This window comes from Streptomyces sp. B21-105, assembly GCF_036898465.1.
In the GTDB taxonomy this organism is placed as follows: Bacteria; Actinomycetota; Actinomycetes; order Streptomycetales; family Streptomycetaceae; genus Streptomyces.
Window position 1 is genome coordinate 7,275,537 of record NZ_JARUMJ010000001.1, and the last position, 57,671, is coordinate 7,333,207.

General features: G+C 70.3%; 43 protein-coding genes and 3 pseudogenes (2 of these 46 cut by a window edge). 28 read left to right on the forward strand and 18 right to left on the reverse strand.

The features are described from left to right. The 5 genes from acnA to QA802_RS32690 form a co-directional block, all read left to right on the forward strand. On the forward strand, positions 1-268 hold the final stretch of the coding sequence (gene acnA, locus QA802_RS32670; protein ID WP_334530303.1) for an aconitate hydratase AcnA. It extends 2,450 nt beyond the left edge of the window; 268 of the gene's 2,718 nt are visible here — the last part of the coding sequence; its start codon lies beyond the left edge, outside the window; it ends in the stop codon at positions 266-268. Between the two features lie 359 nt (positions 269-627). Further along, a complete protein-coding gene (locus QA802_RS32675) occupies positions 628-1,206 on the forward strand; it encodes a carboxymuconolactone decarboxylase family protein (RefSeq protein ID WP_334530306.1) in 579 nt (192 codons plus the stop codon). After that, positions 1,203-2,063, forward strand: a complete 861-nt coding sequence (locus QA802_RS32680; protein WP_334530308.1) for an RNA polymerase sigma-70 factor — start codon at positions 1,203-1,205, stop codon at positions 2,061-2,063. The genes QA802_RS32675 and QA802_RS32680 overlap by 4 nt, the downstream gene beginning before the upstream one ends. 1,062 nt (positions 2,064-3,125) lie before the next feature. After that, the gene (locus QA802_RS32685) at positions 3,126-4,196 is read left to right on the forward strand and encodes a lytic polysaccharide monooxygenase auxiliary activity family 9 protein (RefSeq protein ID WP_334530310.1); all 1,071 of its coding nucleotides are present in this window, start codon (positions 3,126-3,128) and stop codon (positions 4,194-4,196) included. A gap of 427 nt (positions 4,197-4,623) precedes the next feature. Further along, a complete protein-coding gene (locus tag QA802_RS32690) occupies positions 4,624-6,423 on the forward strand; it encodes a TlrC/CarA/OleB/SrmB family ABC-F type ribosomal protection protein (RefSeq protein ID WP_443042207.1) in 1,800 nt (599 codons plus the stop codon). Here the strand turns inward: QA802_RS32690 and QA802_RS32695 are convergent. Then, on the reverse strand, positions 6,408-7,400 hold the full coding sequence (locus QA802_RS32695) for an acetylxylan esterase (protein WP_334530313.1): 993 nt from the start codon (positions 7,398-7,400) through the stop codon (positions 6,408-6,410). The two genes, QA802_RS32690 and QA802_RS32695, sit on opposite strands and share 16 nt — an antisense overlap. Before the next feature lie 280 nt (positions 7,401-7,680). Here QA802_RS32695 and QA802_RS32700 point away from each other — a divergent pair, with 280 nt between their 5' ends. From QA802_RS32700 to QA802_RS32725, 6 genes are read left to right on the forward strand one after another with little or no spacing between them, the layout of a single operon-like run. Then, positions 7,681-8,670 (forward strand): ABC transporter permease, encoded by a 990-nt coding sequence (locus QA802_RS32700; protein WP_334530316.1) that lies wholly within the window; start codon positions 7,681-7,683, stop codon positions 8,668-8,670. A gap of 38 nt (positions 8,671-8,708) precedes the next feature. Next, positions 8,709-9,581: a carbohydrate ABC transporter permease gene (locus tag QA802_RS32705; protein ID WP_334530319.1), complete on the forward strand. Its 873-nt coding sequence runs from the start codon at positions 8,709-8,711 to the stop codon at positions 9,579-9,581. 31 nt (positions 9,582-9,612) lie between these two features. Continuing rightward, positions 9,613-11,268, forward strand: a complete 1,656-nt coding sequence (locus QA802_RS32710; RefSeq protein ID WP_334530322.1) for an ABC transporter substrate-binding protein — start codon at positions 9,613-9,615, stop codon at positions 11,266-11,268. Then, positions 11,265-12,851 carry a GH39 family glycosyl hydrolase gene (locus QA802_RS32715; RefSeq protein ID WP_334530325.1) on the forward strand — a complete coding sequence of 529 codons (1,587 nt, stop codon included), beginning with the start codon at positions 11,265-11,267 and terminating at the stop codon, positions 12,849-12,851. The genes QA802_RS32710 and QA802_RS32715 overlap by 4 nt, the downstream gene beginning before the upstream one ends. 50 nt (positions 12,852-12,901) lie before the next feature. Further along, the gene (locus tag QA802_RS32720; protein ID WP_334530328.1) at positions 12,902-13,594 is read left to right on the forward strand and encodes a hypothetical protein; all 693 of its coding nucleotides are present in this window, start codon (positions 12,902-12,904) and stop codon (positions 13,592-13,594) included. Then, a complete protein-coding gene (locus tag QA802_RS32725) occupies positions 13,591-15,636 on the forward strand; it encodes a beta-galactosidase (protein WP_334530330.1) in 2,046 nt (681 codons plus the stop codon). The genes QA802_RS32720 and QA802_RS32725 overlap by 4 nt, the downstream gene beginning before the upstream one ends. On the opposite strand, the gene QA802_RS32730 is transcribed toward QA802_RS32725, so the two are convergent. Together QA802_RS32730 and QA802_RS32735 are read right to left on the reverse strand one after the other, a co-directional pair. Then, a complete protein-coding gene (locus tag QA802_RS32730) occupies positions 15,630-17,711 on the reverse strand; it encodes an alpha-glucuronidase (protein WP_334530331.1) in 2,082 nt (693 codons plus the stop codon). The two genes, QA802_RS32725 and QA802_RS32730, sit on opposite strands and share 7 nt — an antisense overlap. Before the next feature lie 96 nt (positions 17,712-17,807). After that, the gene (locus QA802_RS32735) at positions 17,808-18,350 is read right to left on the reverse strand and encodes a hypothetical protein (protein ID WP_334530332.1); all 543 of its coding nucleotides are present in this window, start codon (positions 18,348-18,350) and stop codon (positions 17,808-17,810) included. A gap of 375 nt (positions 18,351-18,725) precedes the next feature. Here QA802_RS32735 and QA802_RS32740 point away from each other — a divergent pair. The 9 genes and pseudogenes from QA802_RS32740 to QA802_RS32780 all read left to right on the forward strand — a co-directional run. Next, a pseudogene (locus tag QA802_RS32740) lies at positions 18,726-19,175 on the forward strand (transposase); the annotation flags it as partial. Positions 19,176-19,463: 288 nt separating this feature from the next. After that, positions 19,464-19,769, forward strand: coding sequence for a transposase (locus QA802_RS41730; RefSeq protein ID WP_443042208.1), 306 nt, complete (start codon positions 19,464-19,466; stop codon positions 19,767-19,769). Beyond that, a pseudogene (locus QA802_RS32750) lies at positions 19,747-20,881 on the forward strand (carbohydrate ABC transporter permease). The gene QA802_RS41730 and the pseudogene QA802_RS32750 overlap by 23 nt, the downstream one beginning before the upstream one ends. 434 nt (positions 20,882-21,315) lie before the next feature. After that, positions 21,316-22,515, forward strand: a complete 1,200-nt coding sequence (locus tag QA802_RS32755) for an ROK family transcriptional regulator (protein ID WP_307046704.1) — start codon at positions 21,316-21,318, stop codon at positions 22,513-22,515. A gap of 122 nt (positions 22,516-22,637) precedes the next feature. After that, complete coding sequence (locus QA802_RS32760; RefSeq protein ID WP_416070921.1) at positions 22,638-23,738, forward strand: sugar ABC transporter substrate-binding protein; 1,101 nt, start codon at positions 22,638-22,640, stop codon at positions 23,736-23,738. Positions 23,739-24,088: 350 nt separating this feature from the next. Continuing rightward, positions 24,089-24,880, forward strand: a complete 792-nt coding sequence (locus QA802_RS32765; RefSeq protein ID WP_334530334.1) for an ATP-binding cassette domain-containing protein — start codon at positions 24,089-24,091, stop codon at positions 24,878-24,880. Next, a complete protein-coding gene (locus tag QA802_RS32770) occupies positions 24,877-26,250 on the forward strand; it encodes a sugar ABC transporter permease (protein WP_334530337.1) in 1,374 nt (457 codons plus the stop codon). Before QA802_RS32765 ends, QA802_RS32770 begins: the two co-directional genes overlap by 4 nt. Before the next feature lie 306 nt (positions 26,251-26,556). Then, positions 26,557-28,476, forward strand: coding sequence for a 1-deoxy-D-xylulose-5-phosphate synthase (gene dxs, locus QA802_RS32775; protein WP_319169645.1), 1,920 nt, complete (start codon positions 26,557-26,559; stop codon positions 28,474-28,476). A 167-nt stretch (positions 28,477-28,643) separates the two neighbouring features. Beyond that, entirely contained in the window at positions 28,644-30,164 is a 1,521-nt protein-coding gene (locus QA802_RS32780) for an amino acid permease (RefSeq protein WP_334530342.1), read from the forward strand. A 243-nt stretch (positions 30,165-30,407) separates the two neighbouring features. Here QA802_RS32780 and QA802_RS32785 read toward each other — a convergent pair whose 3' ends face one another. After that, the gene (locus tag QA802_RS32785) at positions 30,408-30,779 is read right to left on the reverse strand and encodes a PIN domain-containing protein (RefSeq protein ID WP_334530345.1); all 372 of its coding nucleotides are present in this window, start codon (positions 30,777-30,779) and stop codon (positions 30,408-30,410) included. A 156-nt stretch (positions 30,780-30,935) separates the two neighbouring features. On the opposite strand from QA802_RS32785, the pseudogene QA802_RS32790 reads away from it, so the two are divergent. Further along, positions 30,936-31,163, forward strand: a pseudogene (locus QA802_RS32790) (hypothetical protein); the annotation flags it as partial. A 321-nt stretch (positions 31,164-31,484) separates the two neighbouring features. Here the strand turns inward: QA802_RS32790 and QA802_RS32795 are convergent. The 4 genes from QA802_RS32795 to QA802_RS32810 form a co-directional block, all read right to left on the reverse strand. Further along, positions 31,485-33,617 (reverse strand): 3-hydroxyacyl-CoA dehydrogenase NAD-binding domain-containing protein, encoded by a 2,133-nt coding sequence (locus QA802_RS32795; RefSeq protein WP_334530348.1) that lies wholly within the window; start codon positions 33,615-33,617, stop codon positions 31,485-31,487. Continuing rightward, complete coding sequence (locus QA802_RS32800; RefSeq protein ID WP_319169576.1) at positions 33,614-34,834, reverse strand: thiolase family protein; 1,221 nt, start codon at positions 34,832-34,834, stop codon at positions 33,614-33,616. Before QA802_RS32800 ends, QA802_RS32795 begins: the two co-directional genes overlap by 4 nt. Before the next feature lie 158 nt (positions 34,835-34,992). Then, positions 34,993-36,030, reverse strand: coding sequence for a LacI family DNA-binding transcriptional regulator (locus QA802_RS32805; protein ID WP_334530352.1), 1,038 nt, complete (start codon positions 36,028-36,030; stop codon positions 34,993-34,995). Continuing rightward, positions 36,027-38,453: a glycoside hydrolase family 2 protein gene (locus QA802_RS32810; protein ID WP_334530354.1), complete on the reverse strand. Its 2,427-nt coding sequence runs from the start codon at positions 38,451-38,453 to the stop codon at positions 36,027-36,029. The genes QA802_RS32805 and QA802_RS32810 overlap by 4 nt, the downstream gene beginning before the upstream one ends. 169 nt (positions 38,454-38,622) lie before the next feature. Between QA802_RS32810 and QA802_RS32815 the strand changes: the two genes are divergently transcribed. The 3 genes from QA802_RS32815 to QA802_RS32825 are packed head-to-tail and all read left to right on the forward strand — an operon-like array spanning position 38,623 to position 41,743. Continuing rightward, entirely contained in the window at positions 38,623-39,945 is a 1,323-nt protein-coding gene (locus QA802_RS32815) for an extracellular solute-binding protein (RefSeq protein ID WP_334530357.1), read from the forward strand. After that, a complete protein-coding gene (locus QA802_RS32820; protein ID WP_334530360.1) occupies positions 39,942-40,916 on the forward strand; it encodes a carbohydrate ABC transporter permease in 975 nt (324 codons plus the stop codon). Before QA802_RS32815 ends, QA802_RS32820 begins: the two co-directional genes overlap by 4 nt. Next, positions 40,913-41,743 carry a carbohydrate ABC transporter permease gene (locus QA802_RS32825; protein ID WP_334530363.1) on the forward strand — a complete coding sequence of 277 codons (831 nt, stop codon included), beginning with the start codon at positions 40,913-40,915 and terminating at the stop codon, positions 41,741-41,743. The genes QA802_RS32820 and QA802_RS32825 overlap by 4 nt, the downstream gene beginning before the upstream one ends. 207 nt (positions 41,744-41,950) lie before the next feature. Here QA802_RS32825 and QA802_RS32830 read toward each other — a convergent pair whose 3' ends face one another. From QA802_RS32830 to QA802_RS32840, 3 genes are all read right to left on the reverse strand, one after another. After that, on the reverse strand, positions 41,951-43,237 hold the full coding sequence (locus tag QA802_RS32830; protein ID WP_334530366.1) for a ribonuclease D: 1,287 nt from the start codon (positions 43,235-43,237) through the stop codon (positions 41,951-41,953). Positions 43,238-43,554: 317 nt separating this feature from the next. Continuing rightward, positions 43,555-44,214 carry a helix-turn-helix transcriptional regulator gene (locus QA802_RS32835; protein WP_107446175.1) on the reverse strand — a complete coding sequence of 220 codons (660 nt, stop codon included), beginning with the start codon at positions 44,212-44,214 and terminating at the stop codon, positions 43,555-43,557. 244 nt (positions 44,215-44,458) lie between these two features. Further along, complete coding sequence (locus QA802_RS32840) at positions 44,459-45,085, reverse strand: DUF3000 domain-containing protein (protein WP_443042209.1); 627 nt, start codon at positions 45,083-45,085, stop codon at positions 44,459-44,461. Positions 45,086-45,379: 294 nt separating this feature from the next. Here QA802_RS32840 and hemE point away from each other — a divergent pair, with 294 nt between their 5' ends. Next, complete coding sequence (hemE, locus tag QA802_RS32845) at positions 45,380-46,447, forward strand: uroporphyrinogen decarboxylase (protein ID WP_334530375.1); 1,068 nt, start codon at positions 45,380-45,382, stop codon at positions 46,445-46,447. Between the two features lie 56 nt (positions 46,448-46,503). Here hemE and QA802_RS32850 read toward each other — a convergent pair whose 3' ends face one another. Beyond that, positions 46,504-47,316: a rhomboid family intramembrane serine protease gene (locus QA802_RS32850; protein WP_334530378.1), complete on the reverse strand. Its 813-nt coding sequence runs from the start codon at positions 47,314-47,316 to the stop codon at positions 46,504-46,506. 124 nt (positions 47,317-47,440) lie between these two features. Here QA802_RS32850 and QA802_RS32855 point away from each other — a divergent pair, with 124 nt between their 5' ends. Beyond that, entirely contained in the window at positions 47,441-47,710 is a 270-nt protein-coding gene (locus QA802_RS32855; RefSeq protein WP_319169566.1) for a hypothetical protein, read from the forward strand. A 135-nt stretch (positions 47,711-47,845) separates the two neighbouring features. Here the strand turns inward: QA802_RS32855 and QA802_RS32860 are convergent, their stop codons facing one another. Together QA802_RS32860 and QA802_RS32865 are read right to left on the reverse strand one after the other, a co-directional pair. Beyond that, positions 47,846-49,228, reverse strand: coding sequence for an FAD-dependent oxidoreductase (locus QA802_RS32860; protein WP_334530382.1), 1,383 nt, complete (start codon positions 49,226-49,228; stop codon positions 47,846-47,848). Positions 49,229-49,255: 27 nt separating this feature from the next. Next, the gene (locus QA802_RS32865; RefSeq protein WP_334530385.1) at positions 49,256-50,356 is read right to left on the reverse strand and encodes a DUF4349 domain-containing protein; all 1,101 of its coding nucleotides are present in this window, start codon (positions 50,354-50,356) and stop codon (positions 49,256-49,258) included. 173 nt (positions 50,357-50,529) lie between these two features. On the opposite strand from QA802_RS32865, the gene hemG reads away from it, so the two are divergent. Together hemG and hemQ are read left to right on the forward strand one after the other, a co-directional pair. Continuing rightward, positions 50,530-51,987 carry a protoporphyrinogen oxidase gene (gene hemG / locus QA802_RS32870; protein WP_334530388.1) on the forward strand — a complete coding sequence of 486 codons (1,458 nt, stop codon included), beginning with the start codon at positions 50,530-50,532 and terminating at the stop codon, positions 51,985-51,987. 5 nt (positions 51,988-51,992) lie between these two features. Further along, on the forward strand, positions 51,993-52,724 hold the full coding sequence (gene hemQ, locus QA802_RS32875; RefSeq protein ID WP_334530391.1) for a hydrogen peroxide-dependent heme synthase: 732 nt from the start codon (positions 51,993-51,995) through the stop codon (positions 52,722-52,724). A gap of 154 nt (positions 52,725-52,878) precedes the next feature. On the opposite strand, the gene QA802_RS32880 is transcribed toward hemQ, so the two are convergent. The 4 genes from QA802_RS32880 to QA802_RS32895 form a co-directional block, all read right to left on the reverse strand. After that, positions 52,879-54,465, reverse strand: a complete 1,587-nt coding sequence (locus QA802_RS32880) for an alpha/beta hydrolase (protein WP_334530394.1) — start codon at positions 54,463-54,465, stop codon at positions 52,879-52,881. 262 nt (positions 54,466-54,727) lie between these two features. Continuing rightward, positions 54,728-55,447, reverse strand: coding sequence for a DUF4142 domain-containing protein (locus QA802_RS32885; RefSeq protein WP_334530397.1), 720 nt, complete (start codon positions 55,445-55,447; stop codon positions 54,728-54,730). Between the two features lie 383 nt (positions 55,448-55,830). After that, a complete protein-coding gene (locus tag QA802_RS32890; RefSeq protein WP_334530400.1) occupies positions 55,831-57,339 on the reverse strand; it encodes an MbnB/TglH/ChrH family RiPP precursor modification enzyme in 1,509 nt (502 codons plus the stop codon). A 234-nt stretch (positions 57,340-57,573) separates the two neighbouring features. Beyond that, positions 57,574-57,671, reverse strand: partial view of a peptidyl-tRNA hydrolase gene (locus tag QA802_RS32895; protein ID WP_334530402.1) — the end only. It continues 604 nt past the right edge of the window; 98 of the gene's 702 nt are visible here — the last part of the coding sequence; its start codon lies off the right edge, out of view; it ends in the stop codon at positions 57,574-57,576.

Consider the following 57,671-nt stretch of genomic DNA (forward strand, 5'->3'; position numbering starts at 1 on the left):
CTCTAACCTCATCGGCATGGGCGTGCTCCCGCTGCAGTACCCGGAGGGCGCCTCCGCCGAGTCCCTCGGTCTGACCGGCGAGGAGACCTTCTCCTTCACCGGCGTCGAGGAGCTCAACAACGGCACCACGCCGCGCACGGTCAAGGTCACCACCGACACCGGCGTCGAGTTCGACGCGGTCGTCCGCATCGACACTCCCGGTGAGGCCGACTACTACCGCAACGGCGGCATCATGCAGTACGTGCTGCGCAGCCTGATCCGAAAGTAACAGGCACAGCAAGCGGTTCGGCAACGTCCAGGAGCCGACGGAACGCGTGCGAGAAACTGCTCGAGGGCCGTATCCCCGGTGACGGGGGTGCGGCCCTTCGCCGTGCTCGTCCCGAGTCATGTGAGTCATGTGAGTCATGAGAGTCGTGACCGACCTGTGGATCGGACACGGGGTTCCTTCGGCCCCCGGGACGGAACCCGCGCAGGGACCGGCACCCCCGGTTCCGGAACGTGACACACACGCCGGCCACGGCGAACAGCTGCGGGGCTCGCCGGGGCGGCGGTGGGTGTCACACGTGGGGACCGGGCGGTGTCTTCATGCCGAACATCCCCACAGGGACGCGGACAAGGAGAGACACCATGACACTGCGCCTGCCGAAGGCCGAGCTTCCCGCCGAGCTCAAAGAGAACATGATCAAGCAGCTGGGCGCCGTGCCCGAGAACGTCGAGGTGCTGTGGCACCACCCCCGGGTGGCGCAGGACAACCTGGAGCTCGGCGCCAGGGTGGGGGCGTGGGAGTCGGTCGAGGCGAGCCTGAAATCGTTTGCGCACATGGCTGTCGCGTCGCAGGTCGGCTGCAGCTGGTGCCTGGACGTCGGCTATTTCCAGGCACAGAACGAGAACCTGGATCCGGCCAGGGCGAGCCAGGTGCCGCGCTGGCGGGAAGCGGACGTGTTCACGGCGTTGGAGCGCGACGTCATGGGGTACGCCGAGGCGATGACGAACACGCCGCCGACCGTCACCGACGAACAGTACGCCGCCCTCCTCGAGCGGCTCGGGACGGCGGCGATGGTGGAGCTCACCGCGTTCATCGCCTACGTCAACCTGGCGACCAGGGCGAATGTCGCGAACGGGGTCACCTCGCAGGGCCTCTCCGACGCGTGCGGGATCCCGTTGGCCAAGCGCCCGGCGACGTCCCGCGCAGGGTCCACGGCATGACGGCGGACCCGTTCGTCGCCCACCGCAGCCTGCTGTTCACCGTCGCCTACGAGATGCTCGGCTCCGCTGCCGACGCGGAGGACGTGCTGCAGGAGACCTGGTTGCGGTGGGCCGGCGTCGACCGGTCACGGATCGGCGCCCCGCGGGCGTACCTCGTCCGCGCCGTCACCCGTCAGGCACTCAATCGCATGCGCACCCTCGCACGCCGCCGCGAGGACTATGTGGGCGAATGGCTGCCCGAACCCCTGCTGACCCACCCCGACGTGGCCGACGACGTCGAACTCGCGGAAAGCGTCTCCATCGCGATGCTGACCGTCCTGGAGACGCTCACACCGGTGGAACGCGCGGTGTTCGTGCTCCGCGAGGTCTTCGACATGCCGTACGGCGAGGTCGCCGAAGCCGTGGGCAGGACCCCCGCCGCGGTCCGGCAGGTCGCCCGGCGGGCCCGGGACCACGTCGCCGCCCGACAGCCACGCGTCAAGGTGAGCCGGTCGGAGCACAAGGCCGTCGTGGACCGATTCGTCACCGCGCTGCACACCGGGCGCATCCAGGACCTCTTGGAGATCATGGCGCCGGACGTGGTCCTCGTCGCCGACGGAGGCGGGATCACGGCCGCCGCTCCGGCCCCCGTCCACGGGGCCGAACTCGTGGCGGCGATGCTCGCCGGCACCGACCGGGCCACCTTCGAAACCACGACGGTATGTCTCAACGGCGCCTCCGCGATCCGGATCGGATCCGACACGGTGGGAGCCACGGTCAGCCTCGTGATCGAGGACGGGCGCATCACCCGGATCTACGCGACGTCCAACCCGCAGAAGCTGACACGACTCGACACACCAACAGATCTCACCCGGTAGCTGCAGCCCGGGTGTTCCGGGGATGCCTACAGCCGGAAACACCCGGGAAGCGTTGCCATCGGTCGCGGAACGACACGGGCCGCGACCTCACCGCACCCAGGGGGCAGCGCTTCGAATGGCAGTTACCGACAGTTATAGACGGTTACCGACTGCCACTGGCAGCCGCTCGCAGCCAGGTAGCAGCCGCTTCCGCCTGCGCAGCCACCCCCGCGGGCTACGCAGGCCGGCGCGCACGAGAAGGCGGACACGCTCGTCTTCGACCTGGCCGGGCCGTTTTCCGGCGAAGCCGAATCGTGTTTCCAGCGTCCTGCGACGACCACGCCACCGCGCCGGTAATCTGGTGTGTGCGGTGATGCAGGGTTCCAGCTGTTTCCGGCGAGGACACGCCGGGCACCGCCGTGCCCCGGAAGCGGTGAGGTGGCGGCCGGGGAGGAGCGAGGCCACGGCCACGGGCGAGAAGTGTGGTGCATGAAAGCGCCGTTGGCCACGTTTCCTGCTCTCGGTGTCATTCGGGTTCGGGCCGGGGGCCGCAGCAAGTCACAGGCCGTCGTGGCCTTGCGCCAGGGCTTGCCGCGCAGCCGACGCCGATCCCCGAGGTTCGGTTCCGCCGGTTTCCCGCCGGGTGGGCCGCCCGCTCGGCCAGGGGGCTCCGGCGGTGGCACCCAACTCGGGCATCCGCCGCATCCCTTGCATCCCTTCCCTCTCTCGTATCCCTCGCAGCTCTTGAAGTCTCAGGTCCGCTGCGGTGCTCGCCGAAGAAACCTTCTGCGCATACGCGAAACGCTGCGCTTCCCCGTTTACAAGTGGGCCGCACGGCGCTACCTTCCGCCACAGGTGAAGTGGGAGCGCTCCCATAATGTTCGCTCCGACGGACCGGAACCTGCCGGACCGAGCTGGGACGCTCCCGCTTCGCGTGATCGACATGCCAGGACGGCGCTGCATCGAACCCGCAACGTCTTGGAACTCCTGCCGAACCGCGTTACCCGTCCCCGCATCCGCAGTGCACCCCATGTCTGCACGGTCCGTACACGGAAGGCGGACTCATTGAGCATGAAAACTGTCATGATCGCGTCAAATTCGGGCGCGAGGTCGCATTTACGCACCCGAGCTCTTCTCCTCGTCCTCATGGCCCTGTTGGCCACCGTCCCCGCACTCGGTCTGATCGTGACCGCCGGCGGAAAGGCGGAAGCTCATGGAACCCCCATGAAACCCGCCAGCCGCACTTTCCTGTGCTGGCAGGACGCGCTGACCAACACCGGTGAGATCAAACCCATCAACCCGGCCTGCAAGAACGCGCAACAGGTAAGCGGTACCACACCGTTCTACAACTGGTTCTCGGTGCTGCGTTCCGACGGAGCAGGCCGTACCCGCGGCTTCGTACCGGACGGTCAGTTGTGCAGTGGCGGCAACACCAACTTCACCGGGTTCAACGCGGCCCGCAGCGACTGGCCGCTCACCCACCTCACCTCGGGTGCGACCGTCGACTTCTCCTACAACGCCTGGGCCGCACACCCGGGTTGGTTCTACGTCTACGTCACCAAGGACGGCTTCGACCCGACCCGCACGCTCGGCTGGGACGACCTCGAGGACCAGCCCTTCCTCTCCGTCGACCACCCACCCCTCAACGGCAGCCCCGGCACGGTCGAGGCCAACTACTCCTGGACCGGTCAGCTCCCGGCCAACAAGTCCGGCCGCCACATCATCTACATGGTCTGGCAGCGCTCCGACAGTGCCGAGACCTTCTACTCCTGCTCCGACGTCGTCTTCGACGGCGGGAACGGTGAGGTGACCGGGATCCACGAACCGGGCAACCCGGGCGAGCCGGTCCCCGGTACCTGCACGGCGTCCCGCAGAACCACCAACACCTGGAACGGCGGCTACCAGTCGGAGGTGACCGTCACCAACTCGGGTGACGTCCCGATGCTCGGCTGGATGGTCGACTGGACGCTGCCCGGCGGTCAGTCGGTGGTGAGCCTCTGGAGCGGCAACGCGACCTACAACGGACAGGCGGTGATGGTCCACAACGCCGACTGGAACGGTTCGTTGAGCCCGGGCCAGAGCACGACGTTCGGATACGTGGTCTCCGGCGCGGGAGGTGACAGCGCCACGAGCCTCCCCTGCAGGGTCGGTTGAGCGAAAGCAACTCCGAGCGGACTGCTCTGCGCAGCCGGTGGGCGAGTGAGCCACGCCCACCGGCTCCGCCGGCCGGACCGCGCCGAGAGGGCGGGGTGGCGGCCCGGAGTGTGCTCCGTCCGATGGCGTCGCTGGACGGCGCCGCGTGCGTCGACACCCGGCGCCGCCGCCCCAGCCCCACCTTTGACGACTGCTGTGATCAACGGTCAACGCCCCACCTGCCGGGCCGAGTCGGCAGGAGGCCGACCGAAATCCCTTTGCCTCCGATCGGGCCGGCCACGTAGCGTCCTGCCCATGGGAACCCTGTGACAGCCCCCCGCCCGACCGCGTAGAGCACCGCTCCGCCGTCGTGGCGCGCCGATTCCTGTCGAATCCGTTCCACCGGCCTGTTTCGTGTTTTCCCCGGGCCGAGAACAGGGGCTTTTCCATGCATGTGCCATCTTTCCCGTCGGCCGGGCGGCCGGCCCGAACCATTCCGACCCCTACCGACCGGAGGACTCCGCCCACCCGCGGGCCTCGGCCCACACCTCTTCCCGGCCTCTCCCCGTCCCCCCCTTCCTCCCCCTCCTCCCAACTGTCCCTGCGGGGAGTCACCAAGCGCTATGACGATCGCCGTGTGCTCGATCAGGTTTCCTTCAGTCTCACCCCCGGTGAGAAGGTCGGCGTGATCGGTGACAACGGGGCGGGAAAGTCCACGCTGCTCCGTCTCCTCGCCGACGTCGAACGCCCCGATACCGGGGAGGTCACCGTGGTGGCACCCGGAGGAACGGGCTACCTGGCCCAGACGCTCGGTCTCCCCGCGGAGGCCACCGTCCAGGACGCCGTCGACCTGGCGCTGAAGGAACTCCGCGCGCTGGAGTCGGGGCTGCGACGGACCGAAGTCGCCCTGTCCCACGTCACCCAGGGTGAGGAACTCGAAGCGACGCTCGTCGCGTACGCCCGGCTGACCGAGCGGTACGAGGCACGCGACGGCTACGGCGCCGACGCCCGCGTCGATGCCGCGCTGCACGGCCTCGGTCTCCCGGGACTGGCCCGGAGCCGATCGCTCGGGACGCTCTCCGGCGGTGAGCGGTCGCGGCTGGCGCTGGCGGCGACGCTGGCGTCCCGCCCGGAGCTGCTGCTCCTCGACGAGCCGACGAACGACCTGGACGACCGGGCCGTCGGCTGGCTCGAGGCGCATCTGCGGGCGCACCGTGGCACCGTCGTCGCAGTCACCCACGACCGCGTGTTTCTGGAACGCATTACCGCCACCGTCCTGGAGGTGGACAGCGGCCGAGTCACCCGCCACGGAAACGGTTACGCAGGTTACCTCGCAGCCAAGGCCACCGAACGCCGTCGACGCCAATTTCAGTACGACGAATGGCGTGCGGAGCTCGACCGCAGCCGCCGGTTGGCCGATACCCATGCGGCCCGCCTGGACGGCATTCCTCGGAAAGCGGCGAAAGCCGGTTTCGGCCACGGTGCGTTCCGGGCACGCGGACGGGCCCACGGAGCGATGAGCAGGATCCGCAACGCCAAGGAGCGGACCGAGCGGCTCATCGCCCACCCGGTCACGCCACCCCCGGACCCGCTGACCTTCGCCGCCCGCATCGACACCGCGGGCAGGACGTCCCACGGGCCGGCCGCACAGCTCGACGACGTGGTGGTGAAGGGCCGACTGGACGTACCGGAGTTCCGGCTCGGCACCGCGGAGCGGCTGCTCGTCACCGGACCCAATGGAGCGGGCAAGAGCACCTTGCTGAGCGTCCTGGCCGGCGAACTGCATCCGGACACGGGCACGGCGAGGGTGCCCGGCAGGGTGGGGCACCTGCGACAGGAGCAGTCTCCGTGGCCGCCAAGCTTCACGGTGCTTGCCGCGTTCGCCCACGGACGCTCGGGCGACCGGGGCGAACAGGCCGACCGGCTGTTGTCTCTGGGGCTGTTCGAGCCGAGCCAACTGCACTTGCGCGTATTCGAGTTGTCGTACGGGCAGCGACGGCGGATCGAGCTCGCCCGTCTGGTGAGCGAGCCGGTGGATCTGCTTCTGCTCGACGAGCCCACCAACCATCTCTCGCCCGCCCTGGTCGAGGAGCTGGAGGCGGCGCTCGCCGACTACGCCGGCGCGGTGGTGCTGGTGACCCACGACCGTCGGATGCGGGCACGCTTCACCGGTTCCCGGCTGGAGCTGACCGCGGGGACGGTGGTCGGCGGCGCGCAGCGGTCGGACGGCGATCAGTCGGCCAACTGAAGTCCCAGCCAATCGAGTTGTCGTCTCACCTGCTCTGCCTCGCCCCCTTCGTGCCCGTTGAACGGATAGGCGTGGATCTCCTTGCGGGGACGCGCGCCGTCGCTCAGTTCGCCGTACCGGTTGAACGCCGCGTACACCCCGCTCGGCGGGCAGACCGTGTCGCGCAGGCCCGTGCCGAAGTGGGCGGGGGCCTGCGCGCGGCGGGCGAAGGACACGCCCTCCACATAAGAAAGGGTTCGGTAGGCGGTTTCCTCGCTGCCGCGGCGGACGGAGAGGTAGGCGGCGATCTCGCCGTACGGTCCCGCGTCAGTCAGCGCCAACGCCCGCCGGATCCCACACAGGAACGGAGCCGTGACGAGAACGGCGGCCAGATCGTGGACCAGGCCCGCGACAGCCAATGCCAGTCCGCCGCCCTGGCTGTTGCCGACGGCGGCCGTGCGCTCCGGGTCGACGCCGGGCAGCGACCGCACTGCCGTCACCGCGCGCACCGCGTCCGTGATCAGACGTCGGTAGTGGTAGTCCAGCGGGGAGAGAAGGCCGCGGACGGCCGGGCCGGGGCCGCTGGACACGACGGTGTGCGGGTCGGGGGTGTCGCCCCCGCTGCCGTACTGGTCGCCCTGGCCGCGATTGTCCATCAACAGGTGTGCGTAGCCTGCGTTCACCCAGGTCAGTCGCTCATGAGGAAGGCCGCGGCCGCGTCCGTAGCCGACGTACTCGACGACTGCGGGCAACGGTTCCCGCGGACCGGCCGGGAGGCTGAACCAGGCTCGGATCGGATCACCTGCGAAACCCCGGAACGTCACGTCCCAGGTCCGCGTCAGTCGGAGACCGGTTTCGACAGGGCGTACCGACACCAGCGGGTCGTGCTGCGCTGCCTCTTTCCGGGCGGCAGCCCAGTACGCGTCGAAGTCGGCGGGCTCGTCGGGTTCGGGGCGGTGGCGTTCCAGATCCCGTAGCGGCAGGTCGAACGCGGGCACGAGGGCACCTCACAGGGGTGGTGGGCCAACGATTGTTGCGCTGGACATCCAGAAATTTGCGGAGAACGGTAACACTCGACTCGCTGCGTACCCCTGCATCTACCCGATCGGCAGCGGACTTCAACGCCGCGAGACGTCCCACCGGTCCGCCGTGCAGCAACCATTGACAGCGGTTTCCAGAACCCCGTACGTTTCCGCAGAGTTACCGGTAAGGGCACGAAAGTTTCGAGATCACACGTTGAGATCCGAGTGTTTCGAGAACGCCCCGGGAGGCCCGAGCATGAGCACCTCCACCACATCGGCCCCACCCCCCGACACCCAGGACCCGGCTGCGAAGACCCCGCACGGCTCCCCTCGGCCCACCGCGCGCCGCGGCTGGCGGAGAGCGTGGCGCCGGGACTGGCGGCTGTACTCGCTGGCCGTCCTGCCCCTGCTGTTCTTCCTGGTCTTCCGCTATCTGCCGATGGTCGGCAACGTGATCGCCTTCCGCCGCTTCGAGCCCGGCGGTTCGATCCTGGGGGAGCAGTGGGTGGGGTTGCGATATGTGCGGATGTTCCTGACCGATCCCACCTTCTGGCAGGTCTTCCGCAACACCCTGTGGCTCGGCGGGCTGACGCTGCTGTTCTGTTTCCCTCTACCGCTCGTCCTGGCGTTGTTGCTCAACGAGGTGCGCCGGCGTTCCCTGCGACGGTTCGTGCAATCGGTTTCGTACCTTCCGCACTTCCTGTCGATCGTGATCGTCGCGGGCATCACCCTGCAGATGCTGGCCACGGACGGTCCGGTCAACCATGCGCTCTCTCTGCTCGGCCACGATCCGGTGCGGTTCATCCAGGAGCCGGGCTGGTTCCGTACGGTCTACGTCGGTTCGGAGATCTGGCAGACCGCCGGCTGGGGCACGATCCTTTACCTCGCCGCGCTCACCACGATCGACGAGGACCTCTACGAGGCCGCCCGCATCGACGGCGCGAACCGCTTGCGGCAGATCTGGCATGTCACGCTGCCCGGGATCCGCCCCACCATGATCACGCTGCTGATCCTCAACGTCGGCACGTTCATGGCGGTCGGCTTCGAAAAGGTCCTGTTGCTGTACAACCCGCTGACCTATCCCACGGCCGACGTGATCTCCACGTACCTCTACCGTGCCGGCGTCGAGTCCAACAGTTTCAGCTACGCCGCCGCGATCGGCCTGTTCGAAGCGATCATCGGCCTTGTCCTGATCACGAGCGCGAACCAGTTGTCGCGCCGCACCGTCGGGACGAGCCTGTGGTGAGCCTCCTGTCGCCTCGCGCCCCACGTCCGCGCACGTCAGTGAGCCAGCCGACTCGCGGTTACCGCGTTTTCCAGGGCGCCAACGGAGTGATCCTCACGCTCGTCGTTCTGGTGACCCTGTACCCCTTCGTCAACATCATCGCCCGGTCCTTCAGTGGTGAAGGGCACATCCGGGCAGGCGAAGTGACCCTGTGGCCGAAGGGGTTCAACCTCACCACATACAGAATCGTCGTCCAGGACTCGATGTTCTGGCGAAACTACGGCAACACCGTTTTCTACACGGTCGTCTCCACGGTCCTCGCCATGGTGCTGACCACGTCCTACGCCTACGTCCTGTCGAAGCGGAACCTCAAGGGGCGCGGACTGCTCGTCGGTGTGGCGGTGTTCACCATGTTCTTCACCGGCGGACTGATCCCCCACTACGTCCTGGTCACCAGCCTCGGCCTGAAGAACTCCGTCTGGGCCATCGCCCTGCCGAACGCGATCAGCGTCTTCAACCTGCTGGTGATGAAGGCCTTCTTCGAGAGCCTTCCGACCGAGCTCGAGGAAGCAGCCGAGATCGACGGCCTGAGCACCTACGGAATTCTGCTCAGGATCGTGCTACCGCTGTCCAAGGCCGTCATCGCGACGATGGTTCTCTTCTACACGGTGTCCTTCTGGAACTCCTGGTTCTCGGCCTACCTCTACATGGACCGCACCGACCTCATGCCGGTCACCGTCTACCTGCGCAACCTCATCGCGGGGGCTACCACCGGGGGAAACGCCGGCGCCGCCACCGAACAGCTGAGCCAGGCCGGGGCGAACATCCAGGCGGTCACGATCGTGCTGACCTCGCTTCCGATCCTCTGCGTGTACCCGTTCGTCCAGCGCTTCTTCGTCTCGGGCGTGATGCTCGGCGCGGTCAAGGGCTGAATCCGTACCCCCTCGGAACAAGGGAGCACCCGTGAAGAACGCCGGTCAGTTGTCTCGACGTCAGGTCCTCACGGCCGCAGGCCTCGTCGGCCTCGCTTCCCTCACCGGCTGCGGAAGCGGCGACGAAGGTGAGGACGGCAAGGACCTTTCCAAGAAACAGAACGGAGCAATGAAGGAGTACCGCGCCGGCGAACAGTTCAAAGCGTCGAAACCGCTGTCCTTCTCTCTTCTGCACAACAACAACCCGGTCTATCCGATGAAGGACGGCTGGCTGTTCTGGAAGGAACTGACCCGGCGCACCGGTGTCACCCTGAAGCCGATCGCCGTCCCGCTGAGCGACTACGAGAAGAAACGCAGTGTCCTCATCGGCGCGGGAGACGCACCGTTCCTCATCCCCAAGACGTACCACCCCTCGGAAGTCGCCTTCGTCTCGTCGGGCGCGATTCTCCCGGTCAGCGAGTACACGCATCTCATGCCCAACTTCCGCGACAAGGTCAGAAAATGGAAGCTGGAGCCGGAACTCGACTCCATCCGGCAGTCCGACGGCAAGTATTACCTCCTGCCCGGTCTGCACGAAAAGGTCAAGTCCGGCTATTCGCTGTCGTTTCGCACCGACGTCCTGGGCAAGCTCGGACTGAGCCTGCCCACCACCTGGGACGAGGTGTACGACGTCTTCAAGGCGCTCAGGGCCGAGTACCCGGACCGGTACCCGTTCTCGGACCGATGGAGCACCAACACCCCGTTCCCCGCAGCCGCGTTGTGCAGCTACCTCGGCCAGTCCTTCGGCGTGCGGGCAGGCTGGACCTACGACAACATCAGCTTCGACGCCAAGAAGGACGCGTTCGTCTTCACCGGCGCGACGGACGGCTACCGCCAGATGGTCGAGTACCTGAGGAAACTGGTCGCCGAGAAGCTGATGGATCCGGAGAGCTTCACCCAGACCGACGACAACGCGTTGCAGAAACTGCTGGGTCAGAAAACCTTCGCGATCAGCGCCAACCCGCAGGAGCTGGTCCAGAGCTACCGCTACAACCTGGAGAAACAGGTCAAGGGCGCGACCATCGAGATGATCCCGGTTCCGCTCGGCCCGGCCGGACCGGTCGTACTGGGCGGCGCCCGGCTGGAGAACGGACTCATGATCTCCACCAAGGCCCTCAAGAGCGACACCTTCGTCGCGATGATGCAGTTCGTCGACTGGCTGTGGTACTCGGACGAGGGGCAGCGATTCGCCAAATGGGGTGTGCAGGGCACCACTTACGCCCACACCGGCGGACAGTACCGGCCGAGCCCAGGAATCAGTCTCATGGGCTCGGACCCGGACGCCCCGAAAGACCTGCAGAAGGACTACGGCTTCTTCAACGGCGTGTTCACCTACGGCGGCAGCTGGGCACTGGTCTCTTCCTCCTTCAGCCCGGACGAGAAGAAGTTCCAGGACACGATGTCGCAACGCGAGCAACTGCCCATCGGGCCGGCACACCCGCTGCAGTCCGTGGAACAGGAGCAGGCCTCCCTCTGGGACACGCCGCTGAGGGACCACGTCACCCAGAACACGCTCAAGTTCGCCCTCGGCAAACGCCCGCTGTCCGATTGGGAGAACTACCTGAGCGAGCTCAAAGGCAAGAACATGGACCGGCTCGTCGAACTGCACAACAAGGCGCGTGAGCGGTTCGAGAAGGAGAAGGCGTGATCCGGGTCCCCGCGGAGCCCGTGGGCCGGCACACCGATGCCTGGCGTCATTGCGTCGGCACCGGCCGCGTCGAGCTCGCCCTGCGCCGCGACTACCAGGACTCCCTCGCCCTGATACAACGAGAAATCGGTTTCCGCCACATCCGCGGCCATGGTCTGCTCAGTGACGGCATGGGCGTGTACCGGCCGTACGACCACGAGGGCGCACGTCGCGTCCATCATGCCTTCACCTACGTCGATCAGGTCGTCGACGCGTATCTCGAGGCAGGTCTTCGGCCCTTCGTCGAACTCGGTTTCATGCCGCAGGACTTGGCCTCCGGGTCGCAGACGGTCTTCTGGTGGCACGGCAACGTCACCCCGCCCCGCTCGTACCGCGAGTGGGCGGACCTGGTGCGTGCGGTCGTCGTCCATCTCGTGGACCGCTACGGCATCGACGAGGTCCGCACCTGGCCGATCGAGGTGTGGAACGAGCCCAATCTGCCCGACTTCTGGCAGGGCGCGGACGAGACGGCCTACCACCGCCTCTACGAGGTCACCGCCCACGCCGTGAAGGAGGTGGACGCCGCTCTCCAGGTCGGCGGCCCGGCGATCTCCCCGGGCGCCGACGACTGGCTGGAACGTTTCGCTGAGTTCGCGGAACAGCGCGAGGCGCCCGTCGACTTCGTCTCGAAGCACTCCTACAGCTCGGGACCCGCACAACACGTCCCCTTCGGCGTCCACCAGACGCTGGCTCCGGCGTCCGACCTGCTCGATCAGTTCGCCACGCCACGCGAACGCCTCAAGGGCACCCGGCTGGCTGATCTGCCGGTGCACATCACCGAGTTCAACTCCTCCTACCGTCCCGACAACCCGATCCACGACACCGCGTTCCACGCCGCTTACCTGGCTCCGGTCCTCGCGCAAGGCGGTGACCTGGCGGACTCCTTCTCGTACTGGACGTTCAGCGACATGTTCGAGGAGACCGGCGTCCCCACGGGCCTGTTCCACGGCGGCTTCGGCCTGCTCACCCACCGGCAGGTCAGGAAGCCCACGTACCACCTGTACGCCTTCATGGCCCGGACGGGTCCCGACCTCCTCGCCCGCGGCGACGACCACCTGGTCACCCGGCACCCCGACGGCCGGGTCACGGTCCTGGCCTGGGCGCCCGTCGACCCGACCGGCCAGACCCCGGGCACCGGCCGCCACGAGCTGCGCCTCTCCCTCCCGGTCGCGACCCGAGGAAGCCTGGAAACCCGAAGAAGCGGGGTGCGAACGGGCCAGGAGACCGAAGGGGGCAGGGAGGCCGGAGAGGTACAGCAGGTCTTCGTCCGCCGTTCCAGCGTCGACGAGGAACGCGGAAACGCTTACACAACGTGGCGGCACATGGGCAGCCCACGCTCACCGAAACCCGCACAACTGGACGTCCTGCACCAGGCGGCGGAGCCCGCCCGCAGTCACTGCAGGCTGCCCGTGCGGCAGGGCCGGGCCGAGCTGAACCTCGTCCTCGCCCGCCACGAGATCACCTTCGTCGAGCTGACCCCCGTCGCCGACGAGACGCCGCCCTGGTGGGACGAACGGCGCCTGCTCGGCCGGGCGGCCCCATGAGCCCCACAACACCCGTGAGCCCCACAACACCCGAGAGCATCACGACAGCCATGAGCCCCGTGCATACGGTGAGCACCGCGAGCTTCGGCACCGGTCCCCTCTCCCGCGCGGCCGCCCTGCTGCACACCCTCCTCGTTGTCGAGGCCTGGTTCCTCGCGGCAGCCGCCCCCGGGTTCGTCGGTCTGCTGCTCCTCGGGCCCGACCCGGCGAACCTGCCTCTCGCCGCGATCTGCCTGCTGCCCCTCGGCCCGGCCGTCTCGGCAGCGCTCTATGCCCTGCACCACCGAAGCAGCGACCTCACCGACCTCCACCCGGCCCGCGCCTACCTGCGGGGTTGGCGCCTCAACGCGCTGCCCGCGCTGCGGCTCGAGGCACCCCTGCTCGCCTGGCTCACGGTGATCGTCTTCACGCTCACGCATTTCACCGCCACCGGACTGCCCGGTTGGTGGGCGGTACTGCTCGGGGCCGTCGGCGTGGCCTCGCTCCTGTGGTGGGCCCACGCGCTCGTTCTCACCTCGTTGTTCACGTTCCGGGCCCGTGACACCGCCCGCCTCGCCGCGTACTTCCTGCTGCGGCGGGGGAGCGTCACAGCGGCCGCGGCCTCCCTGCTCGTCCTGTCGGGCGGCCTGACCGTGCTCTTCACGGAGGCCCTGCCCGCGCTGCTGGCCGCCCCGCTGCTGCTCTCCCTGCTGCGGTCCAGCCGCCCGGTGATCGTCGAGACCCAGGAGGACTTCACCGTATGACCGCCCCCCGCGCCGGCGACGACGGCCGACTCCCGCGTACCGCCAGGATCCCGTACGGCGGAGACTACAACCCCGAGCAGTGGCCGAAGGAGATCCACGACGAGGACCACCGCCTGTTCACACTGGCCGGCATCGACACCCTCACCGTCGGGGTGTTCAGCTGGTCGCTGACACAAACCGCCGAAAACGATTACGACTTCACGATCCTGGACCGTGCCCTCGACCGCGCGGCCGCCGAGGGCCGCCAGGTCTGCCTGGCCACCGGGACGGCCGCTCTCCCGCCCTGGCTTGCGAAGAAGTACCCGGAGGTGAACCGAACCGACTTCGAAGGCCGCCGGCACCGCTACGGCCAGCGGCACAACTTCTGCCCCAGCTCGACCACGTACCGAAGGCTGTCCTCGGCGCTGGCCGGCCGCCTCGCCCAACGGTATGCCGCACACCCGGCCCTGCTCGCCTGGCACATCAACAACGAGTACGGAGGCGCTTGCTACTGCGAGCGCTGCGCCGAGGCGTTCCGTGCCTGGCTGCGCGCCCGGCACGGCACACTCGACGGCCTCAACGACGCCTGGTGGACCGCGTTCTGGTCCCATCGATACACCGACTGGGACGAGATCGAGCCCCCGAGCGCGCTCACCGAGCACTGGCGCGGCCCCGACCACACCGCCTTCCAGGGCATCACCCTCGACTACCAGCGCTTCATGACCGACGCCCTGCTCGGCTGCTTCAGCGCGGAGAAGGAGGCCATCCGCGCCCACGACCCCGACACGCCTGTCACCACCAACCTCATGGGCGCCTACCGCGCTCTCGACTACCACCTCTGGGCGCCCCACCTGGACTTCGCCTCCTGGGACAACTATCCGCCGCTGGACGCGCCGCCGACCCGTCCGGCACTGGGCCACGACCTGATGCGCGGTCTCAAGGACGGCGCTCCCTTCTGGCTGATGGAACAGACCCCGTCGACCACGGCCTGCCGCGACGTCAACCCCCTGCGTCGCCCCGGCGAACTCCGCCTCGCCACCTGGCAGGCCATCGCCCACGGCGCGGACGCCGTCCTCTACTTCCAGATGCGCGCCGCACGTGGCGCGTGCGAGAAGTACCACGGCGCGGTCATCGGCCACGCGGGCCACGACGACACCCGGGTGTTTCGTGAAGTGGCCTCGCTCGGAGCGGAGTTAAGGGCACTCGGTCCCGTCACGCTCGGCGCCCGGACCCCCGCCCGCACCGCCCTTCTTTTCGACTGGGACAGCTGGTGGGCCCTGGAGATCTCCGACGGCCCCTCCCGACTGGTGCGCTACACAGACGTCGTACACGCTTACTACCAGGCGGCTCGCGAAGCCGGCGCCGACGTGGACGTCATACCTGTGACCGCCGACCTCACGCCCTACGACGTCGTCCTCGCTCCGGTGCTGCACCTCGTCGAGGCGGACCTGGCACCCCGCCTGGAGGAGGTGGCCCGGCGCGGCGGCACCGTGCTCGCCACCTTTCTCACCGCCCGCGGCGATGTACACGACCGGGCCTTCTTCACCGACGTCCCCGGCCCGCTGGCCCCGCTCCTGGGCATCCGCGTCGACGAGTGGGACGCACGGCCCGAGGACGTCGAGAACCCGGTGCGGTTCACCGCGTTCACCGCACAGGCCCGCCTGGTTTTCGAGATCGTCCGGTTGCGCGGCGCCGAGGCGGTGGCCCGTTACGAGACCGACTTCTACGCCGGTACCCCCGCCGTGACCCGCAACGGTTTCGGTGCCGGTCACGCCTGGTACGTGGCGACGGCCCTCGACCAGCCCGGCGTCGACCACGTCGTCCGGAGCGTTCTCGCCCGCCACGATCTGATCGGCCCCTACGCCGGCCATCGCAGCGTGGAGACCGCCCACCGGGTCACCCCGGACGGCGCTCGCCTCGTCTTCCTGCTCAATCACGGCGCCGAGCCGATCCGACTGACCGCTCACGCCGCGGCCACCGACCTCCTCACCGGCAAGCGGCACGATCAGGGCGCGGAGATCGTGCTGGACTCACGGGGCGTCGCCGTACTGCGGCTTCAGTAGATCGCGCGGCCCCGCTCGTCGGGGACCCCGGACTTCCGCAGGAAGTAGCTGTTCACCTGGTCGCGCCACTCCCGTGCGCAGCGCACCTGCTCCTCGTACCGCTCCGCCACCCGCGCATGGCGCGCCGGTTCGACCAGGCCCGCGAGGCCCGCCCACACCCGGCGGGCCTCCTCGGCCTCCTCCACGCCCTCGAAATGCGTGTCGTAGATGTGTTGCACAACCGTCTTCCCGCTGTTCAGCACATGCCCGTACGGCACATGGTGGAAGAACAGCAACAACTCGTCCGGGCAGGAGTCGCGCGACTCGTACAGTGCGGCCCACGGCTCGGCGTACTGCGCCGCGTACCCGGTGCCGGTGGCGGCGCTCCGGTCGACGCCGATCCCGTCCCGGTCCGCGAAGTGGTACGTCCCCCACGGGCTGTACTCGTAGCCGTCGATGCCCGGCCCGTAGTGGTGCCCCGGCTGCACCATGAAGCCCACACCCAGCGGCGCGGTGTACTTCTCGTACGTCCGCCACGAGTGTTGCAGCACCGTGCGCAGCCCGTTCGCCAGGCGCTCGGCGGCGGACGGGAAGGTCAGCGCGATCCACTCGTCCAGGATCCGACGGGGGTCGGCGTCCGGCTGCCAGGCCAGCCGGCCGAAGGTGTAGAGGTTCGCCTGCGCCAGCGGATGACCGGTCCAGAACAGATCGTCCCCCACATTGGACACGGCCACCATGCCACCCCGCGCCGACTCGCCCACAGCCGCGCCGCGTTCGCCCTCAGGACGGAACCGCAGCACCTCGCTCCACATCGGCCCGAGCCAGCACACGTGCTGCTGCTGTCCGGTGTACTCCTGGGTGGCCTGAACCTCGACGGCGACCCGCGTGCGGGGCAGCGCTCCGAGCACGGGCGAGACCGGCTCACGCACCTGGAAGTCCATCGGCCCGTGCTTCACCTGGAGCACGGCGTTGTCCGCGAACTCCCCGTCCAGCGGGGCGAAATGGTCGTACGCGGCACACGCCCGGTCCGAGGAACGGTCCCGCCAGTCCTGCCGGTGGTCGTAGACGAAGGCCCGCCAGTGGACGGTGCCGCCGTGCGGCGCGAGCGCCGCGGCCAGCATGTTCGCGCCGTCCGCGTGAGAGCGGCCGTAGGTGAAGGGGCCCGGCTGCCCCTCGGAGTCGGCCTTCACCACGAACCCGCCGAAGTCCGGGACGGCCGCGTACACCCCCCGCGCCGCCCCCGCCCACCACGCGCGCACCGCCGTGTCCAGCGGATCGGCGCAGTCCTGCCCACCGAGCAGGACCGGTGAGGCGAAGTTCACCGACAGATGAGTCCGGATGCCGTAGGGGCGCAACACGTCGGCGATGCGCGCGACGTCGCCGACGCGGTCGGTGAGCAGGTGCGCCTCGGCCTCGTGCACGTTGACATTGTTGACCGACACGGCGTTGATCCCGCAGGCGGCGAGCAGCCTGCCGTACCCCCGGACCCGCTCCAGATCCGCCACGGGCCGCCCGTTCCGCCAGAACAGCGAGCCGCCCGCATATCCGCGCTCGACCTGGCCCATGACGGGGTGCACGGCCACGTTGTCCCAGTGGTCCAGCATCCGCAGTTCCGTCGCGGGGCGGTGCGCCTCGGGCGTGCGGTCACCCCGGAAGGCGTCCTCACCGAGCCGCACGACGTGGAACAGCCCGTACAGCAGGCCCCGTTGGCCGGACGCCGTGATCGTGGTCGTGCCGCCGGCCCGCTCGTGGACGAATCCCTCCTCGCCCAGGTCCCGGAGGGGACCGAGGTCCGCGTGCCGGGGCCGGTGGGCGTTCCCGTCGCGGACCACACGCAGCACAAGATCGTATGAGGTCTCGGAGGCCTCCGAGGCGTAGGAGACGCCCGGAACGCCCCGTGGGCCACGTGTGTGACTGTCGCGGACGACCGCTCCGCCGAAACGGGCGCATCCCTGGGCCACTTCCCCGTGGACCGTCTCCACCAGCGGTCCCGAGCCGTCCACCAGCGTGCGACGGCTCCCCAACGGGCGCAGCGCCTCCGGTGGCAACCAAGCGGGGTCGACCCCGGCGGGGAGAACGGGCACGGTGATCGGCATGGTCCCTCCGTCTTGCGCGGACTCGCCCGGGATCGGCCCCGGAATCAGCCCCGAAACGGTTCCGGAAAACTCGTTTAAGGAGCCCTCGCGCGAGTTCTAGGCGATGGCTGCTCCCGTGCCGCGGGCGGCGCCGATGAGGTCCGTGAGGCCGGCGTCGTCGTATACCGAAATGTCGACGTAAGCGCCTTCGGGCAGATCGAAGTCCTCCACTTCGTAGTCCATCACCGCAGAGGTCCCGGGCGGACTGAAGGTGCCCAGCGTGTGCGTAGTGCCGCCGGAGGTGTAGGTGACGCGGACGTAGTACGTGTCGCCGTCGTTGGCGGTGTCGTACACCCACAGCTTCTCGTCGTTCGGATGGAACTCCACCTTGCCGACGAACGCTCCGGATGCGGTCAGCTCCATCTTCACCGCGTAGCCGCCGGCGTCCTTCGCGAAGTACGTGTTGTCGAACGGGTCCGTGAGGTTGCCGCCGCTGCAGGGGCAGGAGTCGGTGTCGTAGTAGTACGCACGAAACGTCGGGTTCGGGCTGTAGGCCTGTGCGGGAACCGCTGTCGCGAACAGGGCCCCCGCTCCCAGTACCGTGCCCGCCAGCAGTCCTGTGCACCGCTTGATGAAGTCCATCGTCGCCTGCCCCTTCATGATGGGCCGCCCGTCGCCCGCGTGGCGCCCGCTCTCCCTGGAGCGCGGGCGGCGCCCGGCGCGATGGACGATCGCTGTCGGTCACCACATCATGACAGCAACTCCACTTCTGACAAACAGACTTGACCCACAACACCTCCCGCTTCCCGGCATTCCCGCAGACCCCGCCCCCATCCCCAAGCCGGTCGGTTCCCGGTCGTCCCCCACACCGTCGGTCGGTTCGGTCCGGTGGCAGGAACCGGGGCAACGCCCACCCTGCGCGTTTCACTTGCCACGGTGTCCGGATCTTGACCAGAAACACGAAAGTGCCCTCTGGCCCGGGAAGGTGAGGCTTGTCGAAGGTCTCAGTCGTCCCAGCAGGAAGGCACTTTCTGCGTGCACACTGCCGCCTCGCGCCCCGAGCTCGTCGTCTCGGCCGACGGCCACGGGGTGGTCAACCACGCCGGGTCCCGCCTGCTGGCCGATCTCGCCGATGCCACCGGCCTGACCGGCGCCTTCACCGATGCACTACGTCGACTGCGGCCGCGCGGCACCGGACATGACCCGGGCCGGGTGGCGGTTGATCTGGCGGTCATGCTCGCCGACGGCGGCGAGGCGATCGCGGATCTGGCCCTGCTGCGCGACCAGGCCGACGTGTTCGGCCCAGTCGCCTCCACCCCGACTGCCTGACGCCTGCTCGCCGGCATCGACCAGGCGGCACTGGCCGCGTTGCGGGCAGCCCGGGCCACGGCCCGGGAGGCCGCCTGGCTCCAGGCTGCCGAGACTCGCACGGGGACACCGGCCTCTCGGGCCGGTGGGCGCAACCTGACCGGCCTGGTCCTGGAGTGCGTGCCTCTCTTTCCCTCGAAAGGCATGCTGAACCTGGACGTCGTGGACGGCCGGATCATGTACATCGAGATACTCGATCGGCCACCCATGCACCGTCAGGGTTCACAGCCGTGACGTTCGCCCGAGCGGAAGACGAAGTGCGGGCTCGGGCTTGGCAACTCGGGTGCTCAGGCCTACTGATGGGGGCTGATCCCGCTCGTCGGCGGGAGGCGTTCGAGGTTGCCATGGGGCCGCATCGCGGGACGATTCGCCCGGGTTGCGCCACGGTGCCGGGCCGGGCGGTCGGTGCTGGGTCTGCTGTCGGACCTGCCGCGCAAGAACTGCTGGACGATCGCGGAGTGGGCCGGGGAAGCGAGTCCGCGCGGCATGCAGCATCTGCTGTGTCGGGCCTCCTGGGATGCCGACGCCGTCCGTGATGACGTCTGCGAGTACGTCGTCGAGTACCTGCACGACCAGGAAGCGGTGCTGGTCGTGGACGAAACCGGCGATGTGAAGAAGGGTCCCAGGTTGCCGTCTACCTCGTCTATGCAGGTGCCCGAGGCCATGCGGCGGTGGACCGGAACGGTACGTGCCCCGTTCCTGGACCTGTGACCAGGACCGGTGCAAGGCGGCGGGGCTCGGCGAGGACATCGTCTTCGCGACCAAGCCGGAGCTGGCCCGCACGATGATCGAACGGTTCTTGGACGCAGGACACCGCGTCGCCTGGGTCGCCGCCGACGAGGTCTACGGGGGCAACCCGAAGCTGCGGTCCGCCCTGGAGAAACGCGGCCTGGGGTATGTCCTCGCGGTGGCCTGCTCGTCCGAAGTCACCACCAGGGCTGCCGTCGTCACCAAGGTCGACGTGCCGTCCGGGAGAGCGCCCGGAAGGGAGAAACCGGAAGGAAAAGTCCTCAACGTCTTTTCTCATGGCGTTCTGGTCATCTGGGCGGTCATGGTGGTGCTGCCGTTGCTCTGGGCGATGATGACCTCCTTCAAAGACGACAGCTCCATCTTCGGTTCGCCCTGGTCGCTGCCGGACAGGCTGCACTTCGACAACTGGTCGCGGGCCTGGACCGAGGCCGACATGGGCGCCTACTTCTTCAATACCGTCCTGGTGGTGGGCGGTTCGCTCGTCGGCACGCTGGCGCTCGGCTCCATGGCGGCCTACGTGCTGGCCCGCTTCGATTTCCCCGGCAACCGTTTCATCTACTTTCTGTTCGTCGGAGGCATGAGCTTCCCCATCATGCTGGCGCTGGTGCCGCTGTTCTACGTCGTGAACAATGTGGGGCTGCTGAACACCATCCACAGCCTGATCCTCGTCTACATCGCGTACTCGCTGCCGTTCATGGTGTTCTTCCTGACGGCCTTCTTCCGCACGCTGCCCTCGTCGGTCGCGGAAGCGGCCTTCGTGGACGGCGCCTCGCACAGCCGTACCTTCCTCCAGATCATGCTGCCGATGGCCAAGCCCGGCCTGATCAGCGTCGGCATCCTCAACTTCCTGGACCAGTGGAACCAGTACATGCTGCCGACGGTTCTGAACGCGGACCCCGACCGGCGCGTCCTCACCCAGGGCCTGGTCCAACTGGCCGTCAGCCAAGGGATACAAGGGTGACTGGTCCGGCCTCTTCGCGGGCCTGGTGATGGCCATGCTGCCGGTGCTGGCCGCCTACATCGTCTTCCAGCGCCAGGTGGTGCAGGGCTTGACGGCGGGCGCCCTGAAGTAGGGGGAGTGTCCGCCGGGGCGGGGCGGGGCGGGGCGGGGCGGGGCGGCGCAACGCCGCGACCCTTGCGTAACCTCCGGGCCCCGGCGCAACCTCCCCCGCACTCCCCGCACCCTCGCGCTTCCCATTTCCCTGCGCACCCCCACACCCCTGCGCACCCCCACACCCCTGCGCACCCCCACACCCCTGCGCACCCTCACACCCCTGTGCACCCCCCCGTGCTCCCCGCACCCCCGCGAACCCCCCTGCGCAACCCCCCGCGCCCACCTCCGTACCGTCCGTTACCGATCGTTTCGCCACACTCCGTGTCTCTCTGCAACCGGGCGGATACTGTTCAACCTCTTGACGGGAGGCAACGCGAACGGCTCAGCTTAGAGTTCACTAGTTGGACATAGACGGGGTTCTCATCGATGCGACCCCGCGCGCAGGAGGTCGTCGTGGAGACTCCGGGGTCGCAGTCGTCGCTGCACCGAGCCAACCTGGAGCGGGTCGTACGCGCAGTGCGTCTGGCCGGATCCCTCACACAGGCGGAGATCGCCCGGGCGACCGGCCTGTCCGCCGCGACCGTCTCCAACATCGTGCGCGAGTTGAAGGACGGCGGCACCGTGGAGGTGACGCCCACCTCGGCCGGTGGACGAAGGGCCCGCAGCGTCAGTCTGAGCGGCGACGCCGGCATCGTCATAGGAGTCGATTTCGGGCACACGCACCTGCGGGTGGCCGTGGGCAACCTGGCCCATCAGGTCCTCGCGGAGGAGTCCGAGCCGCTGGACGTGGACGCCTCGTCGACGCAGGGCTTCGACCGGGCGGAGCAGCTGGTAAGCCGTTTGATCGAGGCCACCGGGGTGGACCGCGCGAAGATCGCGGGAGTCGGCCTTGGCGTGCCCGGGCCGATCGATCTGGAGTCCGGCACGCTCGGCTCGTCCGCCATCCTGCCCGGCTGGATCGGCACCAGGCCCGCACAGGAGATGAGAGGCCGGCTCGGCGTGCCCGTGCACGTGGACAACGACGCCAACCTCGGGGCCCTCGGCGAGATGGTCTGGGGCAGCGGCCGGGGCGTGCGCGACCTCGCCTACATCAAGGTCGCGAGCGGTGTCGGAGCCGGTCTGGTGATCGAGGGGAAGATCTATCGAGGGCCCGGCGGAACCGCTGGAGAAATCGGACATATTACACTTGACGAGTCCGGCCCGGTCTGCCGCTGCGGAAACCGGGGCTGCCTGGAGACCTTCGCGGCCGCGCGCTATGTGCTCCCGCTCCTCCAGTCCAGTCACGGCACGGATCTGACGATGGAAGGCGTGGTGCGGCTGGCCAGGGACGGGGATCCGGGCTGCCGTCGGGTGATCGCCGACGTCGGCCGACACGTCGGCAGTGGAGTGGCCAATCTCTGCAATCTGCTGAACCCGAGCCGGGTGGTCCTGGGCGGTGATCTCGCCGAGGCGGGAGAGCTGGTGCTCGGTCCGATAAGGGAGTCCGTCGGCCGCTATGCGATCCCGAGTGCGGCGCGTCAACTCTCCGTTCTCCCGGGGGCACTTGGGGGCCGTGCCGAGGTGCTCGGAGCGCTCGCTCTCGCCCTGAGCGAGATGGGCGATTCGACCCTTTTGGACGGTACGCTGACTGCAGCGACCCCTGCCTTCACTTAGAGAACGCAAGACGCCGTTGCCATCTCGTTAAGTATTTACTTCTTGACGCCGAACTTGCGGCCGAGTTGACTTCGAGCCACCTCGGCCGCAGCGCTGCGGCCCTGTCAGGGAGGCACACCCCAATGAACGCAACGATGCGTAGAGTCGTGATCGGCGCCACCGCCGTGTCCATGGCGCTGTCGATTGCCGCGTGCGGCAAGGCGGGCGACGACAAGGACAGCGACTCCGGCAGCAGCAGCTCGGGCGACAAGTCCATCGGCCTGCTGCTTCCCGACAGCGTCACCGCGCGGTACGAGAAGTTCGACAAGCCGTACTTCGACGCCAAGGTCAAGGCGCTCTGCTCCGACTGCAAGCTCGAGTACGCGAACGCCGCGGCCGACCCGGCCAAGCAGGCGCAGCAGGTCAGCAGCATGGTCACCAAGGGCGTGAAGGTCATCGTGATCTCCGCCCAGGACTCCGCCGCGATCAAGTCCTCGATCCAGTCCGCGGTCGACAAGGGCGTCAAGGTCGTCGCGTACGACCGTCTCGCCCAGGGCCCGGTCAGCGCGTACGTCTCGTTCGACAACGTCAAGGTCGGCGAGCTCCAGGGCCAGGCCCTGCTCGACGCCCTCGGCGCGAAGGCGACCCCCACCTCCAAGGTCGTCATGATCAACGGTGACGACGCCGACCCGAACGCCGGCCAGTTCAAGCAGGGAGCGCACAAGGTCCTGGACGGCAAGGTCGACATCGCCTACGAGCAGTCCGGCCTGTGGAAGGACACCGTCGCCGCCCAGAAGATGTCCGCGGCCATCACCCAGCTGGGCGCCAAGAACATCGCGGGCGTCTACGCGGCCAACGACGGCATGGCCGGTGGCATCGCCAACACCCTCAAGGGCGCGAAGATCAGCGGCATCCCGCTGACCGGGCAGGACGCGGAGCTCGCGGGCATCCAGCGCATCGTCGCCGGCACCCAGTCCTCCACCGTCTACAAGGCCTTCAAGCCGGAGGCCGAGGCCGCCGCCCAGATCGCGGTCGACCTGCTCAACGGCAAGGACATCAAGGGCGCCGCCTCCGAGACGCTCACCAGCGGCTCCGGCGACAAGGTCCCCTCGCAGCTGCTGACCCCGGTGTCGGTCACCAAGGCCAACATCAAGGACACGGTCGTCAAGGACGGCCTCTACACCGTTGCCGACATCTGCACCGCCGAGTACGCCGCCGCCTGCAAGGCCGCCGGTCTCCAGTAAACGGTCCAGTAACGGCTCCCGGCCCCGAGGGCCGGCTCGAGCCCGCGCCGCACACCGCGCCGCGCCCCGATACCGGCCCTCGGGACCGCCGACCGCCCCGCGGTCCCGTGAAACCTGTCCGACGCCCGCCCCACCTTCACACCCCGCTGCCGGGGCGGGCGTCGGACGGAAAACCGTTGCCGAGCGATGGAACCGTTGCCAAGCGATGGAACCGTTGCCAAGCGCAGCGGATTCACGCATGTTCATCTTGTAAACCTCGTGCGTCGACGCCGCGGCCCCCGCGCCGTCGCCCACATCCCTCCGCGCCTGTCTTTGCGCGCGGCATCCCCGCCGGTCAGGCGGCGAAGGAGATGGTTCACGTGTCCGCTACGCCCGTGCTGGCGTTGCGCGGAGTCTCCAAGCGATTCGGTGCGGTGCAGGCACTCACCGACGTCGAGCTGGAGGTCCACGCCGGAGAAGTGGTCGCCCTGGTGGGCGACAACGGCGCAGGAAAGTCCACCCTGGTCAAGACGATCGCGGGTGTCCACCCCATCGATGAGGGCGTCATCGAGTGGGAAGGCCGGCCGGTCAGCATCGACAAGCCGCACGACGCCCAGGGACTCGGCGTCGCGACGGTCTACCAGGACCTCGCGCTGTGCGACAACCTCGACGTCGTCGGCAACCTGTACCTCGGACGGGAGCTGCTGCGCCGCGGCGTCATCGACGAGGTGTCGATGGAGAAGAACGCCCGCGAGCTGCTCTCCACGCTCTCCATCCGCATCCCGAGCGTCCGTATCCCGATCGCGAGCCTCTCGGGCGGTCAGCGGCAGGTCGTCGCGATCGCCCGTGCGCTGATCGGCGACCCGAAGGTCGTCATCCTCGACGAGCCCACCGCGGCGCTCGGCGTCGAGCAGACGGCGCAGGTCCTCGACCTGGTCGAGCGGCTGCGCGAGCGTGACCTCGGCGTCATCCTCATCAGCCACAACATGGCCGACGTCAAGGCGGTCGCGGACACCGTCGCCGTCCTGCGCCTGGGCAAGAACAACGGCTCCTTCCCCGTGAAGGACACCAGCCACGAAGAGATCATCGCCGCGATCACCGGTGCCACGGACAACGCCGTGACCCGTCGTGCGGGGCGTCGCACCGCGGAGGCGGCCAAGTGAGCGACACGTCGAAGACCGTGAAGAGCGACTCCACACAGCCCGGGAAGGCCGACACGGGCACCAAGCTCGAGAAGACCCAGGGCGTCGTCGAGGACCAGACGACCGTCGCGCCCGCCGACGACCCGACGGCCGCGCCCGTCTCCGTCGTCGACCCGCGGCTGCTGGTCCGCGAGGAAGGCCTCAAGGGCTACCTCACCGAGTTCAAGCGCAAGGTCAAGGGCGGCGAGCTCGGCCAGATCCCGGTCGTTCTCGGCCTGATCGTGATCTGGACGATCTTCCAGCTGAAGAACGACCGCTTCCTGAGCGCCGGCAACCTCTCCGACATCAGCTACTTCATGTCGGCCACGGGCATGCTCGCCATCGGCCTGGTGTTCGTGCTGCTGCTCGGCGAGATCGACCTGTCCGTCGGCTCCGTCAGCGGCCTGGCGTCCACGGTGTTCGCGGTGTTCGTGGTGAACCACAGCATGAACCCCTGGCTCTCGCTGGCCCTGACGATCCTGACCGGCATCGCCATCGGAGCACTGCACGGCTGGTTCTTCGCGAAGATCGGCGTACCGGCGTTCGTCGTCACTCTGGCCGGCTTCCTCGGCTGGAACGGCCTGATGCTGTGGCTGCTGGGCTCCAGCGGCACCATCAACATCCCGTCGGACAGCGGTCCCGTGCACCTGCTGGGCAAGAGCTCCTTCTTCATGGACCAGGCCATCATCGGCGCCTACCTGCTGGCTGGTCTCGCCGTCGTGCTGTCCCTGGTCGGTAATTTCGGTGAGCAGCGTCGCCGCCGGGCCGCGGGCGTACCGCACCGTGCCACCGGCGAGATCCTGCTGCGTGTGGGGGCTCTGGCGGTCGCGTCCTTCGTGACCGCGGCCGTGCTGAACAACGCCGAGGGGGTCTCCAATGCACTGGTGATCTTCCTGGCCACGCTGGTGATCGTGGACTTCGTGCTGCGTCGCACCACTTACGGCCGCAAGGTGTTCGCGGTCGGCGGCGGCATCGAGGCCGCCCGCCGGGCCGGCATCAACGTGCCGATGGTCCGGATCACCGTGTTCGCCATCTCCGGCGGCTTCGCGGCGGTCGGCGGCATGTTCTTCGCCGGCGTGACGGCGTCCGCGACGCTCAACGCCGGTGGTGGCAACACCCTGATGCTCGCCATCGCGGCGGCCGTCATCGGCGGCACCAGCCTCTTCGGCGGCCGCGGCACCGTCTGGTCCGCTCTGCTGGGCATGCTGGTCATCCAGTCCATCCAGACCGGTCTCGACCTGCTGAACATGAACACCTCGATCCAGTACATGATCACCGGTGGTGTGCTGCTGGGCGCCGTCGTCATCGACTCGGTGTCCCGCAAGAGCCAGAAGGCGGCCGGCCGAGGCTAGCCGTGCTCGTCCGCCGTACGGTCTGAGGCCGGCCCTCGTCCGCTGTACTTCCTGGGTCCGGCCCTCGTCCGCTGTACTTCCTGCGTCCGGCCCTCGTCCGCCGTACGACCCCCCTGTGCCCGGCATCCGTTCAGATGCCGGGCACAGTCGCGTCATGGAAACGGTGGATCCTGGGAACGGTGGATCGTGGGTACGGCCGTTCGGGTGACGTATGACGCACGGGCCGGACTCCGACCGCCTCGGCGGAACATTAGACTCGACAAGCCCGGCAACAGCTCGATCAGCTTTTACTGCAAGGAGGCACGGGTGCCGCTGCTGACCCGCATCAGGGGACCGCGCGATCTGGACCGGCTCAGCCTGGAGGAGCTGGACCAGCTGGCAGGGGAGATCCGCACCTTCCTCGTGGACGCCGTGTCCAAGACCGGCGGCCACCTCGGCCCCAACCTCGGCGTGGTCGAACTCACCCTCGCCCTGCACCGGGTCTTCGAGTCGCCCAAGGACAAGGTCCTGTGGGACACCGGACACCAGTCCTACGTGCACAAACTGCTCACCGGGCGGCAGGACTTCTCCCGGCTGAAGATGAAGGGCGGCCTGTCCGGCTACCCTTCGCAGGCCGAGTCCGAGCACGACGTCATCGAGAACAGCCACGCCTCCACGGTGCTCGGCTGGGCCGACGGCATCGCCAAGGCCAACCAGATCCTCGAACGCGACAGCCACGTCGTGGCGGTCATCGGCGACGGCGCGCTCACCGGCGGCATGGCCTGGGAGGCCCTCAACAACATCGCCGACGGGGACCGCCCGCTGGTCATCGTCGTCAACGACAACGAGCGCTCGTACGCGCCGACCATCGGCGGCCTCGCCAACCACCTCGCCACCCTGCGCACGACGGACGGTTACGAGCGTTTCCTGGCTCGCGGGAAGGACCTCCTCGAGCGCACGCCCGTCGTCGGCAAGCCGCTGTACGAGACCCTGCACGGCGCCAAGAAGGGCCTGAAGGACTTCATCGCCCCGCAGGGCATGTTCGAGGACCTCGGCCTGAAGTACGTCGGCCCGATCGACGGCCACGACATCGAGGCGCTGGAGTCCGCGCTGGCCCGCGCCAAGCGCTTCGGCGGCCCGGTGATCGTGCACTGCCTCACGGAGAAGGGCCGCGGCTACCAGCCCGCCCTCCAGGACGAGGCCGACCGCTTCCACGCCGTCGGCAAGATCCACCCCGACACCGGTCTGCCGATCGCCACCTCCGGCGCCGACTGGACGTCCGTCTTCGGCGACGAGATGGTCAAGCTCGGCGAGGAGCGCGCGGACATCGTCGCGATCACCGCCGCCATGCTCCAGCCGGTCGGCCTCGACAAGTTCGCCAAGGCCTTCCCGGACCGCGTCTACGACGTCGGCATCGCCGAGCAGCACGGCGCGGTGTCCGCGGCGGGCCTGGCCCACGGCGGAGTGCATCCGGTGTTCGCGGTGTACGCCACATTCCTCAATCGTGCCTTCGACCAGGTCCTCATGGACGTCGCCCTCCACAAGTGCGGTGTGACATTCGTACTGGATCGGGCGGGCGTCACCGGCACCGACGGCGCCTCCCACAACGGCATGTGGGACATGTCGATCCTCCAGGTCGTACCGGGCCTGCGGCTCGCCGCCCCGCGTGACGCCGACCAGGTCCGTGCCCAGCTGCGCGAGGCCGTCGCCGTCGACGACGCGCCGACCGTCGTGCGCTTCTCCAAGGGCGCCGTCGGCCCCGCCGTACCCGCCGTCGGCCGCGTCGGCGGGATGGACGTGCTGCGCGAGAGCGGCACCGACACCCCCGACGTGCTGCTGGTCTCCGTCGGCGCACTCGCCCCGATGTGCCTGGAGATCGCGACCCTCCTCGACCGGCAGGGCATCACTGCCACGGTCGTCGACCCGCGCTGGGTCAAGCCCGTCGACGAGGCCATGGCCCCGCTCGCCGAGCGGCACCGCGTGGTCGTCACCGTCGAGGACAACTCCCGTGTCGGCGGCGTCGGATCGGCGATCGCCCAGGCCCTGCGCGACGCGGGCGTCGACGTCCCGCTGCGCGACTTCGGCATCCCGCCCCGCTTCCTCGACCACGCCTCCCGCGCCGAGGTCATGACCGAGATCGGCCTCACCGCGCCCGACATCGCGCGGCAGGTCACCGGCCTGGTCTCCAAGCTCGACGGACGGTACGGCAACGTGGCGGCCGAGTCCGTGGAACCCGCCCGGGACTGACGCCGCCGCAGGCCCCCCGAGCCGCCCGAGCCCGCCCGGATGGACCGGTTCCACCACTGTGAAGAGTGGTGGAACCGGTCCATTCGCGTTAACCGGCCCGCGCCGGGGCATACGGTCTACGCCCCCTCTCGATCATGTCGAGGACGACACAGCGTGGGAGGTACCCCGTGAGCAGCACCCTCTTCCGGACGAAGAAGGTCGAGCAGTCCATCCTCGATACCGAGGAGCCAGAACACGCGCTCAAGAAATCCTTGTCCGCGCTCGATCTGACCGTCTTCGGCGTCGGCGTCATCATCGGCACCGGCATCTTCGTCCTCACCGGCACGGTCGCCAAGAACAACGCCGGCCCGGCCGTCGCCCTGGCCTTCGTGGTGGCCGGGGTCGTCTGCGCGCTCGCCGCGCTCTGCTATGCCGAGTTCGCCTCCACCGTCCCCGTGGCGGGCTCCGCGTACACCTTCTCGTACGCCTCCCTCGGCGAACTGCCCGCCTGGATCATCGGCTGGGACCTGGTCCTGGAGTTCGCGCTCGGCACCGCGGTGGTCGCCGTCGGCTGGTCCGGCTACATCGCCTCCCTGCTGGACAACGCGGGCTGGCACCTGCCGGCCGCGCTCGGCAGCCGCGACGGGGCCGACGGCTTCGGCTTCGACATCCTCGCCGCCGCGCTCGTCCTGGTGCTCACCGCCATCCTCGTGCTCGGCACCAAGCTCTCCGCGCGCGTGACGTCGATCGTGGTCGCCATCAAGGTGACGGTCGTACTGACCGTGATCGTCGCCGGCGCCTTCTTCATCAAGGGCGACAACTACGACCCGTTCATTCCCAAGTCGCAGGCCGTCGAGGCCGGCGGAGGGCTGAACTCCCCGCTCATCCAGCTGATGTTCGGCTGGGCCCCCGCCAACTTCGGCGTCATGGGCATCTTCACCGCCGCCTCGGTGGTGTTCTTCGCCTTCATCGGCTTCGACGTGGTCGCCACGGCCGCCGAGGAGACCAGGCACCCGCAGCGGGACATGCCCCGCGGCATCATCGGCTCCCTCATCATCTGCACCACGCTGTACGTGCTGGTGTCGATCGTCGTCACGGGCATGCAGCACTACACCAAGCTGTCCATCACCGCCCCGCTCGCCGACGCCTTCAAAGCCACCGGGCACCCCTGGTTCGCGGGCTTCATCAGCTTCGGCGCCGCCGTCGGCCTCACCACCGTCTGCATGATCCTGCTGCTGGGCCAGACCCGCGTCTTCTTCGCGATGAGCCGGGACGGACTGCTGCCCCGCTTCTTCTCCCACGTCCACCCGCGCTACAAGACCCCGCACCGGCCGACCATCCTGCTCGGCGTGATCATCGCGATCGTCGCCGGCTTCACCCCGCTGAGCGAACTCGCCGAGCTCGTCAACATCGGCACCCTGTTCGCCTTCGTGGTCGTCGCGATCGGCGTGGTCCTCCTGCGCAGGTCCCGCCCCGACCTGCACCGGGCCTTCCGCACCCCGTGGGTGCCGTTCGTCCCGATCCTGTCGGTGCTCGCCTCGTTCTGGCTGATGCTCAACCTGCCCGCCGAGACCTGGCTGCGGTTCGGCATCTGGATGGTCATCGGATGCGTCGTCTACTTCCTCTACGGCCGCTCCCACAGCCGCCTCGGACGAGGCGAGGCGTCCCCCGCCCCCGCCCCGGGCCCCGGCGGCGCCGGCCCCGTATGACCCACGCCCCCCGAGCCCGGCCCCGACCGCCAGGGGCCGGGCTCGGTGCTGCGCCGCCGCCCCGCCCCAGCCGGAGCGGCCGGCGGGCCGGCGGGTGCGAGCGCGGCCGGGCCGGGAGCGGCTTGCCTCGCGGGGGACACGCTCCACCCGGCCGTCGGCCGTCGGACGCACCTCCGTATCCCCTCGGCGTGCCGCCGGGTGCCGCGTGCGGGCTGCCGCTCACGGAGTGCGACGTCGGTCGTCTCAGCCGCGCACCGCGCGAGGGCCCGTGACGTCCGCGCCGAGCTCCGTCACACGGCGGCGCAGCTCGCGGTCGGCGGTGACGACCAGACGGGGGCGGCCGGCGGCCCCGGCGACCAGCTCGACGATGCGGTCGTCACCGCTGCCGGGGGCCGCCTCCACCCGTACACCGGGCGCCGGCTCCACCCCGCGGGCCGTGCCCTCGACGACGAGGACGATGTCCACGGGCCCGGAGTGCCCCGAGAGGCCGTCTGCGGCCAGCCGGTCGCGCAACCGTTCCGCTGCGCCCCGCCGGTCCCGCCACCATCCGTCGGGTACCGACCCGACGACGTTCGCGGCGTCGACGATCACGAGCAGCGCGGTGTTGTCGTCCATGCGGACCAGCGTCGCACGGACGGCCCCGCGGACGAGACTTCGCGGACTCGACTGCACGGACCGACGTCACGGACCGACTTCACGGACGAGGCTCTGCGGGACCCCGTGACGAGACCGGCGACGGGCATGGTCAGGACCCCGGCATGAAGTGATCGGGTGAACGGCGACTGGCTCATACGCGGCCGCGACGGGCGGCTGGCCGTCTATCTGATGTAGGACGACGCCGTCCTGTGCCGAGCCGAACACGTCCCGGGCAGATCCTGGGAAGCCGCGCGCCGGGTCGGCGGCGACCAGAGACTGCATCATCAGGTCCTCGCCGTCGACCAGGGTGCGAACGGCGACGCCCACCTGGTCTCCTGGCGGCCCACCGCGCGCGCCCCCTCGTGATCGGCGGGAGTTCGTCGTGGGCGTCGGCCGGACCGACCCGGAGCCCGTTCACTTCGCCGAGCCGGCCTTCGCGCTCGGCCTCAGCCATGCGGGCAGGAGATCGCGGCCAGGGCCCGTGGGCGGGCCGTCCAGGGCGACAGCCGCGCGACAGAGGGCCTCCGCCATGAGCGGAGGCCCTCTTCACTTCGCCCTGCCCCCGGAGACCAGGGACGGGTCGTCAGCCCCGGGACGGGTCGTAAGCCGTTACGACTGTTACGGCCCCAGTAACCCTTCCGGCAACTTTTGCGACGCCTCGTACGACGCCTCTTACGGCAACCGTTACGCCGGCACCGACGCGACACCCGGGGCAAGGAACTTCTTGCCGTTCACCCGCTCGGAGACGCCCTCGCGGTCCAGGTACGGCGTGATGCCGCCCAGGTGGAAGGGCCAGCCGGCGCCGGTGATGAGGCAGAGGTCGATGTCCTGGGCCTCGGCGACGACGCCCTCGTCGAGCATGAGCCCGATCTCCTGCGCCACCGCGTCCAGGACGCGGGCCCGCACCTGCTCCTCGGTGAGGACGTCGTCGCCCTGCTGCAGGAGCGCGGCGACCTCGGGGTCCAGCTCGGGCTTGCCGCTGTCGTAGAGGTAGAAGCCGCGCTTGCCCGCCTTGACGACGGCCGCGAGGTTCGGCGAGACCGTGAAACGGTCCGGGAACGCGCGGTTCAGCGTTTCCGAGACGTGCAGACCGATCGCGGGGCCGACCAGCTCGAGCAGCACCAGCGGGGACATCGGCAGGCCGAGCGGTTCCACCGCCTTCTCCGCGACCGCGACGGGGGTGCCCTCGTCGATGACGTTCTGCACCTCGCCCATGAAACGGGTCAGAATGCGGTTCACGACGAACGCCGGGGCGTCCTTCACCAGAACCGCCGTCTTCTTCAGCTTCTTGGCGACGGCGAAGGCCGTGGCCAGCGAGGCGTCGTCGGTCTGCTCCCCGCGGACGATCTCCAGCAGCGGCAGGATCGCGACCGGGTTGAAGAAGTGGAAGCCCACGACCCGCTCGGGGTGCTTCAGCTTCGACGCCATCTCGGAGACCGACAGCGACGAGGTGTTCGTCGCGAAGATCGCGTGCGCCGGGGCGACGGCCTCGACCTCCGCGAACACCCGCTGCTTGACGCCGATCTCCTCGAACACGGCCTCGATGATGAAGTCCGCGTCCGCGAATCCCTCGGCCTTGTCCAGGACGCCGGACACCAGGGCCTTCAGGCGGTTGGCCTTGTCCTGGTTGATGCGGCCCTTGCCGAGCAGCTTGTCGATCTCGGCGTGCACATAGCCCACGCCCTTGTCGACACGCTCCTGGTCGATGTCGGTCAGCACGACCGGCACCTCGAGGCGGCGCAGGAACAGCAGCGCGAGCTGCGAGGCCATCAGGCCCGCGCCGACCACGCCGACCTTGGTGACCGGACGGGCCAGGTTCTTGTCCGGGGCGCCGGCCGGGCGCTTGCCGCGCTTCTGCACCAGGTTGAACGCGTAGATGCCGGAGCGCAGTTCACCGCCCATGATCAGGTCGGCGAGCGCGACGTCCTCGGCGTCGTAGCCCTGCTGGAGGTCGCCGTTCTTGGCGGCGGCGATGATGTCCAGCGCGCGGTAGGCGGCCGGGGCGGCGCCGTGCACCTTGCTGTCCGCGACGAACCGGCCGCGTGCGACGGCCTGGTCCCAGGCCTCGCCGCGGTCGATCACCGGGCGGTCGACGACGATCTCGCCCTTGAGGACGGACGCCGTCCAGATCAGCGACTGCTCCAGGAAGTCGGCGCCCTCGAACAGGGCGTCGGCGATGCCCAGTTCGTAGACCTGCGCGCCCTTGAGCTGCTTGTTCTGGTTGAGCGAGTTCTCGATGATCACCGAGACGGCCTTGTCCGCGCCGATCAGGTTCGGCAGCAGCGTGCAGCCGCCCCAGCCGGGGACCAGACCGAGGAAGACCTCGGGCAGCGAGAACGCCGGCAGCGCCGCGGACACCGTGCGGTACCGGCAGTGCAGGCCGACCTCGACGCCACCGCCCATCGCCGCGCCGTTGTAGTAGGCGAACGTCGGCACCGCGAGGCCCGCGAGGCGCTTGAAGACCTCGTGGCCGCCCTTGCCGATGGCGAGCGCGTCCGTGTGGTCCTTCAGCAGCTCGACGCCCTTGAGGTCCGCGCCGACGGCGAAGATGAACGGCTTGCCGGTGACGCCCGCGCCGACGATCTCCCCGGCCGCGGCCTCCTTCTCGACCTGGTCGATCGCGAGGTCGAGGTTGGCGAGGGACTGCGGGCCGAAGGTGGTCGGCTTGGTGTGGTCGAAACCGTTGTCGAGCGTGATCAGGGCGAACCGCCCCGCGCCGAACGGCAGGTCCAGGTGGCGTACGTGCGCCTGGGTGACGACCTCGTCCGGGAACAGCTCGGCCGCGCCCTTCAGAAGCTCAGCGGTGGTGGTGCTCACTTGGCGCCTCCGTCGAAGTGCGGGTTCTCCCAGATGACCGTCGCGCCCATGCCGAAGCCGACGCACATGGTGGTCAGGCCGTAGCGGACCTGCGGCTGCTCCTCGAACTGGCGGGCCAGCTGCGTCATCAGACGGACGCCGGAGGAGGCCAGCGGGTGACCGAAGGCGATCGCGCCGCCGTACTGGTTGACGCGCTCGTCGTCGTCCGCGATGCCGTAGTGGTCGAGGAAGGCCAGCACCTGGACGGCGAAGGCCTCGTTGATCTCGAACAGACCGATGTCGGAGATGGACAGCCCCGCCTGCGCGAGGGCCTTCTCCGTGGCCGGGATCGGGCCGTAGCCCATGACCTCCGGCTCGACGCCCGCGAAGGAGTACGCGACCAGGCGCATCTTGACCGGCAGGCCGTTCTCGCGCGCGAAGTCCTCGGAAGCGATCAGGGAAGCGGTTGCACCGTCGTTCAGACCGGCCGCGTTTCCGGCGGTGACCCGGCCGTGGACACGGAACGGGGTCTTGAGGCCGGAGAGGTTCTCCAGCGTCGTCCCCGGGCGCATCGGCTCGTCGGCGGTGACCAGGCCCCAGCCCGTCTCACCGGCCTCCGGGTTGGTGCGGCGCACCGAGACCGGCACCAGGTCGGCCTGGATCTTGCCGTTGGCGTACGCCTTGGCGGCCTTCTCCTGCGAACGCACCGCGTATGCGTCGGCGCGCTGCTTGGTGATCTGCGGGTAGCGGTCGTGCAGGTTCTCCGCGGTCATGCCCATGAACAGGGCGGACTCGTCGACCAGCTTCTCGCTCACGAACCGCGGGTTCGGGTCCACGCCCTCGCCCATCGGGTGGCGGCCCATGTGCTCGACGCCGCCCGCGACGGCGACGTCGTACGCGCCGAAGGCGACCGAGCCGGCGACCGACGTGACCGCCGTCAGGGCGCCCGCGCACATGCGGTCGATGGAGTAGCCGGGGACCGAGGTCGGCAGACCGGCCAGGATGCCGGCGGTGCGGCCGATGGTCAGGCCCTGGTCGCCGATCTGCGTGGTCGCGGCGATGGCGACCTCGTCGATCTTCGCGGGGTCCAGGCCGGGGTTGCGGCGCAGCAGCTCCCGGATCGCCTTGACGACGAGGTCGTCGGCGCGGGTCTCGTGGTAGATGCCCTTCGGGCCCGCCTTGCCGAACGGGGTACGGACGCCGTCTACGAAGACGACGTCCCTGACGGTACGAGGCACGATGGCTCTCCTCCAGGGTGCGGGATGGCACTGCTGCGACACGCAAGCGCTGAGCACGCGCTCAGAGCACATGCTACTTGTGGGTAACGTAGCTGCACACCCCTGCCGGGAGGAGCGGCGAACGTCACACCCGGCGAGTCTGCGCGATCACCGGCCGTTCAGGCCCGCGGCGGGGCCGTCGAACCCCTCGGCGTGAGCACCGGAGTCGGCACCGGATGCGACCTGGGACCCGCCCCCGTGAGCACCCCGAACAGCGTCCGCGCGGCCTCCGCGCCGAATCCGTGCACGTCATGGCTCATCGCGGAGAGCGTCGGATGGGTGAGCCGGCACAGCTGCGAGTCGTCCCAGGCGAGCAGGGAGACGTCACCCGGCACTGCGAGCCCCATCTCGGCCGCCACCGCCAGCCCGGCCACCGCCATGATGTCGTTGTCGTAAACGATTGCGGTAGGGCGGTCAGACGGGGCGGCGGTCAGCATCGACCGGGTGGCCCGCGCCCCCGCCTCCCCGGAGTAGTCCGTGGCGACCTGCCGGGCGCCGGCCAGCCCGAGACGGCGCGCCGCCGCGTCGAACGCGGCCGTGCGCACCACCGTGTGCCCGAGCGCGGCCGCACCCCCCACCCGGGCGATCCGCCGGTGCCCGAGCGCCGCGAGATAGCGCACCGCCTCCGTCACGGCCGTCGCGTCGTCGGTCCACACCGACGTCAGGCCGCCGGTCAGCGACGGATGCCCGACGGCGACCACCGGCATCCCGAGCCGCTCGACCGCCGCCGGCCGGGGATCGTCCGCCCGGAAGTCCACCAGGATCGACCCGCCGACCTGCCGGCCCCGCCACCACGACTCCTGCAGCCCCGCCTCCTCCTCGACGCTGCGCACCAGCCGCAGCAGCAGCGAGCAGGAGTGCTCGGTCAGCACGCTCTCGACCCCGGAGACGAAGTCCATGTAGAACGGCTCGAGGCCCAGCATCCGGGCCGGCCGGCAGATCGCGAGCCCCACCACGTCCACCCGTGAGCTCGACAGCGACCGGGCCGTGAGGTTCGGCTCCCAGCCCAGCTCCCGCGCCGCCGTGAAGATCCGGTCCCGGGTCGCCTCGGACAGTCCCGGCTTGCGGTTGAAGGCGAGGGACACCGCGCCCTTGGACACCCCCGCGCGCGCGGCGACGTCCTTGATGGTGACGCGGGGGGCGGGGGACGCCGTCATCGCAGAGGCTCCTGGCAGTACAGCGCGGCCCGGGCGGCGGCGGCGTCCGGAGTCTCCCAGCCCTCGACCCCGATCGTCACCCGCTCCCCGGGCAGCAACGTCACCAGACCCCGGTCGGCGCGCGCCCCCGGGTCCAGCCGGTCCGCCTGGAGCAACAGGTCCCGCACGAGGGTGCGCGCCGTGACGGTGACGGCCCCCGCGGCCACGTCCACCGCGAACTCGGGCCGCGGCAGGGCGATGTCACGGTCGGGCACCGGGAAGTGCACGGTCCGCAGCCGGCCCTCGTCCGCGTCCCCCCGGCCGCTCCCGGACGCGCCCGGGCCGGGCAGCCCTCGCGCGTCGGCCACCAGGAACTCCTTCGCCCCGGCCGGCTCCAGGTCCGCCGGAACCCGCGTCACCTCCACCGACCGGGCGCCGACGGCCAGTTCCAGCGTCGCCGTGCCGACCACATCGCCCTCCACGGTCAGCCGCCGCAACGTCAGCGGGCCCGTCCACGGTTCGGCCGACTGGTTGACGGCGGCCGCCACGAGCCGCCCGTCCCGCACCTGCAACGACAGCAGTCGGTCCGCGTACAGCCGCCGCAACTCGTGGTAAAGCGGTTTCTCCCGCCCGTCCCCGTCGATCGCCGCCCAGGACGTCACCGGCCAGCAGTCGTTGAGCTGCCAGACGATCGTGCCCGCGCACACCGGCCAGTGCGACCGCCAGTGCTCGATCCCGGTCGCCACCGCCCGCGCCTGGTTGACCTGAGTGAGGTAGTGCCACCGGTCGAAGTCGCCCCCGGGCGAGGGGAAATGGCGGGCGATCCCGCGCTCCAGCTTGCCGTTGCCGTCCTCGGCCTTCTGGTGGTGCAGCATGCCGGGGGAGTCCGCCGCCAGTACCTCGCCCGGCAGCGCCCGCCGCAGCGTGGCGTGGGCCGGTGGCGCCTGCCAGCCGAACTCGGCCACGAACCGCGGCACTTCGCTGCGGTACTCGGCGTAGTCCTGCCGGTTCCACACCTCCCACGAATGATGCGTGCCGTGCGCCGGGTCGTTGGGATGGCGCTCCCAGGACCCCGACCACGGGCTCCCCGCCGTGTACGGCCGCGTCGGATCCAGCTCGCCGACGACCCTCGGGAGCATCCCCAGGTAGTAGCCCTCGCCCCAGGAGTCCGCGCCCAGGCGCTCCTCCCAGCCCCAGTCCCGGAAACCCCACAGATTCTCGTTGTTGCCGTTCCACAACACGAGCGAGGGATGCGGCATCAGCCGTACGACGTTCTCGCGCGCCTCCGCCTCCACCTCACCCCGCAGCGGCTGCTCCTCGGGGTAGGCCGCGCACGCGAACGGGAAGTCCTGCCAGACCAGCAGCCCCGACTCGTCGCAGGCTTCGTAGAAGTCCTCGCTCTCGTAGATGCCGCCTCCCCACACCCGGACCAGGTCGACCCCCGCGTCGGCCGCCTGTCGCAACCGCTTCCGGTAACGCTCCCGGGTCACCCGGGAGGGAAACACGTCGTCCGGAATCCAGTTCACGCCCCGCGCGAAGAGCCGCACCCCGTTGACCACGAGGGTGAAACCGCTCCCGTAAGAGTCGGCGGAGGTATCCAGCTCGACGCGGCGAAAGCCGATGCGCCGCCGCCAGACGTCCAGCGGCGCACTCCCGTGATGCAGCGTCAGCTCGACGTCGTACAGCGGCTGTCCGCCGTACCCTCGGGGCCACCACAGGTCCGCGTCCGGCACTTCGACCCGCACGGCACCGCGCGTGCCCGTCACCTCGGCGCGGGCCTGCCGTCCCGCCACCCGGGCCTCCAACACGAGCCCCGCCTCCACCCGGGTCCGCTCCACGTCCACCTGCAACTCGACGACGCCGACGCCCCCTTCGACCGTCACCAGCGGGCGCACCCCGGCGAGCCGCGCCGTCGACCAGCGCTCCACCCGCACCGGCCGCCAGATCCCCGCCGTCACCAGCGTGGGCCCCCAGTCCCAGCCGAACGAGCACGCCATCTTGCGCAGGTACTGGTAAGGCTCCGGATAGGCGCCGGGCCGGTCGCCGACCTTCCCGCGCACCGCCTCCGCCTCGACGTAGGCGGAGGCGAACCGGACGGCCAGCACACCGCTGAGCCCCGTCACGTCGAAGCGGTACGAGCGGTGCATGTTCCGCACCCGGCCGAGGAGCCGGCCGTCGAGGGTGATCTCGGCGACCGTGTCGAGCCCGTCGAAGACCAGGTCGGTCTGCTCGTGCCCGGACCGCACGGCCGGCAACCGCGTCTCGTACGTCCACTCCCGCCGCCCGACCCACGAGACCTCGGTCTCGGCCCGCCCCAGGAAAGGGTCCGGGATCACCCCGGCGGCGAGCAGATCGGTGTGCACACAGCCCGGCACCACGGCCGGCAGTTCCCTGCCCTCATGCCGCAACTGCCATCCGTCGTCGAGTGGTGAGGCCTCCAGCATGCGCACTCCTAAACCGGTCAAGCCCATAATTGAGCGCGGTTTCTTCCTCGTTGGCGGGAATGGGACTTTACCGGTTGAGAAAGCGCTGTCAGAGTGCCGAATCAGCCAACCCGCTTGTTCTCGATCCACCCGCACGTGCTCATCCGTCCCACGAACGGAAGTGATGCACATGAACCGCCGCACCACCCACGTCCTCGCCGCGGCCGCCGCGGCCGCCCTGCTGCTCCCCGGCTGCACCGGCACCGCCGGAAACACGAAGGGCGCGGACGCCAAGGCGCCCGACGACCCGGCCAAGGTCAGCGGATCCATCACGGTCCTCACCGTGCGGACCGACCTGGTGCAGGACGGCACGATGAAGAAGTACGCCGCCGAGTTCAACAAGACCTACCCCAAGGTCAAGGTGGAGTTCCAGGCCCTCACCAACTACGAGGCCGAGATCAAGATCCGCATGAACACGGACGACTACGGCGACGTCCTGCTGATCCCCGCGGTCATCAAGAAGAACGACTACCCGAAGTTCTTCGCCTCGCTCGGCACCGCCGCCGAGCGCAGCAAGAAATACCGTTTCACCGATTTCACCACCGTCGACGGCAAGGTCTACGGCCAGAGCCCGGTCGGCGTGATGCCCGGCTTCGTCTACAACAAACGGATCTGGAAAGAGGCCGGCGTCACCGCATGGCCCACCACCCCGGCCGAGTTCCTGACCGGTCTCAAGGCGATCAAGGCGAAGACCGACGCGGTGCCGTACTACACCAACTTCGCCGCGCAGTGGCCGCTCACCTCGTGGACCTATGTCGACGGCGCGGTGCACTGCGACCCGCAGGCGACCGCGAAGCTGGCCGAGGGCGACCCCTGGGCGCAGGGCTCCGACCTGCGCGTCGGAGACACGCTGCTGTACGACATCGTCAAACAGGGCCTCGCCGAGAAGGACCCGACCACCAGCAACTGGGAGGAGTCCAAGCCCCGCACGGCCAAGGGCGAGATCGCCACGCAGTGGCTCGGCACCTGGGCCATCATCCAGTTCCAGGACGCTGCGAAGAAGGCCGGCGTGAACCCGGACGACGTCGGTTTCATGCCGTTTCCCGCGCAGACGGACGGCGCGTACTGCGCAACCGTCGGCCCCGACTACCACCAGGCCGTCAACGTGCACTCCCAGCACAAGGAGGCGGCCCGCGCCTGGATCGACTGGTTTACCGACAAGTCCGGCTACGACAAGGACAACCTGGCCATCTCCCCGCTCAAGAACGCGGCCATGCCCGATGTCCTGAAGCCGTACGAGGAGGCGGGCGTCAAGCTCATCGAACTGGACGACTCCGCGGGCGCGAAGGTCAAGCTGATCGACGACCAGTCCGAGGTCGGCATCTTCAAGCCCGAGTACCGCCAGGACCTGGTCGACCTCGCGCGCGGCGCGAAGAAGGGCAGCCTGGACGACTTCCTCTCCGGGCTCGGCGAGAAGTGGACGAAGACACAGGCGAACGTGGGCGACCGATGACCCACGCGGGCACCCACACCCCGGCACGGGGCGTCGGGAAGGCCGCCGCCGAGGCCGTGCCGTCGGCCTCGGGGCGCGCCGCCCCGTCACCGGCCCCGCGCCGGGAGCGCACCTGGCGGCTGCTGACCCCCTGGCTGTTCCTGCTCGCCCCGCTCGCCCTGCTGATCACCTTCACCTACGCGCCGATCGTCAACATGGTCGCGTACAGCTTCACCGACTGGGACGGCGTGAGTCCCGAACTGCACTACACGGGCGCGGAGAACTACGCGGAGATCTTCACCCGGGAGGACCTCTTCCAGGTGTTCTGGGTGAGCGGTTACTACCTGGCCGCCTCGGTGATCCAGATCGTCGCCGCGCTGTACTTCGCGACGATCCTGAGTTTCAGCATCCGTTTCCGGAACTTCTTCAAGGGCGTGCTCTTCTTCCCGTCCCTGGTGAACGGCGTGGCCATCGGTTTCGTCTTCCTCTACTTCTTCCAGGACGGCGGGACCCTCGACACGGTGCTGGGCCTCTTCGGCCACCACAGCGACCGCGCCTGGCTGGGCACGCCCGCCTCGGCGAACGTCTCGCTCGCCGGCGTCTCGATCTGGCGCTACCTGGGCATGAACTTCGTGCTGTTCCTCGGCGCGATCCAGTCCATCCCGGGGGAGCTGTACGAGGCGGCCGAACTGGACGGCGCGGGCCGGTGGCACCAGTTCCGCTATGTCATCCTGCCCGGCATCAAGCCGGTGCTGACCCTGACGGTGATCCTCTCCGTCTCCGGCTCGCTGTCGGCCTTCGAGATCCCGTACATCATGACCGGTGGGGCGACCGGCACCGAGACCTTCGTGATCCAGACCGTGAAGCTGGCCTTCCAGTTCAACAAGACGGGGCTCGCCTCGGCGGCGGCCGTGGTGCTGCTGCTGATCATCCTGCTGGTCACCTGGGTGCAGCGACGCCTCGTCCCCGACGACAGGGTGGACCTCGTATGACGCGCCGAGCCGTTGCCCGCACCCTCGTGTACCTGTCGCTGATCGCCGCGACGCTGGTCGTGCTGCTCCCGTTGGGCGTCGTCGTGCTGACGTCACTGAAGACCGAGAACGAGACGGCGGCCGGCAGCGGAGCCCTCACGTTCCCCGACGATCCGCTGAACTTCGACAACTACGTGACGGCGTTCCAGGACGGCGGGATGCTCACCGCGTTCGGTAACACCGCCTTCATTCTGCTGGTCTCCGTCGGCGGAACCGTTCTCATCGGTTCGATGACGGCGTATGCGATCGACCGTTTCACCTTCCGTTTCCGGAAACTGGTGATCGCCCTGTTCCTGGTCGCCGCGCTGGTCCCCGGGGTGACCACCCAGGTGGCCACGTTCCAGATCGTCCACAGCCTCGGCATGTTCGACACCCGCTGGGCGCCGATCGCGCTCTACATGGGCACGGACATCGTTTCGATCTACATTTTCCTGCAGTTCGTGCGATCGATCCCGATCTCCCTGGACGAGGCGGCCCGCCTCGACGGCGCCAACGCGTTCACGATCTACCGAAAGATCATCTTTCCGTTGCTGAAACCGGCGATCGCGACGGTCGTGATCGTGAAGGGAATCGCCGTCTACAACGACTTCTACATCCCTTTCCTCTACATGCCGTCACAGGATCTTGGCGTGATCTCGACGTCGCTGTTCCGCTTCAAGGGCCCCTACTCCGCCCACTGGGAAACGATCTCGGCAGGAGCGGTGCTCGTCATCCTGCCGACCCTGATCGTCTTCCTCGCCCTTCAGAAATACATCTACAACGGTTTCACGAGAGGAGCGACGAGGTGACCTGCCCCCCGGCGGCAGGACAGGCGGCAGGACAGGCGGCGGCGCGGGCGGTAGAGCGGGCAGCAGGACGGGCGGCAGGCCATTCCGCCGACTGGAGCTGGAGCTGGAGCTGGAGCTGAAGCTGGACAGGCCGCAGGCCGGGCGCCTGTACCGGCCGGCCGTCGTGCCCCCGCAGGGCGCGTACGGCGCCGCCGGGCGCCGCCGCGGTCACTCGCCCTTGTCCGACAGCGCCGTGGCCAGCACCGGCGCGACCTGTTCCACCTGCCAGCGACGCGCCCCGTACCCGGCAAGCGCCGTCGTCACCGCTTCCGGGTCGGCCGCCGGGGGCTCCCAGCAGACCCGCCGTACGGCGTCCGGCGAGATGAGGTTCTCCTGCGGCATGTTCAGCTCCTCGGCCAGCGCCGAGACCGCCGACCGCGCCGTGCTGAGCCGCGCGGCGGCCGCGGGGTCCTTGTCGGCCCAGGCGCGCGGCGGGGGAGGCCCCGTCACCGGTTGTCCCGGTTGTGGGAGCTGCGACTCGCTCAGCGCCTTCGCCCGGTCGACCGCCGCCTGCCACTGCTCCAGCTGCCGCCGCCCCATCCGGTGCCCGAACCCGGTCAGCGCGGCCAGCGCGTGCGCGTTCGCCGGGAGGGAGAGCGCGGCCTCCACGATGGCCGCGTCCGACAGCACCTTGCCCGGTGACACGTCACGCCGCCGTGCGATCCGGTCCCGGGTCTCCCACAGCTCCCGCACGACGCCCAGCTGCCGCCGTCGGCGCACCTTGTGCATGCCGGACGTACGCCGCCAGGGGTCCTTACGGGGCTCGGGCGGCGGGGCGGAGGCGATCGCGTCGAACTCCTGGTGCGCCCAGTCGAGCTTGCCCTGCCGGTCCAGCTCCTTCTCCAGGGCGTCGCGCAGGTCGACCAGGAGCTCCACGTCGAGGGCGGCGTAGCGCAGCCAGGGCTCGGGCAGCGGCCGGGTCGACCAGTCCACCGCGGAGTGGCCCTTCTCGAGGACGTAGCCCAGGACGCCCTCCACCATCGCGCCGAGGCCGACCCGCGGGAACCCGGCGAGCCGTCCGGCCAGCTCGGTGTCGAACAGCCGCGTCGGCACCATGCCTATCTCCCGCAGGCACGGCAGGTCCTGGGTGGCCGCGTGCAGTACCCATTCGGCGTCGGACAGCGCCGCTCCGAGCGCGGAGAGGTCGGGACATGCCACCGGGTCGATCAGCGCGCTGCCCGCGCCCTCGCGGCGCAGCTGCACCAGATAGGCGCGCTGCCCGTAGCGGTAGCCGGAGGCGCGTTCGGCGTCGACGGCGACCGGACCGGAGCCGGCGGCGAAGGCGGCGACGGCCGCGGCGAGGGAGGCCTCGTCGGCGATCACGGGCGGGATGCCCTCGCGCGGCTCGAGCAGAGGTGTCGGCGCCCCGGAAGCAGTGGATCCACCTTCGTCCGGAGGGGCGCCTCCGGTGGTTCGCAGTGAACTGGCTGCTGCGGTTTCTTGGGCGTCGGTCACCTGTCAAGGGTATCCGTGTATCGACGCCGCCCGCCGACGGAACGTTCCGTCGGCGGGCGGCGCAGGGTCGTAAACCGGTCAGGCCGGGGGAACGGCGGGGAACAGTGGGAAGGGTGGGGAACGGCGGGGAAGGGCGAACCACGGCGGGGAGCGGACGGCGGGCCCTGGCGGGGAGCGAACAGGAGGGGCCGGTGGGGACGGAGCGGCGCTCGTCGTGGTCCCGGTGTCGCGGTGGTCCTGGTGGGTCGCGGCGGTCCTGGCGGTCCTGGTGGTCGTGGTGGTGGAGGAGTCCGGGACGCCGGGGTCGGACCCCGGTCTCAGTGGATGATGCCGGTCCGCAGGGCCACCGCGACCATGCCGGCGCGGTCGCCCGTGCCGAGCTTGCGGGCGATCCGGGCGAGGTGGCTCTTGACGGTCAGCGCGGACAGGCCCATCGAGACGCCGATGGCCTTGTTCGACTGACCCTCCGCGACCAGCCGCAGCACCTCGACCTCACGGCCGGAGAGCTCGCGGTAGCCGCCCGGGTGGCTCGGGGCACCCGGGGGGCGGCGGTGCAGACGGGCGGCCGAGCCCATGGGGGCGGCGCCGGGACGGCCCGGCAGGCCGAGGTTGGTGCGGGTGCCGGTGACCACGTAGCCCTTGACGCCGCCGGCGAGGGCGTTGCGCACCGCGCCGATGTCGTCGGCGGCGGAGAGGGCGAGGCCGTTGGGCCAGCCCGCGGCACGGGTCTCCGACAGCAGGGTGAGTCCGGAGCCGTCGGGCAGGTGGACGTCGGCGACGCAGATGTCGCGGGGGTTGCCGATGCGGGGACGAGCCTCCGCGACGGACGAGGCCTCGATGACGTCGCGCACACCGAGCGCCCACAGGTGACGGGTGACGGTGGAGCGGACGCGCGGGTCGGCCACGACCACCATGGCGGTGGGCTTGTTCGGGCGGTAGGCGACCAGGCTTGCGGGCTGCTCGAGGAGAACGGACACCAGGCCTCCTGGATGGGGGACGGGAGCCGGTTCGTGGGGGGCTCGTGGGGAGGAAGCCGGGACGAACCGTGCTTTCAGGGTCACAGTCGTCTTCGGCAGCGGACCCGGGGTCCTTTAGAGAATGATCACGATCTAGTGAGTAACAATCTGTGCAATTCGGACACGCGATCGATCATCCGAAGATCGAATCGGTTTAAGTGGGTGTCAGACGGGATCGAAAATGGCCGTATCGACAAAGAGATGGTCAACGTGATTGCGGCCCCCGGCGCTGCGGCAGGGTCACCACGGACGCGTCGCCCGGTCCGGCCGGCGGCAGTCCGGCCACCTGTGCCAGCAGATCGCACCAGGACGACAGGTGCGCCCCGGTGTCCGGGACCCCGCCCAGGCCCTCGCGAGGCGTCCAGGACGCCCGGATCTCGATCTGCGAGGCCGCCGGACGCTCCGCCAGCCCCCCGAAGTAGTGCGAACTCGCGCGCGTGACGGTCCCGCTCGGCTCCCCGTACGTCAGCCCGCGCGCCTGGAGCGCGCCGGTCAGCCACGACCAGCACACCTCGGGCAGCAGCGGGTCGGCGGCCATCTCCGGCTCCAGCTCCGCCCGCACGAGGGTCACCAGGCGGAACGTTCCGCGCCAGGCGTCGTGCCCGGCGGGATCGTGCAGCAGCACCAGCCGGCCGTCGGCGAGGTCCTGCTCGCCGTCCACGACCGTCGCCTCCAGAGCGTGGGCGAACGGGGCGAGCCGCTTCGGGGCCGGCGTCGGCTCGATCTCGATCTGCGGCCGCAGCCGGGCCGCTCTCAGCCCGTCGACGGCGGACCGGAACGGCAACGGAGCCGACCTGCCCCCGTCCCGGTCCCCCTCGTTCGCGTCATCCATCCCGCCAGCGTCGTCCGACAGTCGTCCCTGAGCCGCAGCCATGCGGGGAAGGTTAAGGGGAACGGGGGCTTCGCGCAGGGCAAGACACCCGCGCGGGGCCTGCGGACGGGTGCGCGCTGGGCGAACAGGCGCACGGACCGCGCACGCCCGGGGCGCACCCCGCACGTGACGAGAGGACGACGGCGGGACGGCGACGGGGTGACGAGGGGGCGGCGACGGGGTGCCGAGGGGGGTGGCTGCGCAGTGACGAGGGGGCGGCCGCGCGGCCTCCGGGGCCGTGCGAGACTTGCCGTCGTGAGTGCGAACGAGAGCCCGGCGGGCCGGCAGCCGACAGCGACCTACGACAGCGCCTTCATGAAGGCGTGCAGGCGTGAGCCCGTTCCGCACACGCCCGTGTGGTTCATGCGGCAGGCGGGACGCTCGCTGCCGGAGTACCGCAAGGTCCGCGAGGGCGTTCCGATGCTCGAGTCCTGCATGCGGCCCGAGCTGGTCACCGAGATCACCCTCCAGCCCGTGCGCCGGCACGACGTGGACGCGGCGATCTACTTCAGCGACATCGTCGTCCCCCTCAAGGCCATCGGCATCGACCTCGACATCAAGCCCGGCGTCGGCCCGGTCGTCGAACGCCCGATCCGCACCCGAGCCGACCTCGCCCAGCTGCGCGACCTCGCCCCCGAGGACGTCTCCTACGTCACCGAGGCCATCCAACTGCTCACGGCCGAACTCGGCGCCACCCCGCTGATCGGGTTCGCGGGCGCCCCTTTCACTCTCGCGAGCTACCTCGTCGAGGGCGGGCCGTCACGCACGTACGAGAACGCCAAGGCGATGATGTACGGCGACCCCGAGCTCTGGGCCGACCTGCTGGACCGCCTCGCCGAGATCACGGCGGCCTTCCTCAAGGTGCAGATCGAGGCGGGCGCGAGCGCCGTCCAGCTCTTCGACTCCTGGGCCGGCGCGCTCGCCCCGGAGGACTACCGCCGCTCCGTGCTGCCCGCCTCCGCGAAGGTGTTCCGCGCGGTCGAGGGGTACGGCGTCCCGCGCATCCACTTCGGGGTGGGCACCGGTGAGCTGCTGCGGCTCATGGGCGAGGCCGGCGCGGACGTCGTCGGCGTCGACTGGCGCGTCCCGCTCGACGAGGCCGCCCGCCGGGTCGGCCCCGGCAAGGCGCTCCAGGGCAACCTCGACCCGACGGTCCTGTTCGCCGGCGCCGAGGCCGTGGAGGCCAAGGCCCGTGAGGTGCTCGACGCGGCCGCCGGACTCGAGGGCCATGTCTTCAACCTCGGCCACGGCGTCATGCCCTCCACCGACCCGGACGCGCTGACCCGTCTCGTCGAGTACGTCCACACCCGGACGGGGCGCTGACCGCGGGCCGACGGCCGGCTGACGCCTGGCTGACCGCGAACTGACGGCGTGCCGGGTCACCAGGTGTGCCGGGGACGCGCCCGCCTGCCGAACAGCAGGCCGCGCGGCTCCGGCGGCGCCGGCGTGCCGGGTTTGAGCGGCCAGGCGAGCAGCATGCCCGCGAGGAAGCCGACGACGTGCGCCGCGTACGCCACGGTGCCGGCGCCCGAGACACCCTCGCCGGAGGAGTACACCGCCTGCAGCACGAACCAGAAGCCCAGCACCAGCCAGGCCGGCAGCCGAAGCGGCAGAAACACCAGGAACGGCACCAGAACCCACACCCGGGCCTTCGGATACAGCACCAGGTAGGCGCCCAGCACGCCCGCGATCGCGCCGGACGCGCCGATCAGCGGATCGGTGGAGTCGGCGTTGAGCAGGGCGAAGCCGTACGAGGCGGCATAGCCGCAGACGACGTAGAAGACCGCGAAGCGGACGTGCCCCATGCGGTCCTCGATGTTGTTGCCGAAAATCAGCAGAAACAGCATGTTGCCCAGCAGGTGCAGCCAGCCGCCGTGCAGGAACATCGCCGTGAGCACGCTCAGCGCCGGCGATTTGGTGTAGTCCGGCGGGCCCAGCTGACAGGAGGCGCCCCGCACCTCGCCGGTGGGGACGAGCTGCGGAAGCTGATGGTCGATCAACTCGCGCGGCACTGCCGCCCAGTGGTCGAGGAAGACGTGCAGATGGCATGTCTGGGCCAGGCTGCTGTCGCCCGCCGCGGAGCCGGACAGGCCCGGAGTGAACAGGAAGACGAGGACGTTCGCGGCGATCAGTGCGTACGTCACCACCGGGGTGCGGCGCACGGGGTTCACGTCATGCACGGGGATGACCACAAGGAAGTAGTGCCCCCGATCCGTTCGGCGAATCGGTGAACGCCGCTTCCCGGCACCGCGTATGAACCGGCAACAGCTCGCGGCACGAGGAAGGCGGGTCGCGGGGACGACGTGAGGAACAGCGATGAACGACCGAGTTACCCCCGGCATGCACGCCACGCCCGACGGCGAGGCGGAGATCTCGCTGGTGATCCGGCTGCCCTGGGAGGACGTGGCACGACTGGGCCAGGAGGCCGGGCGGCTTGCTTCGCAGATGCAGCGGCCGGTGACCCTCGACGAGGCGGTCAGCAACCGGCTGCGGTCGAGGCCCGCGTCGGCGGCGCACGCGAAGCCGGCGGAGCAGCCCCCCGCCGCCGCGGTCTCCGCGCTGCCGCGACTGACCGGAACCGCTTGAGCAACGGTGCGCCACAACGCATCGGCGGGGGAGGAGGGGGCCGTTCGGGCGCACACGAGGCGTTCTGGGGGCGGGGCACGCCAGGCCGCCGGGCGCACGGCCGCCGGCCCTCCGGCGTGACCCGCCCGCGCCGCTCTACTCCCGTCCGCTGCCGTGCACTTTCGCCGTGGCTTTCCTGGCAGCCACCAGCACCGGGTCCCACACCGGGCTGAACGGCGGCGCGTAGCCCAGGTCGAGGGACGTCATCTGCTCCACCGTCATCCGGGCGGTCAGGGCCACCGCCGCGACGTCGACCCGTTTGCCCGCGCCTTCCCTCCCGACGATCTGGACGCCCAGCAGACGGCCCGTTCTGCGCTCGGCGAGCATCTTGACCGTCATAGGGGAGGCGCCGGGGTAGTAACCGGCCCGGCTGGTCGACTCGACGGTGACCGTTTCGAAACGCAGGCCCGCCCTGTGTGCGTCCTTTTCGCGCAGTCCGGTCCGGGCGATCTCCAGATCGCAGACCTTGCTGACGGCGGTGCCGACCACGCCCGCAAACGTGGCGTAACCGCCTGCGACATTGGCACCGATGACCTGTCCGTGCTTGTTGGCGTGGGTGCCCAGGGCGATGTGACGCTCCTGTCCCGAGACCAGGTCGAGGACCTCGACGCAGTCGCCGCCGGCCCAGATCTCCTCGTGGCCGCGCACCCGCATCGCCAAGTCGGTGAGCAGACCGCCGTGCCCGCCCACGGGCAGCCCGGCGGCCTGCGCGAGCGCCGTCTCCGGCCGGACGCCGATGCCCAGCACCACCACGTCCGCCGGATACTCTGCGTCCTCGGTGCGAACCGCCCGGACCCGGCCGTCCCGCGTCGTGCACACCTCGGTGACCTCGGCGCCGTTCACCATGGCGATGCCCATCCCCTCCATCGCCCGGTGCACCAGCCGGCCCATGTCCGGATCGAGGGTCGACATCGGCTCGCTTCCCCGGTTGACGACGGTCACCTCGTAGCCGCGGTTGATGAGCGCCTCGGCCATCTCCACGCCGATGTAGCCGGCCCCCACGACCACGGCCCGTCGACCCCGCGCGCGGGACAACGTGTCGATCAGCGCCTGCCCGTCGTCCAGGGTCTGCACCCCGTGCACGCCCGCCGCGTCCGCACCGGGCAGGTCCGGCCGGATCGGGCGGGCCCCGGTCGCGACGACGAGCTTGTCGTACGACGTCCAGGACTGCGCCCCGGAATCCACCGCACGCGCGCGTACCCGCCGTCCGGCCACGTCGATCTCGGTGACCTCGGTGCGCAGCCGCAGATCGATCCCGCGCGCACGGTGCTCCTCGGGGGTGCGGGCGACGAGATCGTCCCGCCCGGCCACGTCGCCGCCCACCCAGTAGGGGATGCCGCACGCCGAGTAGGACGTGAAGTGCCCGCGTTCGAAGGCCACGATGTCCAGCTCCTCGGGCCCCTTCAGACGGCGGGCCCGGGACGCCGCGGACATGCCCGCGGCGTCGCCGCCGATCACGACCAGTCGCTCGATGCTCATACGAACACGCTACGGGGGAAGCGCAGTTCAGTCCTGCCCGGACTCGCCCGCCCCGGCTTCGCCCCGCCCCGCCCCTGCCTGCCCCGCCCCTGCCTGCCCGGCACCTGCCTGCCCGGCACCTGCCTGTCCGGCTCCGGGCTGCGCGGCACCTGCCTGCCCCGGGACGCTCAGCCCCGCCCAGCTCGCCTCCGCGGCCCGGCGGCGCGGCCGCACGAGCCGCAGCCACACCAGCAGGAGCAGCAGACCCGCCGCGAGGAACGGCAGCGTCGCGCCGAACGCCACGGCGATCCAGCGCAGCACCGTCACGAACGCGCCCCAGCCGCCTGTCACCGCGTCCACGAAGCCCGGGTCGTCGTCCTCGACGGCCTCCACTACCGGCTTCTCCGCCAAGGTCAAGGTGATGGTCGCAAGGCTCGTGCGGTCCTTCAGAGAGGCCTGCTGGGCGAGCAGCGCCTCCAGCGCCGCCTCACGATTGCTCAGCTCGCCCTCCAGCGTGACCACGTCGCTCAGCTTGACGGCCCGGTCCATCAGCTCGCGGACCCGGGCGACGCTGACACGCTGCGAGGCGATCCGGCTCTCGACGTCGACGACCTGGTCGGTCACGTCCTGCGCCTTCGCCGTGCGCTCCAGCAGCTTGCCCGCGCCCTGGAGGGCGGCGAGCACGTCGTCGTACTTCTCGACCGGGATCCGCAGCACCACACGGGTCCGCTCGGCGTCGTCCTCGTCCCGGACGGTCGTCTCGTCGCCGACATAGCCGCCGGCGTTCTCGGTGGTCGTCCGCGCCTCGTCGAGGGCCTTGGAGACATCCTTGACCTGCACGGTCAGGGTGGCGGTGCGGATGATGCGGTTCGCGGCGGGCCTGGGCGCGGCGGTGGCTTTCGAGCCGCTCGCGCCCGCCCCCTCCTTCGCGCCCGCCCCTCCCTTCGCGTCGGCGTCCTGGGCGGCGCCCGCGTCCTGCGGGGCCGCCTCACCTGCGGCGGCCTTGTCGGACGCGGCGCTCCCGCTCTCGTCGCCCGCGTCGCTGCATCCGGCGAGCGTGAGGCCCGCGGCCAGCAGAAGGCCGGCCAGGGCGTGGGCGGGCCGTGCGGAACGGCGCGCGGGGCGTCCTGCGGAACGTCGTGTACGCATGGTGGGTGTCCCCCCGAGGGTGTGAACGGCTGATGACTGACCACTGACGCCTCTTCGACGCGCGGGCGGGCCCGGACGTTGGCGGCGAACGGTTCCGAAGAGGTCACGGTCGGGACGCGGGGAGGACACCGGGGCCCGGCGGCGGTGTCGGTGCGGTCTGAGAGAGTGGGGACATGAGCGCAAGGGGTACGGGCACGGGGCAGCACGTCGTCGTCGTGGGAGCCGGCATCGCCGGACTGGCCGCCGCCCACCGGCTGCTCGGGCGCGGGGCCCGGGTCACCGTGCTGGAGGCGTCGGACCGGGTCGGGGGCAAGCTGCTGCCCGGCGAGATCGCGGGCGTGCGCGTGGACTTCGGCGCCGAGTCGATGCTGGCGCGTCGGCCCGAGGCGATCGCCCTCGCGCGCGAGGCGGGTCTCGCCGACCGTCTGCAGCCGCCGGCCACCGCAGGCGCGTCGATCTGGAGCCGCGGCGCCCTGCGCCCCATGCCCAAGGGGCACGTCATGGGCGTCCCCGGCACGGGCGACGCCCTGTCCGGCGTCCTGTCCGAGGAAGGCGTCGCCCGGATCGAGCGCGACGCCGACCTGCCCCGCACGGAGATCGGGGAGGACGTGGCGGTCGGCGAGTACGTGGCCGCCCGCCTGGGCCGTGAGGTCGTCGACCGCCTCGTCGAACCGCTGCTCGGCGGGGTGTACGCCGGGGACGCCTACCGGATCTCGATGCGCTCGGCCGTCCCCCAGCTCTTCCAGGCGGCGCGCGAGCACACCTCCCTGACGGAGGCCGTCCGCGGGATCCAGGCCAAGGCCGTCGCCAACCAGCAGACCGGGCCGGTTTTCATGGGGATCGAGGGCGGCGTGGGTTCCCTGCCGCTCGCGGTCGCCGGGTCCGTCGAGGCGCGCGGCGGAGAGATCCACACGCGCGTGCCGGTGAGCGGCCTGCGCCGCGATGCCGCGGGCGGCTGGCGCGTCACCGCCGGGCAGCGGGTGCTGCACGCCGACGCTGTGATCGTCGCCGTCCCCGCACCGGCCGCCGCCGGACTGCTGGCCCCCGAGGTTCCCGGCGCGGCGGCCGAGCTGCGCACGGTGGAGTACGCCTCCATGGCGCTGATCACCCTGGCCTACCGGCGTGCCGGCACCACCCTGCCCGAAGGGAGCGGCTTCCTCGTCCCGCCCGTCGACGGACACACCATCAAGGCGTCCACGTTCGCCTCCCAGAAGTGGGGCTGGATCGCCGACGAGGACCCGGGCACGGTCGTCCTGCGCACCTCGGTGGGGCGCTACGGCGAGACGGAGATCCTCGGCCGCGAGGACGCCGACCTGGTCGCCGTGTCCCGGCACGACCTGCGGGAGGCCACCGGTCTGGCCGCCGCGCCCGTCGAAACCCGCGTCACCCGCTGGATGGACGGGTTGCCGCAGTACCCGGTGGGCCACCACGCGCGCGTGGCCCGCATCCGCCAGCACGTCGCGAAACTCCCCGGCCTCGCGGTGTGCGGCGCTCAGTACGACGGCGTGGGCATCCCGGCCTGCATCGCGAGCGCGTACGCCGCGGCCGACCAGCTCGGCGGCGACCTCGGCGCGGTACGGGCCCTCGCGGCCGACCCGGTGCAGAGTCAGCACGGCGGAGCGGGAGAATGAGAACCATGAGTGACGACGCCTCCACCACCGAGCCCGGCAGGATCCCGAACAAGGGCAAGCTGGCCAAGGACCTCAACGAGGTCATCCGCTACACCCTGTGGTCCGTCTTCAAACTGAAGGACGCGCTTCCCGAGGACCGCGCCGGCCTCGCCGACGAGGTCCAGGAGCTGTTCGACCAGCTCACCGCCAAGGACGTGACGATCCGCGGCACGTACGACCTGTCCGGTCTGCGCGCCGACGCCGACGTCATGATCTGGTGGCACGCCGAGACCGCCGACCAGCTCCAGGAGGCGTACAACCTCTTCCGCCGCACGAAGCTGGGCCGCGCCCTCGAGCCGGTCTGGTCGAACATGGCGCTGCACCGCCCCGCCGAGTTCAACCGCTCGCACATCCCGGCGTTCCTCGCCGACGAGACGGCCCGCGACTACGTGAGCGTCTACCCCTTCGTACGCTCCTACGACTGGTACCTGCTGCCCGACGAGGACCGCCGACGCATGCTCGCCGACCACGGCAAGATGGCCCGCGGCTATCCGGACGTCCGCGCCAACACGGTCGCCTCGTTCTCGCTGGGCGACTACGAGTGGATCCTGGCCTTCGAGGCCGACGAACTGCACCGCATCGTCGACCTCATGCGCCACCTGCGTGCCTCGGAGGCCCGTATGCACGTCCGCGAGGAGGTCCCGTTCTACACGGGCCGCCGCAAGTCCGTGGCAGATCTGGTAGCCGGGCTGGCCTGACCCCTCTGAGAGCCACCTGGGCCGTGTCGACGTGCGGCGGGCGGGGCTACGTGGACCGTACCGCCAGGCGGCGGCGCCAAGTGGACCGTGGGGCATGCGGCGGGGCCGCGTGGGCGCGACCGGCCCCACGCGGCCCCGCCGTCGTCCGACGGCTTTATCGTGACGCGAGCGGTTTCGGCTCCGCGTGCGCCGCGCAGGCCGAGCGCCGGGCCGGGAGCCGTCCCTCCAGCAGATACGCCTCGAGGTGCCCGTTGACGCAGCGGTTGGGGCCCCCCGCGATGCCATGGGTGCCGGCGTCCCGCTCCGTCACCAGCACCGACCCCGACAGGCGGCGGTGCATCTCGAGCGCCCCGTCGTAAGGCGCGGCGGCGTCGCGTTCGGCGGCCAGGATCAGCGTCGGCGGCAGCTCGCCCGGCCCCGTCCGCACATCGAGCGGCCGTTGCCGGGGCGCAGGCCAGTACGCGCAGGGCAGGTTCGCCCACACGTTGTCCCAGGTCTCGAACGGCGCGACGCGCGCGAGGCGCGTGTTGTCGCGGTCCCACACCTTCCAGTCCGTCGGCCACGGCGCGTCGTTGCACTCCACGGCCGTGTACACGGCGTTCGCGTTCTCCGCCTCCGTCGCGGCGCCCCGCACCGGAGCGGCCTGCGCGATCAGCTGCTTCGGGTCGCCCTTCAGATACTCCGACAGCGCCTGCGCGCGAGCGGGCCAGTAGTCGTCGTAGTACCCGGCCTGCAGGAACGCGCCCTGGAGCTGGCCCGGCCCGACCTTCCCGCCGGCCGGCTCCGCGGACAGCCGGGCCCGCGCCCGCTCATAGCTGACCAGCACCTCCTCCGCGGTGTCGCCGAGGCCGTACACGTCGTCGTGCGCGGCGATCCACTCACGGATGTCCGTCCAGCGGCTCTCGAACGCCATCGACTGGTCGAGGTTGTTGCGGTACCAGATCTGCGCCGGGTCCGGGTTCACGGCCGCGTCGAACACCATGCGCCGCACGTGGGAGGGGAACAGCGTCGCGTAGACCGCCCCGAAGTAGGTGCCGTACGACGCGCCCATGAACGTCAGCCGTTCCTCGCCCAGCGCGGCCCGCAGCACGTCCAGGTCGCGGGCGTTGTTGAGCGAGTTGTAGTGCCGCAGCGCGCCGCCCGCCCGCTTCGCGCAGCCCCGCGCGTACGCCTTGGCCTGCGCGATGCGCTCCCTTTTGTACGACTCCGAGGGATGCGTCGGCGCGGGGGAGGGGCCTTTGAAGAAGCGCTTGGGGTCCTGGCAGGACAGGGGCGCCGAGCGGCCGACCCCGCGCGGGTCGTAGCCGACGAGGTCGTAGGCCGCGCCGATGCGCTTCCACTCCGGCAGGAGTCCGATCAGCGGGAAGTACAGTCCCGAGCCGCCCGGTCCGCCCGGGTTGAAGACCAGGGCGCCCTGCCGGGGGACCCGGTGTTTGCTGTTGTGCGGGTCCCGGTGGGTGGCCTGCACCCGGCTGACGGTCAGTTTGATCTGCTTGCCGTCCGGACGGGCGTAGTCCAGTGGTACGGCGACCGTGCCGCACTGCATCGCGGCGGGCAGCTCCTCCGCCTCGGCACAGGCCCCGAAGGCGGCGCCCTTCGCCGCGGCCCGTGCGGCGGCGAGCGCCACGCCGGACGCCGGGGAGTGTCGAGGGGCCGGGCCCGGGACGCCGCCCGCCGGAACGGCGGAGAGGGCGGTCAGCAGCAGGGCTCCTGCGGCCGAGTGGAGGGCGGCGGCTCTCATCGGGGTCCCTTCGATGCACGGCGGCGACAGAAGGGATGTTTGGTGCGGTGGTGGGGGAAGGCAAGCACCGGTGACGAGTGTCGGCGCCAATGCCCCCTGTGCGCCCCCGACTGGTGCAGCGCGCCCCCATCCGGGCGGGGCCCGCTCACCCGGAGTCAGGTTCTGGGGCCGGGGGCGGCGGACTGGACGCGGGCGGCGGAAGCGGCCAGGGGGAGCGGGCGGCGGGAGCGGCTGGGGGAGCGCGTACGTGGGATGCGGACGGCTACGTGGTGAGCGGCACGACCGGTCCGGGGTCGGTCGTCGGACCCGGTGGGGCGGGTGAGCGGCTCAGGGGCGGCGTGACGTCGGCGGCCATGTCCCGGGCGAGGGCGTCGAAGTCGACGTACCCGGTGGCCTCCAAGACCTTGATGTGGTCCAGCACGGTGGTGTTGGCGTCGTCGGCGAGTGCCCGGACCAGGGAGTTGCGGGTGCTAGCCCGTACCTGGGCGACGACGGAGAACACCCGGCCGTGCGCGAGACGCAGGGTGTTGGCGAACTGCCAGTCGTACTGGCGGCCCTGGGCCGCGGTCAGCTCCCTCAGCCAGCCCTGCTGTTGGTCGGTGGGTTCGTTCGGAAGCGGGAGGCCCAGCTGGGAAGCGACGGCGCGGACCCGCTCGTCCAGGAACGCGTGTCCCTCGACGAGGTGCCGGCCCGCCGTGCGCACCGCCTCGGCGGTGCCCTTCGTCTCCGCCTCGCGGCCGGCGGGCAGCTCCCACAGTCCCGCCAGCCGGACCTTGGTGACGAACTCCCGGTCCAGCGCGGACAGCGGGCCGTACTGGGTCGACACGGTCTGCGCGTTGAGCAGGTCCACACCGCTGTCCGCCCGGTCGGTGTACGACCAGATCGGGAAGACCAGCGCTGCGAGGGTGGCGGCCAGGCACGTGATGATGAGCCCGGTACCGCTGAAGATGCCTCTGCCCTGGACCGGGGGTCGCGGTCGCATGGTGCCTCCTGCTTGCGGCACTGCACGCAAGTGCGCTTCGGTGGTGGAACTGGATGTTCTGGAATGTTACTGCGCCGGTTGTGTGAATTTCCGTCCACCGGTGAACAGTTGGATCCCGGGCATACCAGGTGAAACGGAGGGTGTGGGCGGGTGGTGAAAGTGGGGGAAACAGGCGGTAAACGGTTGATGGCCGTGTCGAGCGGCGACCGGTGTTAACCCCGGCACACTTCGGGCGTTCGCCCGGGGGCGGGGGCGGGGGCGGGGGCGGGGGCGGGGGCGGGCGGGGCGGGGGCGGGGGGCCCAGGGTGACGGTGTGGGAGGCATCGGCGGTTTCAGCGGGGTCGGCTCCGGCCGCGGCGAACCCGGCGGTGTTGGATTCCGCCTCACCGGCGGATCAGCGACCGCCCCACCTGCCTGAGCCCTGGCCCGAGGCCGAGTCGCGACGTAGGGCGCGGGGCGGGGCCTGAGCGGTCCAGCCACCAGCGGCGCAGGTCGCGGCGGGCACGCCCCTCCGCGGGGCGGCCCTCCCGCAGGAGCTGCGCGGCGAAGTCGAGGGCGTCCTGACGGTAGCCGCCGTGCATCGGGTGACCCTGGGCGTAGGCGACGAAAGCCGATCGGTAACCGCTTCCCAGGATCAACGGAAGCTCCGGCGCCACCTTCGCCACCACGTCCGCCCGCTTCGCCGCCAACGCTCGCGCCTGGACGCCGAGTCGCACTCGGTCGAAACCCTCCGGAACCGGTGTCCCGGCGACCAGCGCGGACAGCAGGGCCGTCTGGGCGAGGCCGAGACGCTGGCGGACGGCCTCGCCGGAGGCGGTCCGCTCCGGCGTCCCGGCACCGGCGTCGGCCGTGGCGCCGGCTGCTTGCGCACCTTCGGCGCAGACGGTCGCAGTGGTGGCAGAGGCGGTGGTCGGGGCTGTGGCGGTCGCGGTTGCGGCGCCGGCTCCCGCCGCGACGGCCCCGGTCGTGACGGCCCGCTCCGCAGCTCCGGTCCGAGCCGGGACGGCGGTCCGCGCGGCCCTCGGCACGACGTGCGCGTCGGCGTGCACCGTCGCGCCGCGCATCGCCGCGCCGAGCGCCACAGCCTCCCGGATCGCGCCCAACTCCCGCTTCAGCTCCGACGGTTCGGGGAAGTTCTCGTCCCGCTCCAACAGCACTCCCGGCGGCGACACCCTGGACGCGAGGTCGGTCAGGACGTCGAGGACCGGCCGGGGCACCGGATGGGCGTGACTGTCGTGCCAGACGCCGTCCCGCTCGAACCCGCCCGCGACATGGACGTAGGCGATGGCCTCCAACGGCAGTTCGGCGAGCGCCTTGGCGGGATCCTCACCCCGGTTGACGTGGTTGGTGTGCAGGTTGGCCACGTCGACGAGCAGGCGCACCCCGGTGCGGTCGGCCAGCTCGTACAGGAACTGCCCCTCGGTCATCTCCTCGCCGGGCCACGCCACCAGCGCTGCGATGTTCTCGACGGCCAGCGGGACGGGCAGCGCCGCCTGCGCGATGCGCACGTTCTCGCACAGCACGTCGAGCGCGTCCCGGGTGCGCGGCACGGGCAGCAGATGCCCGGCCTCCAGCCGTGCGGACGCCGTCAGCGGACCGCCCGCGCGGACGAACGCGATGTGCTCGGTGACCATAGGGGAGCCGAGGGCCTCGGCCCGCTCGGCGAGAGCGGTGAGCCGGCCCGCGCCGGGGCGCTCCGCGTCGCCGAGCCCGAGCGAGACGCCGTGCGGGATCACGGTGACCCCGCGTTCGCGCAGCCGCAGCAGCGAGCCCGGCAGGTGGCCGGGACACACGTTCTCGGCGACGGCCTCGACCCAGTCGATGCCCTGCATGCGCTCCACGGCGTCCGCGATCTCCGGCCGCCAGCCGATCCCCGTTCCCAGTCGCACCATGGTCCCCCGCCTCCTTCGTCCCCCTGCACGGTGACGGTGATATGACCCCGCGGTCCGCGCCCGAACCGCGCCCGGCCCTGCTTCAGAGCAACATTTGAGGTTCGGCACGGCAGGACGCCGGGGGGCGGGGGCCGGGCCTCGATGCGACGTGGAGGCCGCGAGGCCGCGAGGGGGCGAGGGGGCGCGGAGGGTCGGGGTCGGGGGGCAGGGGGGGAGCGCGGAGAACGCGAGGGATCAGCGGGCGCGCAGGGCCGGATGGTCCGCGACGACCGTGCAGCTGCCCGGCGCGATCTCGGTGAACCCCGCGTCCCGGACCAGCGGCAGTCCGGCCG

Excerpts from the sequence above, each read along its gene's own strand:
- QA802_RS32675 (WP_334530306.1), top strand. The coding sequence starts at position 628 with ATGACACTGCGCCTGCCGAAGGCCGAGCTTCCCGCCGAGCTCAAAGAG.
- QA802_RS32680 (WP_334530308.1), top strand. The coding sequence starts at position 1,203 with ATGACGGCGGACCCGTTCGTCGCCCACCGCAGCCTGCTGTTCACCGTC.
- QA802_RS32685 (WP_334530310.1), top strand. The coding sequence starts at position 3,126 with ATGATCGCGTCAAATTCGGGCGCGAGGTCGCATTTACGCACCCGAGCT.
- QA802_RS32690 (WP_443042207.1), top strand. The coding sequence starts at position 4,624 with ATGCATGTGCCATCTTTCCCGTCGGCCGGGCGGCCGGCCCGAACCATT.
- QA802_RS32700 (WP_334530316.1), top strand. The coding sequence starts at position 7,681 with ATGAGCACCTCCACCACATCGGCCCCACCCCCCGACACCCAGGACCCG.
- QA802_RS32720 (WP_334530328.1), top strand. The coding sequence starts at position 12,902 with ATGAGCCCCGTGCATACGGTGAGCACCGCGAGCTTCGGCACCGGTCCC.
- QA802_RS32725 (WP_334530330.1), top strand. The coding sequence starts at position 13,591 with ATGACCGCCCCCCGCGCCGGCGACGACGGCCGACTCCCGCGTACCGCC.
- QA802_RS32730 (WP_334530331.1), bottom strand. The coding sequence starts at position 17,711 with ATGCCGATCACCGTGCCCGTTCTCCCCGCCGGGGTCGACCCCGCTTGG.
- QA802_RS32735 (WP_334530332.1), bottom strand. The coding sequence starts at position 18,350 with ATGAAGGGGCAGGCGACGATGGACTTCATCAAGCGGTGCACAGGACTG.
- QA802_RS32760 (WP_416070921.1), top strand. The coding sequence starts at position 22,638 with ATGAACGCAACGATGCGTAGAGTCGTGATCGGCGCCACCGCCGTGTCC.
- QA802_RS32765 (WP_334530334.1), top strand. The coding sequence starts at position 24,089 with ATGGTTCACGTGTCCGCTACGCCCGTGCTGGCGTTGCGCGGAGTCTCC.
- QA802_RS32785 (WP_334530345.1), bottom strand. The coding sequence starts at position 30,779 with ATGGACGACAACACCGCGCTGCTCGTGATCGTCGACGCCGCGAACGTC.
- QA802_RS32805 (WP_334530352.1), bottom strand. The coding sequence starts at position 36,030 with ATGACGGCGTCCCCCGCCCCCCGCGTCACCATCAAGGACGTCGCCGCG.
- QA802_RS32810 (WP_334530354.1), bottom strand. The coding sequence starts at position 38,453 with ATGCTGGAGGCCTCACCACTCGACGACGGATGGCAGTTGCGGCATGAG.
- QA802_RS32815 (WP_334530357.1), top strand. The coding sequence starts at position 38,623 with ATGAACCGCCGCACCACCCACGTCCTCGCCGCGGCCGCCGCGGCCGCC.
- QA802_RS32820 (WP_334530360.1), top strand. The coding sequence starts at position 39,942 with ATGACCCACGCGGGCACCCACACCCCGGCACGGGGCGTCGGGAAGGCC.
- QA802_RS32825 (WP_334530363.1), top strand. The coding sequence starts at position 40,913 with ATGACGCGCCGAGCCGTTGCCCGCACCCTCGTGTACCTGTCGCTGATC.
- QA802_RS32840 (WP_443042209.1), bottom strand. The coding sequence starts at position 45,085 with ATGGATGACGCGAACGAGGGGGACCGGGACGGGGGCAGGTCGGCTCCG.
- QA802_RS32855 (WP_319169566.1), top strand. The coding sequence starts at position 47,441 with ATGAACGACCGAGTTACCCCCGGCATGCACGCCACGCCCGACGGCGAG.
- QA802_RS32860 (WP_334530382.1), bottom strand. The coding sequence starts at position 49,228 with ATGAGCATCGAGCGACTGGTCGTGATCGGCGGCGACGCCGCGGGCATG.
- QA802_RS32865 (WP_334530385.1), bottom strand. The coding sequence starts at position 50,356 with ATGCGTACACGACGTTCCGCAGGACGCCCCGCGCGCCGTTCCGCACGG.
- hemG (WP_334530388.1), top strand. The coding sequence starts at position 50,530 with ATGAGCGCAAGGGGTACGGGCACGGGGCAGCACGTCGTCGTCGTGGGA.
- hemQ (WP_334530391.1), top strand. The coding sequence starts at position 51,993 with ATGAGTGACGACGCCTCCACCACCGAGCCCGGCAGGATCCCGAACAAG.
- QA802_RS32880 (WP_334530394.1), bottom strand. The coding sequence starts at position 54,465 with ATGAGAGCCGCCGCCCTCCACTCGGCCGCAGGAGCCCTGCTGCTGACC.
- QA802_RS32885 (WP_334530397.1), bottom strand. The coding sequence starts at position 55,447 with ATGCGACCGCGACCCCCGGTCCAGGGCAGAGGCATCTTCAGCGGTACC.
- QA802_RS32890 (WP_334530400.1), bottom strand. The coding sequence starts at position 57,339 with ATGGTGCGACTGGGAACGGGGATCGGCTGGCGGCCGGAGATCGCGGAC.